The 57,671-nt window shown below is 66.2% G+C and carries 41 protein-coding genes and 2 pseudogenes (1 of these 43 running past the window's edge); 8 read left to right on the top strand and 35 right to left on the bottom strand.

The features are described from left to right. The 13 genes from D5041_RS15035 to D5041_RS15095 form a co-directional block, all read right to left on the bottom strand. Positions 1 to 7,803, bottom strand: a 7,803-nt coding sequence (locus D5041_RS15035) for a SwmB domain-containing protein (RefSeq protein ID WP_265285742.1), incomplete at its 3' end; no start/stop codon positions are given. Continuing rightward, complete coding sequence (locus D5041_RS15040) at positions 7,779 to 10,727, bottom strand: Ig-like domain-containing protein (RefSeq protein ID WP_265285105.1); 2,949 nt, start codon at positions 10,725 to 10,727, stop codon at positions 7,779 to 7,781. The genes D5041_RS15040 and D5041_RS15035, both read right to left, overlap by 25 nt. Positions 10,728 to 10,749: 22 nt before the next feature. Further along, positions 10,750 to 11,682 (bottom strand): choice-of-anchor U domain-containing protein, encoded by a 933-nt coding sequence (locus D5041_RS15045; protein ID WP_265285106.1) that lies wholly within the window; start codon positions 11,680 to 11,682, stop codon positions 10,750 to 10,752. Positions 11,683 to 12,992: 1,310 nt separating this feature from the next. Next, positions 12,993 to 17,750 (bottom strand): beta strand repeat-containing protein, encoded by a 4,758-nt coding sequence (locus D5041_RS15050; RefSeq protein ID WP_265285107.1) that lies wholly within the window; start codon positions 17,748 to 17,750, stop codon positions 12,993 to 12,995. After that, positions 17,747 to 21,817 (bottom strand): SwmB domain-containing protein, encoded by a 4,071-nt coding sequence (locus tag D5041_RS15055; RefSeq protein WP_265285108.1) that lies wholly within the window; start codon positions 21,815 to 21,817, stop codon positions 17,747 to 17,749. The genes D5041_RS15050 and D5041_RS15055 overlap by 4 nt, the downstream gene beginning before the upstream one ends. 698 nt (positions 21,818 to 22,515) lie before the next feature. Further along, complete coding sequence (locus D5041_RS15060; protein ID WP_265285109.1) at positions 22,516 to 23,352, bottom strand: LytR/AlgR family response regulator transcription factor; 837 nt, start codon at positions 23,350 to 23,352, stop codon at positions 22,516 to 22,518. Continuing rightward, positions 23,349 to 24,107, bottom strand: coding sequence for a FadR/GntR family transcriptional regulator (locus D5041_RS15065; RefSeq protein WP_010101236.1), 759 nt, complete (start codon positions 24,105 to 24,107; stop codon positions 23,349 to 23,351). The genes D5041_RS15060 and D5041_RS15065 overlap by 4 nt, the downstream gene beginning before the upstream one ends. A gap of 63 nt (positions 24,108 to 24,170) precedes the next feature. Then, a complete protein-coding gene (gene arfA, locus D5041_RS15070) occupies positions 24,171 to 25,691 on the bottom strand; it encodes an arabinosylfuranosidase ArfA (protein ID WP_010101235.1) in 1,521 nt (506 codons plus the stop codon). 20 nt (positions 25,692 to 25,711) lie between these two features. Further along, entirely contained in the window at positions 25,712 to 27,049 is a 1,338-nt protein-coding gene (locus D5041_RS15075) for an extracellular solute-binding protein (protein ID WP_265285110.1), read from the bottom strand. Between the two features lie 45 nt (positions 27,050 to 27,094). Next, positions 27,095 to 27,931: a carbohydrate ABC transporter permease gene (locus tag D5041_RS15080; RefSeq protein WP_029554104.1), complete on the bottom strand. Its 837-nt coding sequence runs from the start codon at positions 27,929 to 27,931 to the stop codon at positions 27,095 to 27,097. Positions 27,932 to 27,945: 14 nt separating this feature from the next. After that, positions 27,946 to 28,887, bottom strand: coding sequence for a carbohydrate ABC transporter permease (locus tag D5041_RS15085; RefSeq protein WP_265285111.1), 942 nt, complete (start codon positions 28,885 to 28,887; stop codon positions 27,946 to 27,948). Then, positions 28,884 to 30,047, bottom strand: a complete 1,164-nt coding sequence (locus D5041_RS15090; RefSeq protein WP_265285112.1) for an ABC transporter ATP-binding protein — start codon at positions 30,045 to 30,047, stop codon at positions 28,884 to 28,886. Before D5041_RS15090 ends, D5041_RS15085 begins: the two co-directional genes overlap by 4 nt. 179 nt (positions 30,048 to 30,226) lie before the next feature. Continuing rightward, positions 30,227 to 31,282 carry a sensor histidine kinase gene (locus D5041_RS15095; RefSeq protein ID WP_265285743.1) on the bottom strand — a complete coding sequence of 352 codons (1,056 nt, stop codon included), beginning with the start codon at positions 31,280 to 31,282 and terminating at the stop codon, positions 30,227 to 30,229. 326 nt (positions 31,283 to 31,608) lie between these two features. On the opposite strand from D5041_RS15095, the gene D5041_RS22155 reads away from it, so the two are divergent. The 3 genes and pseudogenes from D5041_RS22155 to D5041_RS22165 form a co-directional block, all read left to right on the top strand. Further along, positions 31,609 to 31,944, top strand: a complete 336-nt coding sequence (locus tag D5041_RS22155) for a nuclear transport factor 2 family protein (RefSeq protein WP_407702283.1) — start codon at positions 31,609 to 31,611, stop codon at positions 31,942 to 31,944. Between the two features lie 63 nt (positions 31,945 to 32,007). Further along, complete coding sequence (locus D5041_RS22160) at positions 32,008 to 32,268, top strand: FAD-dependent monooxygenase (protein WP_407702321.1); 261 nt, start codon at positions 32,008 to 32,010, stop codon at positions 32,266 to 32,268. After that, a pseudogene (locus D5041_RS22165) lies at positions 32,243 to 32,590 on the top strand (NAD(P)/FAD-dependent oxidoreductase); the annotation flags it as partial. The gene D5041_RS22160 and the pseudogene D5041_RS22165, both read left to right, overlap by 26 nt. Positions 32,591 to 32,768: 178 nt before the next feature. Here D5041_RS22165 and D5041_RS15105 read toward each other — a convergent pair. The 3 genes from D5041_RS15105 to lexA all read right to left on the bottom strand — a co-directional run bounded on the left by D5041_RS15105 (position 32,769) and on the right by lexA (position 35,126). Continuing rightward, complete coding sequence (locus tag D5041_RS15105) at positions 32,769 to 33,509, bottom strand: hypothetical protein (protein ID WP_265285113.1); 741 nt, start codon at positions 33,507 to 33,509, stop codon at positions 32,769 to 32,771. A gap of 495 nt (positions 33,510 to 34,004) precedes the next feature. Beyond that, complete coding sequence (locus tag D5041_RS15110) at positions 34,005 to 34,196, bottom strand: hypothetical protein (protein ID WP_010110163.1); 192 nt, start codon at positions 34,194 to 34,196, stop codon at positions 34,005 to 34,007. Positions 34,197 to 34,451: 255 nt separating this feature from the next. Further along, positions 34,452 to 35,126, bottom strand: a complete 675-nt coding sequence (lexA, locus tag D5041_RS15115) for a transcriptional repressor LexA (protein ID WP_010110164.1) — start codon at positions 35,124 to 35,126, stop codon at positions 34,452 to 34,454. A gap of 83 nt (positions 35,127 to 35,209) precedes the next feature. On the opposite strand from lexA, the gene D5041_RS15120 reads away from it, so the two are divergent. After that, a complete protein-coding gene (locus D5041_RS15120) occupies positions 35,210 to 36,160 on the top strand; it encodes an asparaginase (protein ID WP_265285114.1) in 951 nt (316 codons plus the stop codon). A gap of 20 nt (positions 36,161 to 36,180) precedes the next feature. On the opposite strand, the gene D5041_RS15125 is transcribed toward D5041_RS15120, so the two are convergent. From D5041_RS15125 to D5041_RS15170, 10 genes and pseudogenes are all read right to left on the bottom strand, one after another. After that, positions 36,181 to 37,890, bottom strand: coding sequence for a hypothetical protein (locus D5041_RS15125; protein ID WP_265285115.1), 1,710 nt, complete (start codon positions 37,888 to 37,890; stop codon positions 36,181 to 36,183). A gap of 113 nt (positions 37,891 to 38,003) precedes the next feature. Further along, on the bottom strand, positions 38,004 to 38,990 hold the full coding sequence (dusA, locus tag D5041_RS15130) for a tRNA dihydrouridine(20/20a) synthase DusA (protein ID WP_265285116.1): 987 nt from the start codon (positions 38,988 to 38,990) through the stop codon (positions 38,004 to 38,006). A 102-nt stretch (positions 38,991 to 39,092) separates the two neighbouring features. Further along, a complete protein-coding gene (locus tag D5041_RS15135) occupies positions 39,093 to 40,352 on the bottom strand; it encodes an MFS transporter (protein ID WP_265285117.1) in 1,260 nt (419 codons plus the stop codon). A gap of 10 nt (positions 40,353 to 40,362) precedes the next feature. Beyond that, positions 40,363 to 41,352 (bottom strand): hypothetical protein, encoded by a 990-nt coding sequence (locus tag D5041_RS15140; RefSeq protein ID WP_010102151.1) that lies wholly within the window; start codon positions 41,350 to 41,352, stop codon positions 40,363 to 40,365. A gap of 14 nt (positions 41,353 to 41,366) precedes the next feature. Then, positions 41,367 to 42,347: a hypothetical protein gene (locus tag D5041_RS15145; RefSeq protein WP_265285118.1), complete on the bottom strand. Its 981-nt coding sequence runs from the start codon at positions 42,345 to 42,347 to the stop codon at positions 41,367 to 41,369. A gap of 27 nt (positions 42,348 to 42,374) precedes the next feature. Beyond that, entirely contained in the window at positions 42,375 to 42,998 is a 624-nt protein-coding gene (gene lpoB, locus D5041_RS15150) for a penicillin-binding protein activator LpoB (protein WP_265285119.1), read from the bottom strand. Between the two features lie 25 nt (positions 42,999 to 43,023). Then, a complete protein-coding gene (locus D5041_RS15155; RefSeq protein WP_265285120.1) occupies positions 43,024 to 43,431 on the bottom strand; it encodes a YcfL family putative periplasmic lipoprotein in 408 nt (135 codons plus the stop codon). A 44-nt stretch (positions 43,432 to 43,475) separates the two neighbouring features. Next, entirely contained in the window at positions 43,476 to 45,032 is a 1,557-nt protein-coding gene (locus tag D5041_RS15160; protein WP_265285121.1) for a COG3014 family protein, read from the bottom strand. A gap of 164 nt (positions 45,033 to 45,196) precedes the next feature. Beyond that, complete coding sequence (locus D5041_RS15165) at positions 45,197 to 45,682, bottom strand: YbhB/YbcL family Raf kinase inhibitor-like protein (RefSeq protein ID WP_265259543.1); 486 nt, start codon at positions 45,680 to 45,682, stop codon at positions 45,197 to 45,199. Positions 45,683 to 45,925: 243 nt separating this feature from the next. Continuing rightward, positions 45,926 to 47,406: pseudogene (locus D5041_RS15170) on the bottom strand (aconitase family protein). A gap of 96 nt (positions 47,407 to 47,502) precedes the next feature. Here D5041_RS15170 and D5041_RS15175 point away from each other — a divergent pair. Further along, on the top strand, positions 47,503 to 48,180 hold the full coding sequence (locus tag D5041_RS15175; RefSeq protein ID WP_265285122.1) for a GntR family transcriptional regulator: 678 nt from the start codon (positions 47,503 to 47,505) through the stop codon (positions 48,178 to 48,180). A gap of 4 nt (positions 48,181 to 48,184) precedes the next feature. Here D5041_RS15175 and D5041_RS15180 read toward each other — a convergent pair whose 3' ends face one another. Genes D5041_RS15180 through leuC (D5041_RS15200) form a run of 4 tightly spaced genes read right to left on the bottom strand, consistent with a single transcriptional unit; the run spans position 48,185 to position 50,853 of the window. Then, complete coding sequence (locus D5041_RS15180) at positions 48,185 to 48,424, bottom strand: 3-isopropylmalate dehydratase small subunit (RefSeq protein ID WP_265285123.1); 240 nt, start codon at positions 48,422 to 48,424, stop codon at positions 48,185 to 48,187. 24 nt (positions 48,425 to 48,448) lie between these two features. Continuing rightward, positions 48,449 to 48,802: a 3-isopropylmalate dehydratase small subunit gene (locus D5041_RS15185; RefSeq protein WP_321162191.1), complete on the bottom strand. Its 354-nt coding sequence runs from the start codon at positions 48,800 to 48,802 to the stop codon at positions 48,449 to 48,451. Between the two features lie 9 nt (positions 48,803 to 48,811). Further along, complete coding sequence (leuD, locus tag D5041_RS15195; protein ID WP_265285125.1) at positions 48,812 to 49,444, bottom strand: 3-isopropylmalate dehydratase small subunit; 633 nt, start codon at positions 49,442 to 49,444, stop codon at positions 48,812 to 48,814. A gap of 5 nt (positions 49,445 to 49,449) precedes the next feature. Beyond that, positions 49,450 to 50,853, bottom strand: a complete 1,404-nt coding sequence (leuC, locus tag D5041_RS15200) for a 3-isopropylmalate dehydratase large subunit (RefSeq protein ID WP_265285126.1) — start codon at positions 50,851 to 50,853, stop codon at positions 49,450 to 49,452. A gap of 192 nt (positions 50,854 to 51,045) precedes the next feature. Between leuC (D5041_RS15200) and D5041_RS15205 the strand changes: the two genes are divergently transcribed. The 3 genes from D5041_RS15205 to D5041_RS15215 are packed head-to-tail and all read left to right on the top strand — an operon-like array spanning position 51,046 to position 52,295. Continuing rightward, the gene (locus D5041_RS15205) at positions 51,046 to 51,276 is read left to right on the top strand and encodes a DUF433 domain-containing protein (RefSeq protein ID WP_265285127.1); all 231 of its coding nucleotides are present in this window, start codon (positions 51,046 to 51,048) and stop codon (positions 51,274 to 51,276) included. After that, complete coding sequence (locus D5041_RS15210) at positions 51,273 to 51,692, top strand: DUF5615 family PIN-like protein (protein WP_265285128.1); 420 nt, start codon at positions 51,273 to 51,275, stop codon at positions 51,690 to 51,692. Before D5041_RS15205 ends, D5041_RS15210 begins: the two co-directional genes overlap by 4 nt. Before the next feature lie 45 nt (positions 51,693 to 51,737). Beyond that, positions 51,738 to 52,295, top strand: coding sequence for a recombinase family protein (locus tag D5041_RS15215; protein WP_265285129.1), 558 nt, complete (start codon positions 51,738 to 51,740; stop codon positions 52,293 to 52,295). A 30-nt stretch (positions 52,296 to 52,325) separates the two neighbouring features. Here the strand turns inward: D5041_RS15215 and leuB are convergent, their stop codons facing one another. The 5 genes from leuB to dnaK all read right to left on the bottom strand — a co-directional run. After that, entirely contained in the window at positions 52,326 to 53,405 is a 1,080-nt protein-coding gene (gene leuB, locus D5041_RS15220) for a 3-isopropylmalate dehydrogenase (RefSeq protein WP_265285130.1), read from the bottom strand. Positions 53,406 to 53,466: 61 nt separating this feature from the next. Then, positions 53,467 to 54,117: a 3-isopropylmalate dehydratase small subunit gene (leuD, locus tag D5041_RS15225; protein ID WP_265285131.1), complete on the bottom strand. Its 651-nt coding sequence runs from the start codon at positions 54,115 to 54,117 to the stop codon at positions 53,467 to 53,469. A gap of 35 nt (positions 54,118 to 54,152) precedes the next feature. Continuing rightward, positions 54,153 to 55,574, bottom strand: a complete 1,422-nt coding sequence (gene leuC / locus D5041_RS15230) for a 3-isopropylmalate dehydratase large subunit (RefSeq protein ID WP_010099908.1) — start codon at positions 55,572 to 55,574, stop codon at positions 54,153 to 54,155. 146 nt (positions 55,575 to 55,720) lie between these two features. Then, positions 55,721 to 56,860: a molecular chaperone DnaJ gene (dnaJ, locus tag D5041_RS15235; RefSeq protein WP_265285132.1), complete on the bottom strand. Its 1,140-nt coding sequence runs from the start codon at positions 56,858 to 56,860 to the stop codon at positions 55,721 to 55,723. Between the two features lie 87 nt (positions 56,861 to 56,947). After that, positions 56,948 to 57,671: the 3' end of a molecular chaperone DnaK gene (dnaK, locus tag D5041_RS15240; protein ID WP_010099912.1), read on the bottom strand. The gene runs 1,220 nt beyond the window's last position; the window shows 724 of its 1,944 coding nt (coding positions 1,221-1,944); its start codon lies beyond the right edge, outside the window; the stop codon is at positions 56,948 to 56,950.

A 57,671-nucleotide genomic window follows, 5' to 3' on the forward strand; every position in this document is an offset into this window, starting at 1 on the left:
CACCAGATCGCGGCCGCTGACCGTGGTGCTGCGGAGCACGGGGGCCGTGGTGTCGGGAGCGGAGTGGTTCGTTACCGCCTGGTTCGTGAGGTTGGCCGCGTCGTTGCCCGCTGCGTCTTGCAGCACGTCGGGGTCAGCCGTGGGCCGGGTGTAGCCCAGGGTTATCGCCTCGGTGCTGTCCACGTCACGGTTCAGGTGCAGCGTGAGGGTCTTGGCCGTGGCATTCACCGTGACGTTCTCGACGGCGATGGCCACGCCGCTGGCGCTGCTGACTGCAAAGGCCGTGGCAGAGGCCGTATGCGTCGCGTCCAGACCCAGGCTGCTCACCTCGGTATAGCTCAGCACCAGCTCGCGCCCGCTGACCGCGGCGCTGTCGAGCACGGGCGCCGTGGTGTCGGCTGCGGAGTTATTCGTTACCGCCTGGCTCGTGAAGCTGTCTGCGTCGTTGCCGGTTGCGTCTTGCAGCACGTTGTTGCCGCTCGCGGGCTTGGTGTAGCCGAGGGTCACCGCTTCGCCGCTGTCCACGGAACGGCTCAGGCGCAGCGTGACGGTCTTGGCCGTGGCATCCACCGTGACGCTTTCGGCGCTTATGGCCACGCCACTGGCGCTGCTCAGCGCAAAGGCTGCGGCCGGGGCCGTATGCGTCGCGTCCAGACCCAGGCTGCTGGCATCGGTGTAAGTCAGTACCAGATCGCGGCCGCTGACCGTTGCCGTGCTGAGCACGGGCGCCGTGGTGTCGGCCGCGGAGTTATTCGTTACCGCCTGATTCGTGAGGTTGGCCGCGTCATTGCCCGCTGCGTCTTGCAGCACGTCGTTGCCGGTTGCGGGCCGGGTGTAGCCGAGGCTTAGCGCTTCGCTGCTGTCCACGGCACGGTTCAGGCGCAGCGTGACGGTCTTGGCCGTGGCATTCACCGTGACGCTATCGACGGTGATGGCCACGCCGCTGGCGCTGTTTACTGCAAAGGCCGTGGCAGGGGCCGTATGCACCGCGTCCAGACCCAGGCTGCTGGTCTCCGTGTAGGTCAGCACCAGATCGTGCCCGCTGACGGTCGCGCTGCTGAGCACCGGGGCCGTGGTGTCGGCTGCGGAGCCGTTGCTCACCGCCTGGTTCGTGAGGTTGGCCGCGGCGTTGCCGGCCGCGTCTTGCAGCACGTTATTGCCGCTCGCGGGCCGGGTGTAGTTCAGGCTCAGCACCTCGGTGCTGTCCACGTCACGGCTCAGGTGCAGGGTCACGGTCTTGGCCGTGGCATGGACCGTGACGTTCTCGACGGTGATGGCCAGGCCGCTGGCGCTGCTGACTGCAAAGGCCGTCGCGGGGACCGTATGGGTGGCGCCCAGGCCCAGGCTGCTCACCTCCGTGTAAGCCAGCACCAGCTCGCGCCCGCTGACCGTGGCGCTGCCGAGCACGGGCGCCGTGGTGTCGGCCGCGGAGTTGTTTTTCACCACCTCGTTCGTGAGGTTGGCCGCGTCGTTGCCGGCTGCGTCTTGGAGCACGTCGGGGCCAGCCGCGGGCCGGGTGTAGCTCACGGTCACCGCCTCGCCGCTGTCCACGTCGCGGCTCAGGCGCAGCGTGACGGTCTTGGCCAAGGCATTCACCGTGACGCTATCGACGGCGATGGCCAGGCCGCTGGCGCTGCTCACCGCAAAGGCCGTGGGGGGGGCAGTATGCGTCTCGTCCAGACCCAGGCTGCTGGCCTCGGTATAGCTCAGCGCCAGAAAGTGCCCGTTGACCGCGGCGGCGCTGAGCACGGGGGCCGTGGTGTCGGCTGCGGAGTTATTCGTCACCGCCCGGTTCGTGAGGTTTTCCACGTCATTGCCTGCTGCGTCTTGCAGCACGTCGGGGCCAGCCGCGGGCCGGGTGTAGCTCAGACTCACCGCCTCGCCGCTGTCCACGGAACGGCTCAGGCGCAGGGTCACGGTCTTGGCCGTGGCATGGACCGTGACGCTATTGACGGCTATGGCGACGCCGCTGGCGCTGCTCACCGCATAGGCCGTTGCGGGGGCCGTATGGGTAGCGTCCAGACCCAGGCTGCTGGCCTCGGTGTAAGTCAACACCAGATCGTGCCCGCTGACCGTTGCCGTGTTGAGCACCGGGGCCGTGGTATCGGCTCCGGAGTTGTTCGTCACCGCCAGGTCCCTGAGGTTGGCCGCGTCATTGCCGGCAGCGTCCTGCAGCACGTTGTCGCCCGCGGGCTTGGTGTAGCCGAGGCTGACGGCCTCGGTGCTGTCCACGTCACGGCTCAGGAGCAGCGTGACGGTCTTGGCCGTGGGATTGACCGTGACGTTCTCGACGGTTATGGCCACACCGCTGGCGCTACTCACCGCAAAGGCCGCGGTGGGGGCAGTATTTGTCGCGTCCAGGCCCAGGCTGCTGGCCTCTGTGTAAGTCAGCACCAGATTGCGCCCGCTGACCGTTGCCGTGCTGAGCACGGGGGCCGTGGTATCGGCTGCGGAGTTATTTGTCACCGCCCGGTTTATGAGGTTTTCCGCGTCATTGCCGGCTGCGTCTTGCAGCACGTCGGGGCCGCTCGCGGGCCGGGTGTAGTTCAGAGTCACGACCTCGCTGCTGTCCACGGAACGGCTCAGGCGCAGCGTGACGGTCTTGGCCGTGGGATTGACCGTGACGCTCTCGACGGCTATGGCCAGGCCGCTGGTGCTGCTGACCGCAAAGGCCGTGGAGGGGGCCGTGTGCGCCGCGTCCAGACCCAGGCTGCTGGCCTCGGTGTAAGTCAATACCAGATCGCGGTCGCTGACCGTGGCGCTGCCGAGCACGGGGGCCGTGGTGTCGGCTCCGGAGTTGTTCGTCACCGCCTGGTCCCTGAGGTTGGCCGCGTCATTGCCGGCAGCGTCTTGCAGCACGTTGTCGCCCGCGGGCTTGGTGTAGCCGAGGCTGACGGCCTCGGTGCTGTCCACGTCACGGCTCAGGAGCAGAGTCACGGTCTTGGCCGTGGGATTGACCGTGACGTTCTCGACGCTGATGACAACGCCGCTGGCGCTGCTCACCGCATAGGCCGTCACAGGGGCCGTATGGGTGGCGTCCAGGCCCAGGCTGCTGGCCTCGGTATAGGTCAGTACCAGCTCGCGCCCGCTGACCGTGGCGCTGCCGAGCACGGGCGCCGTGGTGTCGGCCGCGGAGTTATTCGTTACCACCTCATTCGTGAGGTTGGCTGCGTCGTTGCCCGCGGCGTCTTGCAGCACCTGATTGCCGCTCGCGGGCCGGGTGTAGTTCAGGATCACGGCCTCGCCGCTGTCCACGGCACGGCTCAGGAGCAGCGTGACGGTCTTGGCCGTGGGATCCACCGTGAGGCTATCGACGGTGATGGCCACACCGCTGGCGCTGCTTACTGCAAAGGCCGTGGTGGGGGCAGTATTTGTCGCGTCCAGACCCAGGCTGCTGGCCTCTGTGTAAGTCAGCACCAGATTGCGCCCGCTGACCGTTGCCGTGCTGAGCACGGGGACCGTGGTATCGGCTGCGGAGTTGTTCGTCACCGCCCGGTTTATGAGGTTTTCCGCGTCGTTGCCGGCTGCGTCTTGCAGCACGTCGGGGCCGCTCGCGGGCCGGGTGTAGTTCAGGGTCACGACCTCGCCGCTGTCCACGGAACGGCTCAGGCGCAGCGTGACGGTCTTGGCTGTGGGATTGACCGTGACGCTCTCGACGGCTATGGCCAGGCCGCTGGTGCTGCTTACCGCATAGGCCGTGGAGGGGGCCGTGTGCACCGCGTCCAGACCCAGGCTGCTGGCCTCGGTGTAAGTCAATACCAGATCGCGGTCGCTGACCGTGGCGCTGCTGAGCACGGGAGCCGTGGTATCGGCTCCGGAGTTGTTCGTCACCGCCTGGTCCGTGAGGTTGGCCGCGTCATTGCCGGCCGCGTCCTGCAGCACGTCGTTGTTGGTTGCTGCTCGGGTGTAGCCGAGGCGTACCACCTCGGTGCTGTCCACGTCACGGTTCAGGAGCAGCGTGACGGTCTTGGCCGTGGGATTGACCGTGACGTTCTCGACGCTGATGGCAACGCCGCTGGCGCTGCTCACCGCATAGGCGGTTGCGGGGGCCGTATGCACCGCGTCCAGTCCCAGGCTGCTGGCTTCGGTGTAAGTCAGAACCAGATTGCGCTCGCTGACCGTGGCGCTGCTGAGCACCGGGGCCGTGGTATCGGCTCCGGAGTTGTTCGTCACCGCCTGGTCCGTGAAGTTGGCCGCGTCATTGCCGGCAGCGTCTTGCAGCACGTTGCCGCTTGCGGGCTTGGTGTAGCCGAGGCTCACCACCTCGGTGCTGTCCACGTCACGGCTCAGATGCAGCGTGACGGTCTTGGCCGTGGCATGGATCGCGACGCTCTCGACTGCGATGGCGATGCCACTGGCGCTGCTGACCGCAAAGGCCGTGGAGGGGGGTGTATGGGTGGCGTCCAGACCGAGGCTGCTGACCTCGGTGTAAGCCAACACCAGATCGCGCCCGCTGACCGTGGCCGTGCTGAACACCGGCGCCGTGGTATCGGCTGCGGAGCTGTTCGTTACCGCCTGATTCGTGAGGTTCGCCGCGTCATTGCCCGCTGCATCTTGCAGCACGCCGTTGCCGCCCGCGGGCCGGGTGTAGCTCACGTTCACCACCTCGCCGTGGTCCACGGCACGGCTCAGGTGCAGCGTGACGGTCTTGGCCGTGGCGTCCACCGTGGTGCTGTCCACGGCGATCGCGAGGCCGCTGGTGCTGCTCACCGCAAAGGCCGTGGCGGGGGCCGTATTGATTGCGTCCAGCCCCAGGCTGCTTGCCTCGGTGTAAGTCAGCACCAGAGTGTTTGCGTTGACCGTGGCCGTGCTGAGCACCGGGGCCGTGGTGTCGGCTGCGGATTGGTTCGTGACCGCCTGGTTCGTGAGGTTGTCCGCGTCGTTGCCGGCGGCGTCCTGCAGCACGTTGCCGGTCGTGGGCTTGGTGTAGTTCACGCGCACCACCTCGCCGTTGTCCACGTCACGGCTCAGGTGCAGGGTGATGCTCTTGCCCGTGGCATCCACCGTGACGTTGTCTACGCTGATGGCCACGCCACTGGCGCTGCTGACCGCAAAGGCCGTGGCGAGGGCCGTATGCGCCGCGTCCAGACCCAGGCCGCTCGCTTCGGTGTAGCTGAGCACCAGCTCGCGTCCGCTGACCGTCGCGCCGCTGATCACCGGGGCCGTGGTGTCGGCGGGGGATTGGTTCGTCGTCGCCTGGTGCGTGAGGTTGTCCGCGTCGTTGCCGGCTGCGTCCTGTATGACGTCGGGGCCAGCCGCGGGCCGGGTGTAGTTCACGTCCACCGTCTCGCTGCTGTCCACGGTGCGGCTCAGGCGCAGCGTGACGGTCTTGGCCGTGGCGTCCACCGCGGCGCTCTCGACGCCTATGGCGACGCCGCTGCTGCTGCTCACCGCGAAGGCCGTGATGGGGGCGGTATGCGTCGCGTCCAGACCCAGGCTGCTCGCCTCGGTGTAGCTGAGCACCAGATCGCGCCCGGTGACCGTGATGCTGTGGATCACCGGGGCCGTGGTATCGGCTGCGGAGTTGTTGCTCACCACCTGGTGGATGATGCTGTCCGCGGCGTTGCCGGCGGCGTCCTGCAGGACCTCGTTGCCGCTCGCGGGCCGGGTGTAGCTCAGGTTCACGGTCTCGCCGTGGTCCACGGCACGGCTCAGGCGCAGGGTCACGGTCTTGGCCGTGGCGTCCACCGCGGCGCGCTCGACGCTTATGGCCAGGCCACTGCCGCTGCTGACCGCAAAGGCCGTGGCGGGGGCCGTATGCACCGCGTCCAGACCCAGGCTGCTCGCCTCGGTGTAGGTCAGTACCAGATCGTTCCCGTTGACCGTGGCCGTGTCGAGCACCGGCGCCGTGGTGTCGGCTGCGGTGCTGTTGCTGACCGTCTGGGCGATGAGATTCGCCGCGGCGTTGCCGGCTGCGTCCTGGAGCACGTTGCCGCTCGCGGGCCGGGTGTAGCCCACGCTCACTGCCTCGGTGCTGTCCACGTCACGGCTCAGGTGCAGCGTGACGGTCTTGGCCGTGGCGCTCACCGTGACGTTCTCGACGGCTATGGCCACGCCGCTGGCGCTGCTCACCGCAAAGGCCGTGGCGGGGAGCGTATGCGCCGCGTCCAGGCCCAGGCTGCTGGCCTCGGTGTAGCTCAGCACCAACTCGCGCCCGCTGACCGTGGCCGTGCTGAGCACGGGGGCCGTGGTGTCGGCCGCGGAGTTATTCGTTACCGCCTGGCTCGTGAGATTCGCCGCGTCGTTGCCGGCTGCGTCCTGCAGCACGTTGTTGCCGCTCGCGGGCCGGGTGTAGCCCACGTTCAGCGTCTCGATGCTGTCCACGTCGCGGTTCAGGCGCAGCGTGACGGTCTTGGCCAGGGCATTCACCGTGGCGCTCTCGACGCGGATGGTCAGACCGCTGCTGCTGCTCACCGCAAAGGCCGTTGCGGGGGCCGTATTCGTCTCGTCCAGACCCAGGCTGCTGGCTTCGGTATAGCTGAGCACCAGATCGCGTCCGTTGGCCGTGGCGTGCTCGAACGTCGGAACCGAGGTGTCGACCACGTAGTTTTCCGACTGCCCGGGGGTCCCCTCGCCGGCGTTGCCGGTGACGCTGTGCACGTGGGCAGGGTCCAGCGTGACCTGGTTGGTGCTGGCCTCCACGTTCGCCGTGGGCGTCAGGGTGGCGCTCCAGACCGTGCCGTCTGCGTTGGCACTCCAGTCGGACAGCGCGCCGTTGCTCGCGCTCGCGGCGGCGGAGATGTCCTGCACCGCCGTGTTGAAGTGGAAGCTGACGCTGGCGGTTTTTCCGGAGGCCAAGCTGCGCTCGCTGAGCGTGATGGCGTTACTCGCGCGCAGCGCGGGCCGCACGGTGTCCACGGCGTAGTTTTCGCTCGTGACGTCGCTGCCCGTGGCCGGGTTGCCGGCAGCGTCCGCGGTGCCGCTGAGGGTGTTTACGTGGATGGCGTTGCTCGCCGCCGTGGTGTTCACCGCGGGGGTCAGCGTGCCGGTCCAGACCTTGCCGCCTTCGGAACTGCTCAGATCGGACAGCGTGCCGTGGGGCACGTTCAGGTTCGTCTTGCCAAAGCCGATCACCGCTTCGCTGAAGGTGATGGTGACGCTGGCCGTCGCGCCGGCCTTGAGCGCGCGGTCGTCGATGGCGATGCTGCTGAGCGTGGGCACGGCGGTGTCCACGGCGTAGTTTCCGCTGGCGACGTCGCTGCCCGTGGCCGGGTTACCGGCAGCGTCCGCGACGCCGCTGAGGTTGTTTACGCTGATGGCGTTGCTCGCCGCCGTGGTGTTCTCCGCGGGGGTCAGCGTGCCGGTCCAGACCTTGCCGCCTTCGGACGCGCTCAGATCGGACAGCGTGCCGCTGGGCACGCTCAGGTTCGCCTTGCCAAAGCCGCTCACCGCTTCGCTGAAGCTGATGGTGACGCTGGCCGTCTCGCCGATCTTGAGCGCGCTGTCGGCGATGACGATGCTCAGCAGCCTGGGCGCCGCGGTGTCCACGCTGTAGTTTTCGCTGCTGACGTCGCTGCCCGTGGCCGGGTTGCCGGCAGCGTCCGCGACGCCGCTGAGGTTGTTCACGCTGATGGCGTTGCTCGCCGCCGTGGTGTTGGCCGCCGGGGTCAGCGTGCCGGTCCAGCTCAGGCCGTCGGCGCTGCGCGTGAGCGCGCCGAGCGTGCCATTGGGAGCGGTCAGGTGCGCGGCGGTCAAGCCAGTGACCGCTTCGCTGAAGCTGATGGTGACGGTGGCCGTCTCGCCCGCCTTGAGCGCGCTGTCGTCGAGCGTGATGCTGGTCAGCTGGGGCGCCGTGGTGTCCACGCTGTAGTTGTCGCTGCTTGGCCGCTGCCCGTGGCCGGGTTGCCGGCAGCGTCCGCGACGCCGCTGAGGTTGTTCACGCTGATGGCGTTGCTCGCTGCCGTGGTGTTCGCTGCCGGGGTCAGCGTGCCGGTCCATGTCAGGCCGTCGGTGCTGCGCGTGAGTGCGCTGAGCGTGCCATCGGAGACGGTCAGGTGCGCGGCGCCAAAGCCATCGACCGCCTTGCTGAAGGTGACGGTGACGTGGGCCGTCTCGCCGATTTTCAGCGCGCTGTCGTCGAGCACGATGCTCAGCAACTGCGGCGCCACGGTGTCCACGCTGTAGTTGCTGCTGCTGACGTCGCTGCCCGTGGCCGGGTTGCCGGCAGCGTCCGCGACGCCGCTGAGGTTGTTCACGCTGACGACGTTGTTTGCCACCGTGGTGTCTGCCGCCGGGGTCAGCGTGCCGGTCCAGCTCAGGCCGTCGGCGCTGCGCGTGAGCGCGCCGAGCGTGCCACTGGAGACGCTCAGGTGGTCCTTGTTGAAGCCGGTGACCGCTTCGCCGAAGGTGATGGTGACGGTGGCCGTATCGCTCGCCTTGAGCGCGTTGTCGTCGAGCGTGATCTGGGTCAGCTGGGGCGCCGTGGTGTCCACGCTGTAGTTGTCGCTGCTCACGTCGCTGCCCGTGGCGGCGTTGTCGGCCGTGCTTTTTACGCCGCCAAGGGTGTTCACGTGGATGGCGTTGGTCGCCGCCGTGGTGTTCGCCGCGGGGGTCAGGGTGCCGGTCCAGACCTTGCCGCCTTCGGCGGCCGCCAGCTCGGACAGCGTGCCGCTGGACACGCTCAGGTTCGCCTTGCCAAAGCCGCTCACCGCTTCGCTGAAAGTGACGGTGACGCGGGCCGTCTCGCCGATTTTCAGCGCGCTGTCGCCCAGCACGATGCTCAGCAACTGCGGCGCCACGGTGTTCACTTGGTAGTTTTCGCTGCTGACGCTGCTCCCCGTGGCGGTGTTGTGCGCGGCGTCCTCGACACCGGCAAGGCTGCTCACGCTGATCGCGTTGCTCGCCGCCGCGGTGTTCTCCGCGGGGGTCAGGGTGCCGGTCCAGAGCACGCCGCCTTCGGACGCGGTCAGATCGGACAGCGTGCCGCTGGGCACGCTCAGATTCGCCTTGCCAAAGCCGGTCACCGCCTCGCTGAAGCGGATGCTGACCTGGGCCGTGTCGCCGATCTTGAGCTGGCGGTCGGCGATGGCGATGCTCAGCAGCACGGGCGGCGTGGTGTCCGGGGTGTTGTTCTGTATCTGCCGCTGCGCGAAGCTCGCGGCGTCGTTGCCGGCTGCGTCCTGTATGGCGTTGGCGTCGTTGCCGCTCGTGGGGTCGGTGTAGGAGACGCTGACCGTATCGCCGGGGCCTACGGCGCTGGCCAGCGTCAGCGTCACGGTCTTGGCCGTGGCATTCACGCTCACTGCGGTGACGGCGTTGGCCACGGCGGCGCCATTGACGCGCAGCGCAAAGGCCCCGGTGGCCGGGACATGCGCCGCATCCAGGCCGATCGCTTCGATGTAGCTGAGCACCAACTGGTTGCCATTCACCGTGTTGGCCATGGCGTCGTCGCTGATCTGCGGGGGGCGTGCGTCCACCGTGTAGTCGCTGCTGGAATCGATCTGGCCCAGCCCGGCGTTGCCCGAAGGGGTGAGCACGCGGGTCATGTCCACCGTGACGCGGTTGCCCGCGGCCTCCGCGTTCGCCGCGGGCGCCAGGGTGGCGCTCCAGACCTTGCCGCCTGTGTTGGGATTCCAGTTGGACAGCGTGCCGTTGGCCGCGCTCACGGCAGCGGAGATGTTTTGTACCGGGATGTCGAAAGTGACGGTGACGGTGGCGGTTTCTCCGGTCTTCAGCATGTTGCTGCTGATCGTGATGCCGTTGGTGGTGAGCCGGGGCCGCACGGTGTCCACGGTGAAGTTTTCACCGCGCGGAACGGTGCCCGTGATCGAGTTGCCCGCAGGGTCCTTTATGTGGATGAAACGCGTTATCTCGACGATGTTTACTGGCGAGATGGTGTTCTCCGGCGGAGTCAGGGTAGCGGTCCAGACCGTGCCGTCTTCGGAGGAGCTCAGCTCGGACAGCGTGCCGATTGACGCTGCCAGGCGCGGCTCGGCTCTGAGGTTGATGTTGAGCACCTTTTCGCTGAAGGTCAGGGTGACGGTGGCCGTCTCGCCGGCCCGCAGGTCGTGATCGCTTATGGTGAAGCTGATCAGCGTGGGCGGTGTCAGATCGATGAAGTAGGCGTTGCTTTTAACGATTCTGCTCAGGGGTTTGTTGCCAGCCAGGTCCGTCACGCCGGCGTTTTCGGTATCCAGGGAGATGGTGAGGTTGGCCCCCTCGGCGCCTGCGTTCGGGGTCAGCGTGGCGACCCAGCTCGTGCCGTCGGTGTGTAGCTTGAAGTCGCTCAGCGTAGCGTTTTGCGCGATGAGGCTGCGCATGTCCTCCAGGTCGAAACCGACGACCGGTTCGTTGAAGCTGAGCTTGACGAGGCTGGTTTCTGTCGCTGTCAGGCCGCTGCCGTCCACCTCGATGGTGATGACGGGCTTTACGGCGTCGATGTTGTAGAGGACACCCGGGACGTTCATCGTTCCCGTTCCCGCTTCGCCCGCGGTATTCCTCACGCCGGCAAGGTTCACCGCGACGGAGTTTTGGGACGTTGAGGGATTGTTCCACGTGAGCCCCGATGTGATGGTGACCTGCCAGGTGTCGCTGCTGCCGTCGGCGCCGGGACTGACGGCGCTCACGCTGCTCACGCTGCCAGCGTTCGGGCGCAGACTCACGTCCGTTGTGCCGAATTCCTTCACCGCTTCGCTGAATTTGACGGTGACGACAGTCGTTCTCCGGTTGAATCCGATGGCGGTTTCGCTGATCGAGTGGCCGGATGCGGCGAGTGTGGGTGCGGTCATGGTGTTTTTCCTTTCCGGTCCATCAGAACCAGATCCCGTGCGCTTGCGCATCGGACGTCTGCCCGACGATGGGCAGCAGCATGTGCGCCGCCGTGCCGGGGGCGGTAATGATTCCGTCGGTCTCGCCGTCGGCGTCAAAAGCGCCGCCGTCCTTGATTCGGAAGTCGAGCCGCAGGCTTTGCCCGTTCCGAGCCATCTTGCCGCTGGCCTCGGTGTAAGTCAGCAGCAGATTGCGGCCGCTGACCGTGGTGCTGCCAAGCACCGGGGCCGTGGTGTCGGTGATGAGGTTGCTCACGTTCTGGTGCGTGAACCCGCTGAGGTTGTTGACGACGGCATTCACGCTGTTGATGCGCACCGTACAGGCAGCGGAATGGGCTGCGTCCAGGTTGCTCGCATCGTCGTAGACGGGCGTCACGGTGTTGCCGTCGATCTTCGGGGCGTTGGCGCCCTCCAACTGGCACCCATCGCTCAATGCGACGCTGCGTGCCGTGAAGTTGGTAGTTCTTTCGGAAAACGTGAAGGTGACGGTGGTTGTTTCTCCGGCGGACAGGCTGGATTTCGCCAAACTGATTCCGGTGAGGATGGGCCTGGTGTAGTCGGTGCGGTAGAAGAGAAAGGGGGTCACTATGTCCGTGTCGGGCCCCGGGTTACCCAAATGATCGGTGATGCTTCCGGCTCTCACGCCGATGGTGTCGTTAGCCGTCGAGGCGGCGTTGCCACCCGCGATCGTTTGCAATGTGACCCGCCAGACATCGGAAGATCCGTCGGCGTTGCGGTTTTCCGGGACGGAGGCCGCTCCGATCACCTTCGAGCCAGACTTGGTCAAGAGCACGTCGGCCGCATCGAAATTCATTATCCCTTGGTTGAATCGGATGGTGAAGATTACGGTGTCGTATCCCGTGTCGATTCCGATGGCAGGACTGGTGGTTCCGCCGCCGGTGAGGATGATGGGCATGGTGATTCTCGTTTTTCTGAATGGACTGCGTGGGGGTTTCCGGATTCAGCTTTGGCCTCGCCTGTGGTCCATGGACGCAGGCGCCAGTGCCTGCCTCATGTATTCATGCCGGCGACGACGGCCCGGTATTTGCCGGTCGGGCGATTTCCGGTTGCCCGCGATCTGCCGCAGCGAATGCCACGTGCGGATTCATTCGGGGGGATTTGTCGTGGACAAGGAAATTCCCTTGACTGCATCAACAAGTTGTTTTTCATCATACGTTTTGGTACTGCATCGCTCCGACAATGGTTTAGGAAACTGCCACCCATTTCATGGAGAATGGATGGCCTGTTCCTGGCCCATGCAGGTCGACGAAACCGGGTAGCGCTGATCCTCACATTGCTGTCGTTCTGAATGGCTTGAATGATGATTTTCCTGATTGTTCTGCGATGCAAAATGTAAAGTCAACGCATCTGAGCACGTGTTTTGCAGTGCAAAATAATGGCGTCGTGGTGAATATGTTTTGCAGTGCAAAACAAGAGAGGGTTTTGACCGTGGAAATTTCTGGCGCACGATGCGCTTGAATCCCGTGCGGTTCCTCTGGTATCGGAATGCTTGTCGTCCAAGAAACCGGGGTGGCGCAATGGGGGATGGAAATGGCTTGGTCCGATCACTTCGACGGACAAGCATTCAAGAACGAAGCGGTGGCAAGATTGCTGCTGCCGCACAGTGCAGCAGGGGCATGCGCGGGCAGTCGGTATTGCAGCGGGGGCACCGGATTATTGGCACGGGGATGCGCAATCCCGGCTCACCCGGGGCCTGGACGGCGGCCCATCCGCTTGGAGGCCGCAATTACCACGGTGGCGATCAACGGGGTGAGAGAGCGCCGCTGCGGGCACGGTGTGTTCCCGGCGAACGGGACCTGGGATGCCCGTGCTCAGCGATCCACGCTCCGCGGATGTGCCGCCAGCGGGCAGCGTCCCATGCGCTTCAACGAAGGCGTCTGCTGTTTGGGTAGTGTCGCGCGGGCACTGCGTGCCCAGCTTCGGGCCGCCCGGCATGCGCTGTGCACGGGCGCCCGTGTGTTCGAGTCGGCACGCGGGTCAGGAGGCGCCACACTCACCCATCGTCCGCCCCGAACGCGAATCGGTCATCGAAACACATTCCGGCGCGGGCGCTCGCCCGCTGCCCGCGCAGGCAACGTTGCCCAGGTGCAACGCAGCACCGGGGCGGGAGCCGGAATCCCGGGTGATTCCGGCGCGCGCCAAGGGCTTGCCCCGGGTCAGCGGCCGGCGTGAACCCGCTTTGCCGGGCTGCGCCCCGGGACCCCGTCAGAGCCAGAAATCATTCAACCCCGGATCGGACATCTGCCCGACGATGGACAGCGGCATGTGCGCTGCCGCGCCGGAGCCGGTGATGTTTCCGTTGGCCTGGCCGTCGGTGTCGTAGGTGCCGCCGTCCTCCAGCCGGAAGTCGAGCCGCAGGCGCCCACCCTCGAGCACCATCTTGCCGCCGTAGGGCTCGCTCGCCAGGTTCACCCAGGTGCCGGCCGCGCCCTTCATCCAGTAGCCGTTGATTCCCTGCGCCGCGTCCACGTAGAGGCTGAAATCCTCGGTGTGCGTATTCGCTGCCAGTTTGGCCTGGAAGTTGGTCAGCCCAATGGGCGCCTCCAGCGCTCGGGGCATATCGGCGGGGGCGGCTTTCTCCTCCAGCTTGGTGATGTGGGTGTCGTGGTCCGCGCCGGGCTTGCCGTTCTGACCGCCTGCCGTCAGGGTGGCGTAGGTTTTCGCTGACGTGCCCGCGGTTGTGACGCTGATCGAACTGACCGAGGTTTGCGCGCTGTCCTTGATCCCGTCTCCGTTGCCGTCACCGGCCACGGAGGGAGATCCATCGGGGCGGGCAAGACCGGGGACGCGGTCTTCGACATCGTTGGAAACGCCGTCCGCGTCCCCATCCGGCGCCCGGTCCGTGCTGCCGCCGCCGCTACCGCCCCCGCCGCCGCTGCCGGAGGAGGCCGCGGTGTCGTTTGTCACCTTCTGTTCGGTGAAGGTTGCGGCGTCGTTGCCTGCGTTGTCCTGTATGGCGTTGGCGTTGTCGGAGGGCGTGGGGTCGGTGTAGGAGACGCTCACCGACTGGCCGTAGGCCACAGCGGTGCTCAGCGTCAGCGTCACGGTTTTCGCCGTGGCATCGACGGCGACTGCGGTGACGGTGTTGAGCACCCCGCTCACGAGCACCGCGAAGGCTCCGGGGGCCGGTATGTGGCGAGCGTCCAGGGCGTTCGCTTCGGTGAAGGTGAGCACCAACTGGTTGCCGTTGACCCTGGGCGCGCTGGTGCCCGTGCGGACGAGCGCGGGGGGCGTCGTGTCCCGTGCGTTGGCCACCTCCATGGCCGGGAAACTGGCGGCAGCGTTGCCGGCCACATCCCGTATGACGGCCTTGCCGGTCGTGGGCTTGGTGTAGGCAACGGTCACGCTCTCACCGCCGGTCACGGCGTCGGTCAAGGTCAGGGTCACGGTCTTGGCCGTGGCATCCACGCTGACTGCGGTGACGGTGTTGCGGACCCCGTTGACGAGCACCGTAAAGGCTGCGGCACTCGCCGTATTGGCTGCGTCCAGACCCAGGCTGCTCGCCTCGGTGTAGCTGAGCACCAGGCTGTGCCCATGGACTGCTGCGCTGTTTATGACCGGGGCCGTGTCGTCGGCTGCGGTGTTGTTCACCGCCGCCTGGTTCGTGAGGTTGTCCGCGTCGTTGCCGGCCGCGTCCTGCAGCACGTCATTGCCGGTCGTGGGCCGGGTGTAGCTGACGGTCAGCGTCTCGATACTGTCCACGGCACGGCTGAGCGTCAGCGTGACGGTCCTGGCCAAGGAATCCACCACGACGTTGTTCACGGTGATGGCCACGTCCCTGTTGCTGCTCACCGCATAGGCCGCAGCGCTCGCCGTATGGGCCGCGTCCAGACCCAGGACACTCGCGTCGGTGTAGCTGAGCACCAGAGTCTGCCCGTTGACCGTGGCGCTGCTGAGCACCGGGGCCGTGGTGTCGGCTGTGGTGTTGTTCGTCACCGTCTGGTTCGTGAGGTTGACCGCGTCGTTGCCGGCTGCGTCCTGTATGACGGCGTTGCCGGTCGCGGGCTTGGTGTAGCTGACGCTCAGCGTCTCGATCCTGTCCACGGCACGGCCAAGCGCCAACGTGACGGTCTTGTCCGCGGCATTTACCGTGACGCTGTTCACGGTGATGGCCAGGCGACTGTTGCTGCTCACCGCAAAGGCCGTGGTGGGTGCCGTATTGGTTGCGTCCAGGCCCAGGCTGCTGGCCTCGGTGTAGGTGAGCGTGAGGGAGTTGCCGTTGACGGTGGCGGTGCTGAGCACCGGGATCGTGGTGTCGGCTGTGGTGTTGTTCGTCACCGTCTGGCTTGTGAGGTTGTCCGCGTCGTTGCCGGCTGCGTCCTGTATGACGGCGTTGCCGGTCGCGGGCTTGGTGTAGCTGACGCTCAGCGTCTCGATCTTGTCCACGGCACGGTTGAGCGCCAGGGTGACGGTCTTGGCCGTGGCATTCACCGTGACGGTGTTGACGGTGATGGCCACGCCCCTGTTGCTGCTCACCGCAAAGGCCGTGGTGGGCGCCGTATTGGTTGCATCCAGGCCCAGGCTGCTGGCCTCGGTGTAGGTGAGCGTGAGGGAGCTGCCGTTGACGGTGGCGGTGCTGAACGCCGGAGCCGTGGTGTCGGCTGTGGTGTTGTTCGTCACCGCCTGGCTCGTGAGGTTGTCCGCGTCGTTGCCGGCTGCGTCCTGCAGCACGTCATTGCCGGTCGCGGGCTTGGTGTAGCTGACGCTCAGCGTCTCGATCCTGTCCACGGCACGGCTAAGCGTCAGCGTGACGGTCTTGTCCGCGGCGTTCACCGTGACGGTGTTGACGGTGATGGCCACGCCCCTGTTGCTGCTCACCGCAAAGGCCGCAGCGGGCGCGGTATTGGTCGCGTCCAGGCCCAGGACACTCGCGTCGTCGTAGCTGAGCACAAGATTCTGCCCATTCACCGTGGCGGTGCTGAACGCCGGAGCCGTGGTGTCGGCTGCGGTGTTGTTCGTCACCGCCTGGCTCGTGAGGTTGTCCGCGTCGTTGCCGGCTGCGTCCTGGAGCACGTCATTGCCGGTCGTGGGCTTGGTGTAGCTGACGCTCAGCGTCTCGATCCTGTCCACGGCACGGCTAAGCGCCAGGGTGACGGTCTTGGCCGCGGCATTCACCGTGATCCTGTCGACGGTGATGGCTACGCCACTGGTGCTGCTCACCGTATAGGCCGCGGCGGGTGCCGTATGGGTTGCATCCAGGCCCAGGACACTTGCGTCGTCGTAGCTGAGCACCAGAGTCTGTCCATTCACCGCGGCGCTGCCCAGCACCGGGGCCGTGGTGTCGGCTGTAGTGTTGTTCGTCACTGCCTGGCTCGTGAGGTTGGCTGCGTCGTTGCCGGCTGCGTCCTGTATGACGGCGTTGCCGGTTGTGGGTTTGGTGTAGCTGACGCTCAGCGTCTCGATCCTGTCCACGGCACGGCTAAGCGTCAGCGTGACGGTCTTGTCCGTGGCATTCACCGCGGCGTTGTTCACGGTGATGGCCAGGCCACTGCTGCTGCTCACCGCAAAGGCCGCAGCGCCGGCCGTATTGGTTGCGTCCAGGCCCAGGCTGCTGGCCTCGGTGTAGGTGAGCGTGAGGGAGCGGCCGTTGACCGTGGCGGTGCTGAGCACGGGGGCCGTGGTGTCGGCTGAGGATTCGTTGGTCACCGCTTGGTCTGTGAGGTTGGCTGCGTCGTTGCCGGCTGCGTCCTGGAGCACGTTGTTGTCGTCGGCTGCGGGGCGGGTGTAGTTGACGCTCACCACCTCGTTCCTGTCCACGGCGCGGCTAAGTGTCAGGGTGACGGTCTTGGACGTTGCGTTCACCGTGACGTTGTTCACGATGATGGCTACGCCATTGGCGCTGTTGACCGTAAAGGCCGTGGCGGGTGCCGTATGGGTTGCATCCAGGCCCAGGCTGCTGGCCTCGGTGTAGGTGAGCGTGAGGGAGCGGCCGCTGACGGTGGCGGTGCTGAGCACCGGGGCCGTGGTGTCGGCTGCGGTGTTGTTCGCCACCGCCTGGCTCGTGAGGTTGGCCGCGTCGTTGCCGGCTGCGTCCTGTATGACGGCGTTGCCGGTCGCGGGCTTGGTGTAGCTGACGCTCAGCGTCTCGATCTTGTCCACGGCACGGCTGAGCGCCAACGTGACGGTCTTGTCCGTGGCATTCACCGCGGCGTTGTTCACGGTGATGGCCAGGCCACTGCTGCTGCTCACCGCAAAGGCCGCAGCGCTGGCCGTATTGGTTGCGTCCAGGCCCAGGCTGCTGGCCTCGGTGTAGGTGAGCGTGAGGGAGCGGCCGCTGACGGTGGCGGTGCTGAGCACGGGGGCCGTGGTGTCGGCTGCGGTGTTGTTCGCCACCGCCTGGCTCGTGAGGTTGTCCGCGTCGTTGCCGGCTGCGTCCTGTATGACGGCGTTGCCGGTCGCGGGCTTGGTGTAGCTGACGCTCAGCGTCTCGATCCTGTCCACGGTACGACTAAGCGTCAACGTGACGGTCTTGTCCGTGGCATTCACCGCGGCGTTGTTCACGGTGATGGCCAGGCCACTGCTGCTGCTCACCGCAAAGGCCGCAGCGCTGGCCGTATTGGTTGCGTCCAGGCCCAGGCTGCTGGCCTCGGTGTAGGTGAGCGTGAGGGAGCGGCCGCTGACGGTGGCGGTGCTGAGCACCGGGGCCGTGGTGTCGGCTGCGGTGTTGTTCGCCACCGCCTGGCTCGTGAGGTTGTCCGCGTCGTTGCCGGCTGCGTCCTGTATGACGGCGTTGCCGGTCGCGGGCTTGGTGTAGCTGACGCTCAGCGTCTCGATCCTGTCCACGGTACGACTAAGCGTCAACGTGACGGTCTTGTCCGTGGCATTCACCGCGGCGTTGTTCACGGTGATGGCCAGGCCACTGCTGCTGCTCACCGCAAAGGCCGCAGCACCCGCCGTGTGGGTCGCGTCCAGGCCCAGGACACTCGCGTCGTCGTAGCTGAGCACCAGAGTCTGTCCATTCACCGTGGCGCTGTGAGTCTGCGCGTGTTGCCGGCTGCGTCCACCGCACGTGGCGCTGCAGCGTGTCGGCTCACCGTGTGTTGTGATGGCCGGCGACTGTTGCGCTCGGGGCGGTTCGTGAGTTGCGTCCAGTCGTTAGGCCAGGATGCTGGCCTCGGTGTCACCAGGTGACGGCGCGGCTGCCAGGGTGACGGTCTTGTTGGCGCTGACGTTCTGGCGATGTGAGGACTGGCGCTGCTCACGGCAGCGGCCGTCTCGTCGGTGTGGTGTTGCCGTTCGTCACCGCGCTGGTCTCGTGAGCTGTGGTGGCTGCGTCGTTGCCGCGCGTTGCCGGCTGCGTCTTGCAGCACGTTGTCGCCGGTCGCGGGTTTGGTGTAGTTGACGCTCACCACCTCGGTCCTGTCCACGGCGCGGCTGAGCGCCAGGGTGACGGTCTTGTCCGCGGCGTTCACCGTGACGCCGTTCACGCTGATGGCCACGCCACTGGCGCTGCTCACCGTATAGGCCGTGGCGGGCGCGGTATTGGTTGCGTCCAGGCCCAGGATGCTGGCCTCGGTGTAGGTGAGGGTGAGGGAGTTGCCGCTGACGCTGGCGCTGAGGAACACGGGGGCCGTCTCGTCGGCTGTGGTGTTGTTCGTCACCGCCTGGCTCGTGAGGTTGGCTGCGTCGTTGCCGGCAGCGTCCTGGAGCACGTTGTTGCCGGTCGCGGGTTTGGTGTAGTTGACGCTCACCACCTCGTTCCTGTCCACGGCGCGGCTAAGCGCCAGGGTGACGGTCTTGTCCGCGGCGTTCACCGTGACGCCGTTCACGCTGATGGCCACGCCACTGGCGCTGCTCACCGTATAGGCCGTGGCGGGGGCGGTATTGGTTGCGTCCAGGCCCAGGATGCTGGCCTCGGTGTAGGTGAGGGTGAGGGAGTTGCCGCTGACGCTGGCGCTGAGGAACACGGGGGCCGTCTCGTCGGCTGTGGTGTTGTTCGTCACCGCCTGGTTCGTGAGGTTCACCGCGTCGTTGCCGGCTGCGTCTTGCAGCACGTTGTTGCCGGTCGCGGGTTTGGTGTAGTTGACGCTCACCACCTCGGTCCTGTCCACGGCGCGGCTGAGCGCCAGGGTGACGGTCTTGGCCGTGGCATTCACCGTGACGCCGTTCACGCTGATGGCCGGGCCACTGGCGCTGCTCACCGTATAGGCCGTGGCGGGGGCGGTATTGGTTGCGTCCAGGCCCAGGATGCTGGCCTCGGTGTAGGTGAGGGTGAGGGAGTTGCCGCTGACGCTGGCGCTGAGGAACACGGGGGCCGTCTCGTCGGCTGTGGTGTTGTTCGTCACCGCCTGGTTCGTGAGGTTCACCGCGTCGTTGCCGGCTGCGTCTTGCAGCACGTTGTTGCCGGTCGCGGGTTTGGTGTAGTTGACGCTCACCACCTCGGTCCTGTCCACGGCGCGGCTGAGCGCCAGGGTGACGGTCTTGTCCGCGGCGTTCACCGTGACGCCGTTCACGCTGATGGCCACGCCACTGGCGCTGCTCACCGTATAGGCTGCAGCGGGGGCGGTATTGGTTGCGTCCAGGCCCAGGATGCTGGCCTCGGTGTAGGTGAGCGTGAGGGAGTTGCCGCTGACGCTGGCGCTGAGGAACACGGGGGCCGTCTCGTCGGCTGTGGTGTTGTTCGTCACCGCCTGGCTCGTGAGGTTGGCTGCGTCGTTGCCGGCAGCGTCCTGGAGCACGTTGTTGCCGGTCGCGGGTTTGGTGTAGTTGACGCTCACCACCTCGTTCCTGTCCACGGCGCGGCTAAGCGCCAGGGTGACGGTCTTGTCCGCGGCGTTCACCGTGACGCCGTTCACGCTGATGGCCACGCCACTGGCGCTGCTCACCGTATAGGCCGTGGCGGGGGCGGTATTGGTTGCGTCCAGGCCCAGGATGCTGGCCTCGGTGTAGGTGAGCGTGAGGGAGTTGCCGCTGACGCTGGCGCTGAGGAACACGGGGGCCGTCTCGTCGGCTGTGGTGTTGTTCGTCACCGCCTGGTTCGTGAGGTTCACCGCGTCGTTGCCGGCTGCGTCTTGCAGCACGTTGTCGCCGGTCGCGGGTTTGGTGTAGTTGACGCTCACCACCTCGTTCCTGTCCACGGCGCGGCTAAGCGCCAGGGTGACGGTCTTGTCCGCGGCGTTCACCGTGACGCCGTTCACGCTGATGGCCACGCCGCTGGCGCTGCTCACCGTATAGGCTGCAGCGGGCGCGGTATTGGTTGCGTCCAGGCCCAGGATGCTGGCCTCGGTGTAGGTGAGGGTGAGGGAGTTGCCGCTGACGCTGGCGCTGAGGAACACGGGGGCCGTCTCGTCGGCTGTGGTGTTGTTCGTCACCGCCTGGCTCGTGAGGTTGGCTGCGTCGTTGCCGGCAGCGTCCTGGAGCACGTTGTTGCCGGTCGCGGGTTTGGTGTAGTTGACGCTCACCACCTCGTTCCTGTCCACGGCGCGGCTAAGCGCCAGGGTGACGGTCTTGGCCGTGGCATTCACCACGGCGTCGGTGACGGTGATGGCCACGCCGCTGGCGCTGCGCACGGCATAGGCCGCGGCGGGGGCGGTATGGGCCGCGTCCAGGCCCAGGCTGCTGGCCTCGGTGTACGTGAGCACCAGCTGATCACCGTTGACCACGGCGGTGTTGATCACCGGGGCCGTGGTGTCGGCTGCCGCTGGCGTGTTGTTCGTCACGGCCTGGTTGCGGAAGTCATCTGCGCCGTTGTTGGCAGTGTCCTGTACCGTATGGCCGGCCGCAGGTCTGGTGTAGCTGACGCTCACCGTCTCCTCGTGGGTTACGGCGCGGCTCAGCGTGAGCGTGACGGTCTTGGCGGTGGAGTTCACCACGGCGCCGGTGACGGTAATGGTGGTGCCAGCGGTGGTGCTGACCGTAAAGCCTGCGTTGTCCGCGAACGTGCGCCCTTGCAGGTTGCTTGAATCCTCGTAGCTAAGCACCAGCTGGTCGCCAGTGACCTTGGGGCGCCGCGTGTCGCCGGTGGTGATCAGTTCCGGGGCACGCCTGTCCTCCAGTTTATTCACCACCTCCGTGGTCAGGATGCTGTTCAGGCTATTGCCCGCTGTGTCCCGTATGCCGTTGCCGTCATCGGGCGTGTTGTCCCGGTAGGAGACGGTCACTTTCTGACCATGTTGCACGGGGGTGGTCAGAATCAGTGTGAGGAGCGTGGCAGCGGACGTGTCGCCCATGACGATGTCAGTGACGACGTTGGGTACGCCATCCACGAGTACCGTGAAGTCCGTTTTGGCTGGTCCGTGGCTCGTGTCAAAGGGGTTCTCTTGGTGGCTGAATTGGAGCAGCACGTTCTCCTGCTCGCGGACCTGGGGGCGATCGTCGACGGTGGTGATCAGCTGCGGGGCGGCGGGATTCGGCGTGTTGTTCGTCACGGCCTGGCTGCTGAGGTCCGCCGCGTCGTTGCCCGCTGCGTCCTGCACCACGGCGCCGGATGTGGGTTTGGTGTAGCTGACGTTCACCACCTCACTGCTGGTCACGGCGCGGCTCAGCGTGAGCGTGACGGTCTTGGCCGTCGCATTCACCACGGCGCTGCTCACGGTAATGGCCGTGCCCGTGCTGCTGACCGTAAAGCCTGCGCTGCCCGAGAGCGCGGCCGGGTCCAGGGTGTTGGCTTCGGTGTACGTGAGCACCAGTTGGTCGGCGTTGACCGTGGCGCTGAGGAACAGCGGGGCCACGGTATCTCGGGTGTCCACGGAGTAGTTGGCGCTGGTGACTTCACCCGCGCCGGCGTTGCCAGCGTTGTCGGTTACCCCGGCGAGGTCTACGTTGATGACATTCGTCGGGGCGTTGGTGTTGACCGTGGGCGTGAAGGTGGCCGTCCAGACCGTGCGGTTGGCGTTGGGCGTGAGCGCGCTCAGCGTGCCGTTGGTGCACGTGATGTCTCTGGTGTCAAAGCCGTTGACGGACTTGCTGAAGGTGAAGGTGACGGTGGTGGTCTCGTCCGCGGTGAGCGCGCGGTCGGCGATCGCGATGGTGACGTTGAGCTCACTGTTGGTACCGGGCGTTGTGGTGGTGGCGGCTGGGGAGGTGGCCATGGTGATTTTCCTTTTCCTGATGGGATGTGCGTGGTTTCTGGATTCGGCTTTGGCGCAGCGTCCCCCATGGACGCAGGCGTGCTTGCTTCGTGTGCCATGCCGTCGGTGACGGCTTGGTTACGGACTCGCCGGGGGGCGATTTCCGGTTGTGTGGGATCTGCCGGAGCGGATGCAGCGTGTTGACTTGAGTCAGGGGATTCGCTGGGAATTAATGAAATTTCCTTGCTTGTATCAGCAAATAGTTTCTTTTTCGTACGTGTGGGTACTGCATTGCCCTGGGTAGTGATCTAAGTAATTTCCACAAATTTCATGAAAAAACTGGCGAATTGTCTTGATTGTTGGCGGGCCGATGTGGATCTGGGCTGTAATGATGCGTACGGTAACTTTTAGTCCTGTGAGTGGCAGCAGTTCGGCCGATTGTATGGTGCCAAGAAGTAAAGTCAACGAAACAGCACTGATTTTTCATTTTGAAAAGTAACGGCTTGCGGTTGACGGCGAAAGGGTCCAGCGTTGCTGCAATTTCCAAGCGGGAGTGCCTGTTTGCTGTCCGGGCAAACGGGCGTTTCCTGGCTCAGCGGACGGCGCGTAGCCGGCCTTGCCGGGGGCGTTTCTGGCGCCTCTTTGGCGTCCAGACGCGCAGCGGCGGGGAGCCCTGTTCGCAAGAACGAAGGCGTCCGACGCAGCGATTCTCAAAAGGCCTACATCGCCCTGAAGCGGTGCGCGTGGAGGCGGCTCACGGGCAGTTTCTCGGGGCGTCCGGCCAGTTCCAGGTGCAGCTTGCCCGCCGCGTCGCGCGCCACGGCCGTGATGGCGCTGGCACGGACCAGGGTGCCGCGGTGGATCTGCCAGAACACCTGGGGGTCGAGTTGGGGGATCAGTTCCTTGAGCGGGGTGCGGATCAGGTATTCGCGCGCTGCGGTGAGCACGCGCAGGTATTTGTCCGCAGCCTCGAAGTACAGCACGTCGGCCACGGGCACCATATGGATCCGGCTGCCGCTGCTCGCCTGGATGAACGCGAGCGGCGCTGCTGCTGCCGCCACCGGCGCGGCGCCGGCCAGGCCCGGCGTTGCCAGCAGATGGCGCAGTTGCGCCATGGTTGCTTCCAAATCAATGGCGTTGGACGCTCGGGGCATGCGGTTCACCAGTGCGTGCCGGAGTCTTTGCACGGTTCCTTGCAGCCGCGCCGGTTGCACGGGCTTGAGCAGGTAGTCCATGGCCTGCGCTTCAAATGCCTGCACGGCGTACTGCTCGTACGCGCTCACGAACACCAGCGCCGGAAATGGGCGTGCGGCGGGGTCGGGCCAGGCGTCGGCCAGTTGCACGGCGGCGTCGAGCCCGCTTTGGCCGGGCATGCGGATGTCGAGGAATAGCACGTCGGGGCGCAGCGCGAGCGCCTGGCGTACGGCCGACAGCCCGTCGCTCACGCTGGCGACGATTTGCAGGTCGGGCCAGGCGCGGGCCAGTTCCTGTTGCAGTGCGGCGGCAAGCAGGGGCTCGTCTTCGGCAATCAGTGCGCGGGCTGTGGGCGGGGTCATGGGGTCCGATTCGTATTCGAGAACCCGAAATCAATGAGATGCGCAATGTCTTCCCGGGTTTCGTCGAGCTGTACGAACGTTGCCTGGCGCGCAGCCAGGGAATCACGGTTGAGCAACGCGGTCAGTATGGCCTTGTGTCTGGGCAAGGAAAGCGCGTGGGCGTCGGGATGTTGGTTGCTGAGCTTGATGGACTCTCTGAGTGCCAATGAAAGCATGTTTCCGATGTAGGCCAGCAGGTCATTGCCGGTGGCCTCGGCGATGCGGCGGTGAAACGCCAGATCCGGCTCCAGCAGTTCCTCGGGTGTGCGCGCCGACTCCATGTCCGCATACGCTTGCGCGATGCCGTGCAGCGCCTCGGGGGTCGCCACCTTGGCTGCCAACGCGGCAACTGCGGGCTCGAAGACGTGCCGGACCGTGAGCAAGGTTTCAACGAACTCGGGCTGGGGCTTGGTCTGGATCAACCAGTACAGCACGTCGGGGTCCAGGAGATGCCAGTCACTTCGCGCGCACACGATGGCTCCGGCCTTCTGTTTCGGGACCACCAGACCCTTGGCAACCAGAACCCGGGTGGCTTCGCGCAGTACGGGGCGGCTCACGTCGTATGCCGTGCACAGGGAGGCCTCGGCGGGAAGCCTCGTGCCTGGCTTGTACTCACCGGAGACGATGCGCATGCCCAGATCCCGGACGATCCGGGCGTGCATGCTTTTGCGCTCCGGGGGCCGGCGGTAGCCGAGGTTGCTGTTTGGCGTATTCATGGGGAGGGGCAATCGGATGGAATCCGCCGGAGCATACCCACCCGGTGCTGCGCTTGCCGTGGCTCACGCCGGCTTGGTATTGCGGGTGACGATCACGTTCCAGGATCCGGGCCGAAGGCGTGCGGTGACGCGGTGGCCGTCGATCTGTACGTTGGCATTCGGTTGGGGCGCTACGTTGTCTGGTGCCGCCTTGGTGTTGCTTGCCTTCATGTCCGCGTGGTGGAGTTCCGACGCATCGACCAGCCGCTGCTGATCGCCCAGTCCGCGCAGTTCGATGGAGATTTCCTGCGTGTCGCTCAGGTGCCGATTGAGCGCGAAGATGGCGGTCTGACCGGTTTCATCGTCGTGCACCACGCTGGCGCACAGATAGGCAATCTCCGGGAAGGTCTTGGCCTGGTACGCGGGGGAATGGATGACCGGTCGCAGAACACGCCCGCGCGCGTAGCGGGAGGCCTGCGCGAACGGGTGGAAGATGGTCTGGCGCCATGCCGCGCCGCCTGGCTCGGTCATGATGGGGCCGATCACGTTCGCCAACTGGGCCAGGCAGGCGGTTTTGACACGGTCTGCGTTGTTCATCATCACGATCAAGGCGCCCCCCACGGCGAGCGCGTCCTCCTGGTTGTAGACCTCCTCGACGAGGCGGGGGGCCTCGGGCCAGCCGGGCTTGCGCCGATGGTCGATGCTGCGCGCCTTGTACCAGACGTTCCACTCGTCCACCGACAGCATGATTCGCTTCGTCGAGTGCTTGCGTGCGGCGACGCTGTCGGCCACTGCGGCGACCTCCCGGATGAAGAGCTCGGTCTGCTCGATGTTGCCCAGGAATTCGGCGGTCGAGTCGTGCGGATTTTCGAAGTAGGTATGCAGGGAGATGAAATCGACTTCGTCGAAGCAGTGCCCGAGCACCGTGTCTTCCCAACTCCCGAAGGTGGGCATGTCGTGCGTGGAGGAGCCGCAGGCCGCCAGTTGCACGCGGGGGTCCACCATGCGCATGAGCTTGGCGGTTTCCTTTGCGATTCTTCCGTACTCGTCTGCCGTTTTCTGGCCAATCTGCCAAGGGCCGTCCATCTCGTTGCCCAGGCACCAGAATTTGATGTCGTGTGGCTTCTCGTAGCCGTGCTCGCGGCGCAGGTCGGACAGCCGGGTTCCCGTCGGGTGGTTGCAGTATTCGAGAAAGTGGCGTGCCTCGTCGGGGCCACGGGTGCCCAGATTCACGGAGATCATGGGCTCGGTCCCCACTGCACGGCACCAGTCCAGAAATTCGTTCGTGCCGAACTGGTTGGTCTCCGTGCTGAACCAGGCCAGGTCGAGCCGCCTGGGGCGCTGGTCCTTGGGGCCTACGCCATCCTCCCAGTTGTAGCCGGACAGGAAATTGCCGCCAGGGTAGCGCACGATGCTCACGCCAAGCTCGCGGCTCAGCGCCATGACGTCGCGCCGAAATCCTTGCCCATCCGCAGTGGGGTGGCCGGGCTCATAGATGCCGGTGTACACGCACCGGCCCATGTGTTCGACGAAGCTGCCGAAAATCCGGCGGTCCAAGTTGGATACGGTGAAGTCGCGGTCGACGATCAGTCGGGTGGAGATCATGGTGGGGGTCTTTCCATCTTTCAGCGAACGCTGTCGAGCAGTTTGTTGACACGGGTTTCAGCGGCTTCCTGCACCTGCGCCACCGGCTTCTTGCTGAGCAGCATGTTGCCGATCTCCTGACCCAGGATGGTCTCGATGGCGCGCTGACGGGGGATGCTGCCGGGCATGCCGCGGCCGGTCGTGGCGATCTCGGTGATATTGCTTCGCATGGGCAGACTCTTGAACGCGGCACCTTCGATGACGGTGCGATTCGCCGGCAGGTGACCCGTGCGCGCCCATTCGCCGTTGTTCTCCCACAGGAACTTCATGAAGTGCAGCGCTGCCTTGCGCTGGGCCTCGTCCTTGGCGCCGCCCCGGAGCATGACCCAGGTGTGGCCTCCGGCAAACACGGCCTTCTTCGCGTAGAGCTGTGCGAACGGAACCACCGTGTAGCCCTTGTAGAGCGGAGACTCGACCTTCTCCGACTGGACGATGAAGTCGTCGATCTTCCAGGTGCCAACCACCACGACGCCGGCCTGCCCGTTGACGAAAGTCTGGTTTGCAGCGCCGTAGTCCAGGTTGGGTGCCACCAGGCCTTCGCTGTAGAGCTTGCGCATCAACTCGAGCACTTGTGTGGCTTCCTTGCTCTTCACGTTCAGGCGCGGCTTGCTGCCGGCGCTGAAGAGATCGGCATCCTGCTGGTAGAGCAGGGAGAGGAAACTGCGCACGTTGGCCGCGTCCGAGTTCGTTGCAGCCCATGCGAAGTAGGGCTTTCCGGTCGCTTGCCTGAACTGGCGCGCCTGCGCCAGGAGTTCTTCAGGCGAGGTCGGCAGCACGGGCGAGCCGTTGGTCCTGGTCAGGTCCGCCTTGTGCATCAGGTTCAGGTTGATGTGCCAGAGCCAGGACCATGTGTCGAAGGGCAGCGCATAGGTCTTGCCGCCGATCACCGTTCCCTTCTTCGCATGCTCGGTGAAGTCGCTCGTATGGATGCCGACCGATTGGAAGCCGTCGTCCAGGGGATCGACCAGCTTTCGTCCAACGTAATCGCCGAGCGACGAATCATGCATCACGGCCACGGTCGGCACGTCCCGCGCCACGATGCGGGCCGTGAGCTGGTCGTAGTAGGGGCCCCACTCGACGATCTGTGGCTTGACGACGATGTTCTCCTTGTTGGTCGCGTTGAAGTTGTTCACCAGCGTGGTGATGATTCCGCACTCGCCGCGGGCCGCCTTGAAGTCGGTCGATTTTCCGTAATCGGCCTCGCAAGAGCCAAAGAAGCGCGCCAAGGTGATCTCGACTTTTTGCTGCGCAAGGGTTGGCGCGGACAGGCCCGCGGCGAGCGCGATCCCGGCGGCTGTTTTTCTGAGGATGGAATGCATGGGCGGGTCTCCTGGTTGGAATGGTGGATTGCACTGGATGCGCCGTCATCGCATGGGCCTTCCAGCCACCGCAGCGACGATGTACTTCTGGAAAAACAGGTAGAGCACGAAGACGGGCAGACCTGCGAAGACGGCCTGCGACATCAGGTAGCCGATGCCCTCGGACTGGGCGAAGTTGGTCTGCGTGGACGCGAGACCGAGCGTGAGCGTGTACATCTGCGGCCGGGACGCCGAGATCAGCGGCCACAGATAGTCATTCCACGCGTGCAGGAACGTGAAGATGCCCAGCGTGGCCTGCGCCGGCAACGACAGCGGAAGGATCACGCGCAGGAAGATCTTCAGGCGCGAGGCGTTGTCCAGCATCGCTGCCTCCTCGATGTCGCGCGCAATGGCCTGGAAGTACTGCGTCATCAGGTACACGCCGAACGGCGTTGCCAGACGGGGCAGTACCAGCGCGGAGTACGTGTTGTGCAGGCCCAGGTCAGCGAAGATCGTGTGCAGCGGCACGATGATGGCCTGCTCGGGAACAGCCAGACCCGCCAGCACGACAAGGAACACGGCGTTCTTGCCAGGGAACTCGGTGCGCGCGAACCCGTAGCCAGCCAGCGAGGCGAGAACCAGCATGGCGAATGTCTGCACCCCGGCCACGATCATGCTGTTCAGCGTCCAGCGGAACACGGACGAGGTGCCGATGATGTCCGCGTAGTTCCTGAGCGTGAACGGGGGCGAAAACATCACGTCCGTGTGCACGGTCAGGAACTCGTTCGGCTTGAACGAGAGCGCGAATACCCAGATGAGTGGAGTGATCCAGAGAATCGCCAAAACGATGACCGCGCCAAGGATCATCCTGTTTCCCCACTGGGGACCCGCCGTGTTTTGCATGGATGCTCTCCGATTCACTGCGCTTCCTTGCGACGGGCCCAGACCTGCGCGGCCATGGCGATCAGCATGATCGCGAACAGCACCTGGGAGGCGGCAGCAGCGTAGCCGAGGGTCCAGTGCTGGAAGCCGGCCTCGTAGATGAACTGCACGATGGGTCGCGAACTGTCGTTGGGCCCGCCTTGCGTCATGAGGTGGGCTTGGCCGAACATCTGGAACTGCAGGATCACTTCGACGATGGCGACCAAGGCCACCGTGCGCCGGATCGCAGGCAGTGTGACGTGTCTGAGCGTGCGCCAGCGGCTGGCGCTGTCGAGGGCCGCGGCCTCGTAGACCTCGTGCGGGATCTGTTGCAGCGCGGCCAGGAACAGCATCATCGGCAAGCCAATGATCCACCACACGGTGACGACCACGATCATGGGCAGCGCCCACGTTTCGGACGTGAGCAGGGAAACGGAGGGCAGACCGAGCGCATGCGTCATGTTCGCCAGGAGCCCCTGATGCGGCATGAGCACGAGCTTCCAGACCAGCGTCACGATGGTCACGGACAGGACGGACGAACCGAAGAAGATGGCCCGCAGGGTTGCGGCAACCCGCCCGGGGCGGTTGAGCGCCAGAGCCAGCGCCAGGCCCAGGGCGACGAAAACGGGTGTGGACATGAGCACGAAGGCGAACGTGTTTCGCACAGCAGTACGAAATATGGCGTCGGCCCATAGTTCATGGTAGTTGCGCAAGCCAACGAACTCTGCGCTGTGCGACAGCATGTCGACTTCCTGCAGGCTGATCCAGAGCCCCTTGGCGAGTGGTACCACGAGAAGCAGTCCGTACACGACCAGAAAGGGAGCGATGAACAGTGCGTTGCTCCAGTGCGCGCCAGCGCGTGCGCCCGGGGAGCGGTGTCGCGTGGACGCAGCGGCCGCAGTGGCCGCAGTGGCCGCCGAGAGGGCTGTGGCGCTCATGCAGTGGGCTCCGGAAATCCCTCTCTGCCCTTATCCCCGTGGGGAGGGAAGGGATGCATCCATGGTGTCTTGGCGGCGTGGTGGGCCTTTCCGCTGTGGTCAAAGAGATGCGCCGCCGAAGCGTCCAGCCGCAACCCCACCACGTCACCTGCGGCGATATCGCTGTCGCGCGGTGCATGGGCGACGACCGTATCCCCCGACCTGAGCGCAATATGCGCGTGCGTCTGGTCGCCCAGTCGTTCGATCACCTCTGCTGTGCCGACGAGCGCGCCCGCGCTCTGCGGGTCGGCCAGCGAGAGGAACTCGGGGCGAACGCCCAGTTCCAGTTGGGCACTGTCTGGCAGGCCCGCTTCGGGGACCGTGGTCTGAACCAGCGTGCCGTCGGGCAAGCGCACTGCCGCGCGGCCTGCGGCACCTTGCCCGCGCGTGACCTCCAGGAAATTCATCGCGGGTGAGCCAATGAACGAGGCGACGAAGCGGGATGCCGGCTTGCGGTAGATCTCCATCGGCCTGCCGATCTGCTCGATGCTCCCCTGCTTCATCACGACGATGCGGGTGGCCAGAGTCATCGCCTCGACCTGATCGTGCGTGACGAACACCATGGTCGACTTCAGGCGCCGGTGCAGCCTGGCGATTTCCACGCGGGTGCGCGCGCGCAGCGCCGCGTCGAGGTTGGACAAGGGCTCATCAAACAGGAACGCTGCGGGTTCCTTCACCACCGCACGGCCGATGGCCACGCGTTGCCGCTGTCCGCCGGACATCTGCGCCGACTTGCGCTTGAGCAGTGGCTCGAGTTCCAGCATGCGCGCAGCCTCTTGCACGCGCCTGTGGATTTCGTTCGCGGGCATGCCCACGTTGCGGAGCCCGAACGCCATGTTGTCGTAGGCAGTCATGTGGGGGTAGAGGGCGTAGTGCTGGAACACCATGGCAACTTGGCGTTCGCCCGGAGGCAAGTCGGTCACTGTCCGCCCGCCGATGCGAATTTCACCGCCGGACACGGGCTCCAAGCCGGCGATCATCCGCAGGAGCGTGGACTTCCCGCAGCCCGATGGACCCAGAAATACAAGGAACTCCCCGGGATCGACCGTCAACGTGAGATCTTTGATGACATCGACGCCGCCGTAGCGCTTGTCGATTCCGGTGAGTTGGATGCCTGTCATATCGTTCTCCAGCCGTCGCTTGGCATGCGTTGGCTGGAGAAAATATAGTCATACTTAACCATGGAAACATCCGGATAAACCCCGCTGTACATGGTTTCTTGGACCGAATGTAGTATGACTACATGCCCGAGCGCCGTGTGGTCGTGTGTGGTCGTCTGTGCGCGCTTTCCCCCCGTGACTCAGCGCGGACGTGTCGAGGGGGCAGGGGCCGGATGCAATGGAAAACGGACGCTGGCGCAGGTTCCTCCGGCACGCGAGGCCAGCAAATCGAGAGTGCCTGCGGTGCCGTGCAGGGTGCTTAGCCGCTCGCGCACCTGCGCCAGGCCAAAGCCTTGGGTCGGGATCGGGGTGGGCAGGCCCGCGCCGCTGTCGTGGACCTCGATCAGCAGCCGCGGGCCGGGGCAGGTGCTGGCGCGCACGCTGACGTGGCCGCCCTCCACCCGGGGTTCGATGCCGTGGCGGATGGCGTTTTCCACCAGCGGTTGCAGCAGCAGGGGCGGCACGGGCGTGTCGCGCAGGGCCTCGGGCAGGTCCAGCGTGTAGCTCAGGCGCGACCCCATGCGCACGGCCATCAGTTCCAGATAGTCGTGCAGGCGCCCGAATTCGTTGGCCAGCGGATGCTCCGTACCGCGCGACGCGCCGAGCGTGGCGTGCAGGTAGGCGATCATGCGGTCGAGCATCTCCTGCGCGCGTGCCGGGTCGGTGTCGATGAGCACGCGCAGGTTGGCCAGCGTGTTGAACAGCATGTGCGGCTCCAACTGCGTCTCCAGCAGCCTGAGCCGCGCCTCGGTGGCCTGGGCGTGCGTCTCGGCCATCCTGGCCTGCATCCATGCGTTGCGGCCATTGTTGTAGAAGTAATAGATACCGGTGATGCTGGCCAGCAGCGAAATGCCGATGGAGATGCGCAACTGCGCGCGCGCCGCCACGTTCCACGTGGACCAGCCGCACCACCAGTCGGCCAACTGGACGCCGCCCAGATAGCCCAGGATGGTGCCCGCCACCGGCAGCAGGATGCCCGCAATGCCCGTGGGCCAACCCCGGCCTGCGCTCGACGGGAAGAGGTGGTGTCCGAAATAGATGAGCGCCCAGGTCAGCATGCCGATGGCCAGCGAGTAGCGCAAGGGGATGCCGTAGCCCATCTCGGGGCGGAACGCGTATTGGATGGCCGCGATGATCAGGCAGAAGGCGATGGTTTGCAGGAAGCGGCGCAGTGCGTTGAGCCAGTCGATGCCCATGGCGCTGCCGCGCGGGCCGCCGGCCTTGCGCAGCAGTCGGTCGATGGCGTCAGGTGTCATGGTGCCGAGTTTTCGGGAGGCTGGGAAGGGAGACGAACGGTGGCTCTTTCGCGGTTGCAGCCCGTCAACCAAGGCAGGGTTCGGGCGGCTTGGGCGCGTGCATCCATTCTCCCCCGCGTGTGCGCAATATGCGCGCGACGATGCACGAAATAAAACACGGGATGGGACACGCCGCAGCGCGGGAATCGGGTCGCAGTAGCATTGCTGGCGCTGTGCTCCGGGAGCCATCCGGATGGGGGCCAGCGCCAAACCAAAGGAGAAAAATAATGAATGATCGGTCACCGACGCAGCAGGCCACGCATTGGCTCACGGGTCTTGAGCGTGCCCTGGCGCAGGGCGATGTTGCGGCAGCCGTCGCGTTGTTTGATACCGACAGCTACTGGCGCGACCTGCTTGCGTTCACCTGGAACATCAAAACCTGCGAAGGCCCGGCCGCGATCGCCGACATGCTGGCTGCCGTACTCGATGGGCTGAAGCCATCGAATTGGCGCATCGAGGGCGAGGCCAGCCAGGACAATGGCATGACCGAGGCCTGGTTCACTTTCGAGACGGCGCTTGCCCGGGGGCGGGGCCTGCTGCGCCTGCGGGGCGATAAATGCTGAACCCTGCTCACGACGATGACTGAACTCAAGGGCCTGGAGGAGCGCAAGGGCCCGACGCGGTCGATGGGCACCACGCATGGCGTCGTCCCCGGGCGCAAGAACTGGATCGAGCGCAGGACCGAGGAAGAGGCCGCGCTGGGTGACAGCAAGCAGCCCTATTGCCTGATCATCGGTGGCGGTCAGTGCGGCATTGCGCTGGCTGCCCGGTTGCGGCGCCTGGACGTTCCGACCATCGTCGTCGAGAAGCACGCCCGCGCCGGCGATAAGCGGCGTCACCGTGGCGCAGATCAGGGAGCACTCCGTGCGCCTGAGCGATGGCGATGAGTTGCCGGCGGACCTCATCGTCTATGCCACCGGTTACGGATCAATGAATGAGTGGGCTGCCCAATTGATCTCCAGGGAAGTCGCCGACAGGGTCGGCAAATGCTGGGGCCTTGGCTCCGGCACCACCAAGGACCCCGGCCCCTGGGAGGGGGAACTGCGCAATATGTGGAAACCGACCCGGCAACCGGGTCTGTGGTTCCATGGCGGCAACCTGCATATGTCGCGCCATTGTTCGCAGTTCCTGGCGCTGCAATTGCAGGCCCGCATGCACGGTATCCCGACGCCGGTCTACGGCATGGGCGAGGTGCACCACCTCAGTTAGTGTCCTGCCCTGCGAATAGCGGCACATGAAACTGCGCCTTTCGCGCCATGGCGGCGTTGCAAATCCTCGCGATACCTCCGGGTATCGCTGCGGTTTGCGCCTTGCCATGACGCGAAATGCATCCGTTTCATTTTGTGCCGCTATTCGCAGGGCAGAACACTAGCCTGCATGGTCGAGGTTATTTCCGCGCAAAGAAAACCGCGACGCCCCGGGTTTCGTCGGCGTTCGTCGCGGTAATGGTCAGGCGGTTCTTTTCCGGATTCACCGTGGCGATTCCGCTGAACGCGGTGTTCACGGTGGCCGCACCCTCCGGGCAGCTTTCGCTGAACTGTGCCTTGTAGGCGTCGGTGTCGGCCATGGCGGCCAGGCTGCCCGTGTACTGGCAGCCGGTGGTCGAGTTGCCCGTCACCTCGCCCGCGGCGGCCACCGTCCATTGGGTCGTCTGGCTGTTGCTGCCCAGGGTCGTGCTCCAGTTGCCCGCCACGTCCGCCTGCACGGCGGGGTTGGCCACGGTTTCGCTTTGGTCGAGCACCAGGGGGGTGGGGTTCACGCCCGTGAAGGACAGGCGCTTGGGAGTGGCCGTCAGATCCGGCGTGGCCGTGGCCATCGTCGGCTGGCCCACGGCGTTGTCCGGGCTCAGCGCGTAGGATTTTCCGTTTGCCTGGCGGTCGTTGCGCACCAGCAGTTTCACGAGCCGGCTGCCGTCCTTGGCGAGGATCCAGGCGTCGGCACTGCCCGTGGCGTCGGGCATGATGACCGCCGTCATGGCCACAGTCGCGCCATCGGGCGTGACCCAGCGCCCTTTGAGTTGGGCCGGGTCGATGGCGTTGACGGGGTCGATCGCGTCCTCGTTCTCGTCCTCATCCCAGTCGCCGCCGCCGCAGGCGGTCAGCAGGGCCGAGATTACCAAGACGGCCAAGGCTGCGAAAAAGAGGGGACGGATTCGGGAGTGAACCAGGAGATCTGCCGGGGGTTGCGTCCTGGTTCGGGTTTGCATGGGTGGTTGCATCATTGTTGTTTCTTGTTTCTATCGGGTCTTGGAGGGGGCAGGGGGTTTCTCGTGCGCTGTGGCTGCGCGGCTGGTCGGAAGCAGATTGCGTGCTGCCCCGTGCATTGGCACGGCGGACTGCGGCATGTGCACTGCAGTTGCGGAGGGCGGCTGCCGTACTTCGGGAATGTTGCCCGGTCTGCCTCTCATCCCCTATTGAGGCGGTTCAGGTCTTCCAGCCGATTGCTGCCAGCTTGTGGCGGATTGGGTTCCTAACAGATAAGAGATTGCTTGTCACTAGAACTTATCAGGCTAGGAATTCTACCGGAATGGGAATAGGGGTTGGACAAACGGATGGACAAACGGGCAGACGCCCTGCTGGTTGCGCCGGGGACTCGACGATCCGGTGGTCCCCGCGCCCCAAGATTACGGGACGGCGCGCAGTGCCTCGGACGCGGCCATGCGCTCGAGTTGCGCGCACACGTCGGCCATTCGGCCCGCAATGAGGAAGCGGCCCGTACCAGAGTCGGAAACATGTTGCAGCACCCTGGCCGGACGGGGGGCGGTTTTGTCCGCCGTCAACGGCGCAGGAAAGGCGGCGTTGCGGCTGTCGCCCATGCTGCCGGGTGCGGGGGAGCGGTGGTTTCCATGTGGTTGCGCGGATTCTGCCGCTCGGGCCATGGCCGCAGCACCGTTCCGGGTGCTCGTCGGCCTTTCGGGATGCGTGGGATGCGTGGGGCACACGAACTGGCGCCTCGAGCGGGAAAAAAGATTTTGCAGAACGGAAAGGGGGAATAGGGCAATTTCCATGGGAAAACTCCAAGGGCCGGGGAAGAAGGAAGGAAGGGCGCTTGCGCGTTGGCAGCATCGGGTTCACATCAGCATGGTGTTGCGGATGAGCCCGACGGCAAGGCCCTCGATTTCAAAAGGCTCGCCGGGCTGGACCACGATGACCGGGTAATCGGGGTTTTCGGGCAGCAACTCGATGGCGGTGGCGGTGCGGCGCAGGCGCTTGACGGTGACGTCGTCCCCCAGGCGGGCCACGACGATTTGGCCGTTGCGCGCCTCGCGCGTGGCTTGTACGGCGAGCAGGTCGCCGTCCATGATTCCGGCGTCACGCATGGACATTCCGCGCACTTTCAGCAGGTAGTCCGGTTTGCGCTGGAAGAGGCCGTTTTCCACGCTGTAGGTCTGTTCGACGTGCTCCTGCGCGAGAATCGGCGAGCCTGCTGCGACGCGCCCGATCAGGGGCAGGCTGAGTTGCGCCAAACCGGGAATGGGCAGTTTGAATGGGCTGCCACGCGCTGCGTTGATGGCGTTCAGCGCGTCGCTGTGCAGGCGGATACCGCGCGACGTGCCACTGCGCAGTTCGATCACGCCTTTGCGGGCCAGGGCCTGCAGGTGCTCTTCTGCGGCGTTGGCCGATTTGAACCCCAATGCGGTGGCAATTTCTGCGCGGGTGGGTGGGGCACCGGTGTGCGCAATGGCGGTCTGGATGAGTTCCAGAATCTGTTGCTGGCGGGCGGTGAGTTTCGGGTGCTCGTGCATGCTGCTCTCCAATGGGGTGGTTGCAGGAGTGAAAAAACTGGAATTTCATCCAGTTACTGTATTTTTCATCAGTTTTTCGGGGTATGCAAGTGGGCGCGCAAAAAATTGTGGTTTTGGGCACCGGGGGAACGATTGCGGGGACTTCGGCGCGGCTCGGGGACAACCTGGACTACATCGCAGCCCAGTGCGGGGTGGAGCAGCTGCTTGCGGCGGTTCCCGCTTTGCAAACGTTCGCCGCGGGCACGCTGGTGGCAGAGCAGGTGGCCCAGATCGACAGCAAGGACATGGACTGCGACGTGTGGTGTGCGCTCGCCCTGCGCTGCGCGCAGCATTTGCAGGACCCCGCAGTGCGGGGCCTGGTCATTACCCATGGCACCGATACGCTGGAAGAGACCGCGTGGTTTCTGCACGCCGTGCTCGATGCACGCAAGCCGGTGGTGCTGACCTGCGCCATGCGCCCGGCAAACGCGCTCACGCCCGATGGCCCCCAGAACCTGCTCGACGCCGTTGCCGTGGTGCAGGCCCCCGGTGCAAGCGGGGTGCTGGCCGTTGCCGCGGGCCAGTTGCATGGCGCGCAGCAGGTGCAAAAAGTGCATCCGTACCGGGCCCATGCATTCAGTTCGGGGGACGCAGGCCCCCTGGGCTGGATTGAGGAGGGTCGGGTGCGCCTGGCGCAGGCCTGGCCGCCGGCGCCAGAAAACAAATCCCGCGAGGTGCTTGAAAAATTGGCCCATGCCACGCGCTGGCCCTGGGTCGAAGTGGTCCTCAGCCATGCGGGGGCCTGCGGCATGGTGGTGGATGCGCTGGTGCGCGAGGGGGTGCAGGGCCTGGTGGTCGCGGGGACCGGCAATGGGTCCGTGCACCATGCCCTGGAGGCGGCCCTGCTGCGTGCGCAGAGCGCGGGGGTCCGGGTGCTGCGCGCCACGCGCTGTCCCGAAGGGCAGGTGCTTGCCCGACCCGGCGATTTGCTGCCCGCGTCCCGCGGCCTGTCCCCGGTGAAGGCGCGTGTTGCCCTGATGCTCGATCTGCTGTGAGCGCCGGCGGTCCCGGTAGATCAGCGCTCCGGGTTGGTTCGGCGAAACAGCAGGAGATAGTCGTTTTTGTCGGTGGGGCGGGAGATGCTGGCCTGGAACTCCCACTGCGCGGCGTCGGGCATGTACGCGGAGAGCGGCCACGCCGTGCCGTCCGTGAGCAGCCACTGGCACGCGCCCTGCGGGTCCGTGCGCTGCAGCGACAGCCGGCCGTGGTATTGCAGCGCCGCGACCTGCGCCCGGTTCAGGCGCAGCGTCTGGATGCATCCCGGCGCCGGACCCAGCGCCGCGACGACGCTGCGCACCTGCGGGCCATAGCTGCGCGCATAGTTCAGCAGGGGCAGCCACAGGGTCATGAGCAGCAGCCAGCCCAGCGTGGCGCCGCTCGCGGGCAGCACCAGGCTTTTCCAGATGGGGACCCGGTCGCGCGCCGCGCGCCACCAGACCAGGCCGCACCAACCCAGGCTCGCGGCCAGGGCCACGAGCAGAGCCAGTGCCGAGAACTGCGGCACGAAGCCGGGCGCCAGCTTGGCCACGTTGGCCGCGGGTTTGGCGGGAAATCCGGTCTGCAGGGCAATCCAGATGACCCAGATTGCCAGCGCCGAGGTGCTGAAGAACAGCAGGGTGAACCAGTCGATCAGCGCCGCCACGCTGCGGCGCAGCGTCGGCAGTGCAAAGGCGGCCAGCGCGGCCATGGCCGGCAGGCCCGGCAGCAGGGCCCGGTCCGCGGGTCGGGTGCCGAGGGTGGCGGCGATGGACAGGCCCAGGAAGCACAGCGGCAGCAGCAGATGCCGGTGGCCCTGGCGGCTGAAGATCTGCTTGCGCCAGCGCCACATGGTCCACAGCGCCAGCGGCCATGCGGGCCAGCCGAACCACAGCAGCAAGCGCGCAAGGCTCTGCCAGTCCCTGAGCACGGAATCCAGGCCCACGATCCGCCAGCGCCACAGGTCCAGGCTCCAGGCCATCAGCGCCGCGGCCAGCGTGCTGGCCGCCAGCGCTGCGCCCCACCAGGACCGGCGGCGGTCCGTTGCGCTGCAGGATCCGGATGCATGGAACAGCAGCACCAGGCTCCCCGTACCCAGCAGCACCGCGAGCGCGGGCGCTCCGGCCAGTGTCAGCCCGGCCATGCCCAGGACCAGGGCCACGGTGCACGCCACGGGACGGTACGGCATGGCGGCCACGGCAAAGAAGAGCAGCGCCGTGCAACTGAGCTGGACCAAGTGGCCCGTGACTTCGTGCGACAGCTGCGCCAGGCCCAGGCAGGCGATCAACGCGAGCAGCGCGCCATCCGCGATGGCGCGGGCATAGTCGGTCGGACTCGCTTCCCCCCCGAACGCAAAGGCCACGGGCTGAGCCCCCGGGCTGCGTGCAAGGTAATGCACACCGTACCAAGTGGCCGCCAGCGTCATGAGCAGCAAGGCGGCAAACGGGACGCGCACGGCGAATTCGGCGGACATCCACGGCGGCGCAATGCGGATCGCCCACGCGCCCAGCCAGTAGGCAAGCAGCCCCTCGGTTTCGGGGGGCATGCCGCCCAGCAGGGGGCTGAGCCATGGGGTGTGCCCCCGGGCCAGTTCCAGCATGTAGCCGAAGGCCGTGATGTCGGCGCTCTTCCACGGATCGCGTCCCACGGAGCCCGGCACCACGTAGGCGATGCACAACAGCGTCAGCGCCCAGCGCGGCAGGGGGCTGACCGCATTCTGGGTCACGATGGCGGGGGTCGGTGGATGCACGCGCCAAGAATAAGGGATAAGGGCCGCCTGGAAACGGCGCCCGATCCGTGCAGAACCGGCCTTGCCGGGCCGCTATTGCTGCGTTCTCCCTGGGGGGAAGGCGCGAAGCAGGCTCAAAGGGAGGGCATTTTGGACTGGAGCGCCCGCGCATGGACCGCCTGCGCCGGGAGTTCCCGGAGCAGGTGGTCGCTCCAGACTTGGCGCCAGAGGCGCGCGCCCGGCAGGCCGTGGCGCAGGCCCAGCATGTGGCGCGCGATGTGCGGCCAGGGCGTGCCGTGCCGGGCCGCTTCGCGCTCCATGTACTGCAACATTGCAAGCTCCACCTCGTCGCGGGTCAGCGGGCAGGGTTCGCCCCCGTGGTACAGCGCGTCCCAGCGGGCCAGCCACCAGGGGTTGTGGTAGGCCGCGCGGCCGACCATCACGCCGTCGAGCGCGCGCAGCTGCTCTTGCACCAGCGCATCGCTGTCCATGCCGCCGTTGATGGCCAGGGTGATGCCGGGGAAGTCGGCCCTGAGCCGGTGCACCACCGCGTAGCGCAGGGGCGGGACGTCGCGGTTCTCCTTCGGACTCAGGCCCTGCAGCCAGGCATTGCGCGCGTGCACGATGAACACGTTGCAGCCCGCGTCGGCGAGCGTGCCCACGAAGTCGCGCACAAAGCCGTAGTCCTCCTGCCGGTCCACGCCGATGCGGTGCTTCACCGTCACCGGCACGTCAACCTGGTCCTGCATGGCCCTTATGCAGTCCGCGACCCGCTGCGGGGCCTTCATCAGGCTGGCGCCGAACGCACCGCGCTGCACGCGCTCGCTGGGGCAGCCGCAGTTGAGGTTGATTTCGTCGTAGCCCCATTGGGCGCCGAGACGCGCAGCCCGGGCCAGGTCGGCGGGGTCGCTGCCGCCCAGTTGCAGGGCCACGGGGTGTTCTTCGGCATGAAAGCGCAGATGCCGTTCGGTGCCCCCATGGATGACGGCGCCCGCGTGCAGCATTTCGGTGTACAGCCGGGTCCGGCGGGTCAGCAGCCGGTGAAAGTAGCGGCAGTGGCGGTCGGTCCAGTCCATCATGGGGGCGACGGACATGCGCCAGGGATTCGGGGTGGATGGCACGGGGAGAAAACCAAAAGCAGGGGAGGGCGCCCCTGTCAGCAGGGCTGCGGCGGGGCCATTGTCCCACCGCCGGAGTCCCACCAGTCCCGGCCCCGGCGCCCGTCACGCGGGCCGGGCGCTGGAGCGCGCCGCCACCCGCGCGCCGACCAGCGCAGCCGATGCCACGCCCAGCGCCAGCGCGCCGGCCGCGCCATGGAAGATGCCCGCGGCCAGGCCCCGATCGAGCAGGGCGCCAAAGGTCGGAGCGGCCAGGCAAAAGCCCAGGTCGAGCCCCGAATACACGGTGCCGTACACGCGGCCCGTGGCGCCCGCGGGGGCTGCGCGCTTGATCAGCATGTCCCGCGAGGGGCCTGCCAGCCCCGTTCCCAGCCCCGCCACCGAGGCCAGCAGCAGCGCCGCCAGGCCCGGAAAAAAGCCCATTCCCACGAGCATCAGCCCCGCTGCCGAGCCCAGCAGGCTGAGCGCGATGGTCTTCTCCAGCCGCTGCACGCGACCCACGAGAAAGCCCCCCGCGAGCATCCCCGCAGCGCCGCACAGCATGTAGCCCGTCACCACCATGGCTGCCACGCCGGGCTGCAACCCATACAGGGACTGCAACGCGGGGCCGGAGAAACTCTGGATCGCGCCCAGGGAGCAGGTGCTCCAGAAAAAGAACGAGAAGCACAGCCACACCGAAGGCAGCCGGAGAAACGCCAGCGGATGCTCCGGCGCCGCCGCGCTGCTGCCGGCCCCGGCCAGCTGCGACCCGGCGCCCCGGCGGTCGTCGAGCGCCCCGCGGTTGTACAGCACGGTGGCCAGCACGGCCAGGGCCAGCAGGGCGGCGCACAGGCAGGCGCTGCGCCACGATCCCGTGGCCGTGGCGATTCCGGCCATGAACACGGGCGCCAGCGCCCAGCCCAGGTTGCCGCTGATGCCGTGCACCGAAAAGCCGTGCCCCAGGCGCAGCGGTGATACGCGCTTGTTCAGGATGGTGAAGTCCACCGGATGGAACGGGGCGTTTCCCAGACCGGCCAGCGCGGCTGCGAGCAGCAGGCCCGCGTAGCCGGGCGCCGCAGCCGCCGCCAGGGCCGCGGCCGCAAAGACCGACAGCGCGCAGTACAGCACGGGCGTTGCGCCCACGCGGTCGACCACAAAGCCCGAAAGGGCCTGACCGACCCCCGAGACGATGAAGAACACCGAAACCAGCAGGCCCAGTTCGGAGTAGCTCAGGCCGAAGTCCCGGATCAGCCACGGGAACAGCGGGGGCAGCAGCATATGAAAGAAGTGCGAGCAGCCGTGGGCCAGACCGACGAGGCCGATGGTGCGGGCGTCCTGGCGCAGGGGAGTCGGCTGGACGCTGTCGGTGGACGGGGGGTGGGTCATGGCGGTGATCTCAGAACGTGTCCAGGGTCTCTTGGGAAGCCTGCCGGCGCTGCAGTGGACTGCACAGTCCGGCCCGCGGTGCGCGCGCCCATTGCTCGGTCCAGGCCCATAGCTGCTGCACGCCGTCGGTGCTCGCAGCAGGTTGTTGGAGGCCGTGGTCCGCGCCGTCCAGCCGGTGCGCGCACAGAGCCGCCGGGCGCCGCGCGGCACGCTGTGCGAAGCGCTCGTAGGCAGCGGCGGGCACCCGGGAATCGTCTGCGCCCCAGACTTGCAGCACGGGCCAGGGGCCGTCGGTCAAAGGCTGCGCCACCGGCCAATGCCACAGGTCGCGCCAGTAGCCCAGGCTGCGCCCCTGGATCAGCGCGTCGTCCGGCAGCGCAGTGGCCCGCGCCCTGCCCAGGGCCTGCCACTCGGCCTCCCGCCCCAGGCGGCGGGCCTGCAGCGCCCCACTCTCCTGCGGGTCCAGCCCGCTGGAGGACAGCAGGATCAGCCCCGCCAGATGCGGCACCTCGGGCGCCAGCGCGGGCAGCAACTCGGCGCCCTCGGAAATGCCGACGAGCAGTTGCGGCAGGGCGGGCTGCCCCTGGCGTTGCCGGGCGTCGGCACGCAGGGCTGCGCGGGCATGCGCCAGCCAGGCGGACAGGCGGTCCTGGCGCAGGAAATCGTGCGGGCAGTCGGCAGGCGCCGTGCGCGCCTCGGGCGCGACCCCGGGTTTGTGCAGCAGCAGCACCTGCGCGTGCAGCAGCCCGGCAAAGTAGCGCTCGGCAAAGGCCCCCATGCCCGCGCAACCCGACCCCGGCAGCACGATGACGCGGTAGCGCAGGGGCGCGACCCGTTCCTTGCGCTGGAGTGCGGGCAGGAGGGCCGCGCCGTCACCGGGCAGCGGGTGCGCAAGAAAGGCGTTGGGGGATGCTGCGGCGGGCGCCGGCGCCGGCGAGGCCGCGCAGCCCCCCAGCAAAGCGGTCGGCAGCAGCACCAGCCAGAACCAGCAGGACCGCATGCAACACGGCTTGGCTATTTGAGGATCAGGACCTGCTCGGGCGCTTGGGGTGGCGGGGCCGATTCGACCGGTTGGGGCATGGGCTGGCCGGCCTGCGGGGGCACTGCGGGCGGCGGGCGCAGGCCGCGTGCCAGGTGGGCGTCGGTGTAGCCGAGTTGCGTGGCCAGCTGCTGGTAGACGCTCTGCGCCAGCGAGAGCGAGGTTTCACGCATCACCTTGGCCCGGTTGGGCGGAGCAATATCGCCGCGGATCGACAGGATCTTGGTGTCGTTGCCCTCCCCCTGCGCCGAGAACGCGGCCTTGATCTCGTAGGTCTTGGTGTCGATCAGCGAGAAGTCGGCGAGCAATTGCAGGCCGTACTGGCGCGTGGCGCTGGAGCTGCCCTGCAGGGGCGAGAGCGCGTCGGTGAACTCGACGCTCGAGACCACGCCGAACAGCACATGGTCGGCGCCGTTGAATTCGCCCTTTTTGATGCGCGCGATCACGTCCGCGACCTGCGGCTGCGCCTGGGGTTGCGCCATCTTGCCGCCCTGCACTTGATTGAGTACCTGCTCGGCCTTGCTCGGCTGGGGCCGTCCGGCGTCAAAGCCCTTGCCCTGCACGAGGCGGAAATAGCTGCCCTGCAGGAGCGCGCCCTTGATGTCGTTGGTGTAGCCGCCGAGCTCGCGCTGCTCGATGTAGCTGTAGCGGCCGGCCACATAGGTGCCGCTGGCCTGCTCGGAGGCCTGCATGGAGTGGCTGCCGGTATGCGCGCCCGAGCCGCCCTGGGGGCCGTGGCTGTAGCTGCCGCTGTGGCTGCCACCCGCGCTCATCTGGCTGCTGTGCTGGTAGGTGCCGGCCACGAAGTATTCGGACACGCGCTGCGCGTAGGCCAGGTCGGTCACGGCGATCCGGGGCGCCGCGCCTGGCCGCGCCGGGGCGGCAACGCCCCAGGCCGGGGCGGTGAGGGTGAGCACGGCCAGGGCCGTGTGCAAAATGGTTCTGCGCTGCTGCATGGTGGTGGTTCCTGGGTAGCGCGCCGTTCAGCGCTTGCTGGTCTTGCGGATTTCTTTCTCGTCCTGCCATTCGACCGTGCCTTCCTGCACGTCGAACAGCTTGAGCGTGAACTTGTAGTACACGTCCTTGGTATTGCTGCTTTGCTTGACGATGCTGGAGAGCTCCCCCTCCATGCTGTACTTGGCCGCCGTCATCTGGCCTATCTTGGCGGTGCTACCCTGCTTGTACAGGCCGCTCTGGTTCTGGCGCTGCAACTCGTCGACTCCGGCCTGCATTTCGCTGATGGAGCGCACGAAGCGCACCTTGCCCGACTTGACCAGCGCCGTCTGGATCGAATTCATCACGTTGGTGGTGTCGATGTACTCGCTGGTCTTGTTTTTCACGGTGGAGATGGTCACCGTGGGGCGGCCCTGGAAGATGCCGGTTTCGAGCAGCCCGCCGGTCATCTTCTCGGCGATCAGTTGCAGGTCGGTGGAGCCGAATTCGTTGGTCACCAGCTCTACCGCCTTGGCGTCGCCGTAGTCCACCTGGCGGTCGAAGCGCACGGTCGGCGAGGACAGGTCCGTACTCTGGCAGGCCGCCAGGGCCAGGGTGATCGCCGCAAGGGCCAGGATGCGCGCGCTGCGCGCGGGGAGGGTTTTTTCTTGCATGGGTTTCGTCCTTCGTGCGCCGGTTTCAGCGCAACTCCACATTCATTTCAAGGCGCAGGTCGATTGCAGCGCTGGTGGGCGCCACGCTTTTGACGGTCTGCTGGCCCAGGCCGAGCACGCGCATCTGCTTCCATGCCTCGCCGTCGCCCACCGGGCCACCCAGGTTGTCCAGCCACTTGAAGCGGTAGAACACCGTGCGGTCGGTGCGGCCCACGTTGGACAGGTCGGCCTGCACCGTCAGGATGTCGTTCTTGCGCACGATGCGCATCTCGCGCACGGCAATGCCGTGGGCTTCGCCACGCAGATTGATCTTGGAGGCCACGGCCAGCGGCGTGGCCGGGTCGTGCTGCTGCGCGTGGGCGGCGCTGACCGGGGTCAGCAGGGCCGCGCATACCACGGCGGGTACGGCGGCGAGGGCAAGGCGGGGTCTCATGCAAAAGGCTCCTTGGGGATGGGAAACGATCGGAATGCTCCGATTCACGGGAGTTGGCGCGGCGCGGTGGCCGCGGGATTGGCCGCCGTGCGCGGGGGGCGCTTGCTGGCGCTGCGCGCAGGGGCGGCGGCAGCGGCAGGCGGCGGCGCAGTGGGCACTGCTGCAACGGGCGCCGGGGGCGGCGTTGCGGCAAGCGCGGCGGTGGGTAGTTGGCCGAGCGTGGCGACGTCGCCGATGAGCACGCTGTTTTCATACATGCGCAGCGGCACCAGCGCGTACTGGCCGTCGATCTTGATCGGCGTGGGCAGTTCGCGGCCATCGATGGAGACGCGGTGCTCGCCCGGCGGCAGGTAGCCGCGGGCCACGTACACGCGGCCGGGCAGCATGCGCCACATGCGGTCGTCGGCCTGCTCGGTGAGCGTGGATGCGGCGATGCCAAGCAGCCCCCCGATCAGGCCGCCTTGTTTCTGCAACTCGTTCTGCACCACGCCCTTGGCTATGGCACGGGTGACGTTACGCAGCACCATGCCGGGCATTTCGTCCTTGAGCACGCGGCGCGCCATCACGTTCAGGTCAACCACTTTTTCGAGTTTCAAATCGCTGCCGGCGGCCGACAAACGGGTCAGCAGCGGGTCGTGCGACGGCTCGATCACCGGGTAGGAAATGCTCGCCGTGATCATTCCGCTCCCGGTGGGAACGGGCAGCGTAAAGGCCCTGGACTTGCGCGCCGGAGCGTCGCCGGCCTCGATCACGAAGAGCACGTCGGTCATGCGCTGGCGGCGCTTCCAGGTGAAGCCCGTGCGCTCGTCGAGGCCGCGCAGACCCTCTTCGAGCACCCCGGTTTCGGGCTTGAGTTCGATGGCCTTGCGGTAGCCGGGGGCAGCCAGACCGGGCTCGTTGAGCACCTCGTACAGGAAGCCGGCCAGGTAGTGGCTGAGCGCGTTCTGGTAGCCGTTCCTGAGCGCCAGCACCTCCGGATCGTTGAGCGTTTGCACGGGGTAGCCGTTGATTTCCTTGCCGCCGGCTGTGGCGCCCTTGGACTTGGCCTCCTCTTCCGCAGCCAGGGTTTCCTTGGCGCGGAATTCGGCAATCACGGCCTCGCGCTCGTGTGTGCGCTTGACGTCCACGCGGGCGTTCTCAAAGTCGCCCACCGCGACGCGGTTGAGCGCCAGGCGCGTGGTCAGCCAGACCTTTTCGTAGTCCTGGCCCTCGTAGACCTTCAGGCGCTCGCTGATCAGCGTGGCGCCCACCATGCCCAGGAGCTTGCCGGGGTTGGTCTTGGCGGTGTCTTCCCATTCCTTGACCTTGTTGTCGGCAAGCAGGAAGGCCTGCGTGCTCTCGGGGTAGCGGCGGTCCATGCGCAGCAGTTCACCGCGCTCCATGTTGAACAGCAGCGCGGTCCTCTCCTCTTCGGTCTTGGCCGTGCTTTCGAGATGCGTCAGTGCCGCGGCAATACCGCCCGCGCGCCCGGCGCTTTGCACCTCGCTGGCCAGTTTGTCGTGGCTCTGCATGTTGGCGCAACCGGAGAGGATGGCGCTCAGCGCCAGCCCCCACAAAAGGCGCGCAGGGCGTGGACGAAAACGGGACTGGCTGTTGCTCATGAAGAAGGTTCCTTCCTGTCGGATTCTGCAAGCGATGCTGTTGGAAAGCTGTTACCGAGATTGGCTTTTTGTTTAGTTGACTGACCGAATGTTAATCATTTTAGCCATAGTCCGGCCCCATTTGTTCAGCTGCCCGGACCGTTACAGCAAGGCGTACCTCCGCCTCAGCGCTTATAGAGGCCGGTCAGGGTGGCCGTGGCGAGTGTGTTCTGGTAGATCATGAAGCGCAGCACCGCGTTGGGCGTGCTGCCCGGCAGCCCCAGCTTGGGTACGCTCAGCGCGTGCACGGTGAAGATGTAGCGGTGTGCCGGCGAGCCCTTGGGGGGGCAGGGGCCGCCGTAGCCCGTGGTGCCGTAGTCGTTGCTGGCCTGGGCGCCGATTGCTTCCAGATCGCCGGGGCCTGCGCCGGCGGCGATTCGGGTGACGGACGGATCGACGTCGAACAGGATCCAGTGCCAGAAGCCGCTGCCGGTGGGCGCGTCCGGATCGTAGAGCGTCAACGCAAAGCTCTTGCTGCCTTCTGGCGCGCCCTGCCATTGCAGCGCGGGCGAACGGTTCTGGCCGCTGCCGTCGAAGCCGTCGTACTCGTGCACCCGTTGCAGCGGATCCTGATCCTTGAATTCAGGCGATGTCAGTGTGAAGTGGCTCATGCAATCAATCGGGCTGCACATTCCATTCGCAAGATCCCTCTGCGGTGGGGTGACGAACAGGGATGACCGTGGTCGGACCCGTTTGCCATCGCACTCGATGGAATCTTCGCAAGCCTGGGTTGGTGAACCCATCCTTTCCATACATTGGTTGATCTGTCTGTCGTGCAACCTGCCCTGCACGGGCTGGCGCACGGCCCTTCTTGGTACGCGCTGTCATGGTAGCGCCCATGGCGCCGGGGGTGATCATATTGTGTGCAAGGAGGTCGTGCCGGCGCTGCCTGCGGCGCGCTTCTTCAGTTCACCGAAAGTGATCAACTCGCCAGCCAAAGCGCTGGCGGCCACGCTGGAGGGGCTGGCCAGCCAGACCTTCCCGGGGCCGGAGCGGCCCGGGAAGTTGCGGTTGATGGCGCTGACCGTCACCTGCCCGGTCGCGGTGGAGGCGCCCGGTCCGCAGTTGGCGCAGGCGCCACAGCCTGGCATGAGCATCTCCGCGCCCACGGCCTGGAACACCGGCAGCATGTTCTTTTCCGTGCAATAGCGCCGGACGTCCTGCGTGCCGAACTGCAGGAACAGCGACACCCTGTCCGGCACCCTCAGGCCGTGCGCCAGGCCCCAGGCGAATACTTCCAGGTACGTGTCGAAATCCGCGCGCTTGCCGGCGGTGCAGGAGCCCGCGTAGGCAATGTCCACCGGGACTCTGCGGCCGATCCGGCTGTACGGCACGCCATTGCCCGGGTCGCCCGGGGCGGCAAACAGGGGTTCGATGCGCGTGCAGTCAATGGAGATGCTGCGCTCGTACACCACGCCCTGGTCGCTGCGCATCCAGGGCTCGATGGTGACATCGACGCCGCGGCGCTCCCGGAGGAAGGCCACAGTGCGCGCGTCGGGCGCCACGATGCCGGTAAAGCCCCCCAACTCGGCGACCATATTCGTCAGGGTGGCACGCTCGTCCACCGACATGCGCTCGGTCACCGGGCCGGTGTACTCGAACACCATGCCGATGCCGCCGCCCTCGGCGATGCAGGGCGCGCGCAGCAGTTCCAGCACCACGTCCTTGGCGTGCACGCCGGGCTGCAATTCACCGTGCAGTTCCACCCGGAACACGCCCGGATAGTTGCAGCGCACCAGGCCCGTGACCCAGGCATTCGCCATGTCGGTGGCGCCCACGCCGAAGCACAGCGCGCCCAGCGCGCCGGAGTGCGGCCCGCACGGATGATGCGCTGGCTGAGATCGTCGTGGCCGTCGGTGAACTCGTGCAACGCGATGGCCTCGCCGGCCTGGATGCGCTCGATGAGGCCGGTGTCGGTGGAGGTCAGCAGGCCCACGTTGTGCGCGTTCTGGCGGTAGATGCGCTCGAAGCTCTCGGCGATCACCAGTCGGACGCCGGCGGCCAACTCGGCCATGGGGCTGTTCTCGCGCGAGGAGCCCTTGCCGTAGCGCTTGCCGCCGACCACCACGGCAAAGCCGGCGCGGCGGATCGCGCCCTTGCCGATCGGTGTCTCGTCGCGAATGCGCAGGCCCACGTAGGGATAGTCACCGAGCCGCTCGTCGCACACGGTCATCACGGTGGTGGGCGTGATCTCGTCGGTGGAGACGTTGTCGCGCAGTGTTCCCGCTTGGGCCGGCGTGAAGTCCACACCGGTGAGCTGCAATGCAATACGCTGCGGATCGTCGCAGAGGAAGAGGATCCTGCCGTTGAAAGGGATGCTGGAAGGGGTTGCCATGGGAGTGAGAATTCTTTACAGAATCATTGTGCGTATACATAACAGCACGCGACAATATGCTGGCACTCCAGCCATGTCAACGAATAAATCTTTCAGATGAGCAACACCCCGGACGCCAAGCCAACTTCCAGTGACTCGGTCTACCTGAGCTTGCGGCACAAGATCATGAACAACCAGATTCCGGGCGGCAGCCACCTGTTGGAGGATGTGGTTGCGCAGGAACTGGGGGTCAGTCGCACGCCGGTGCACGCGGCCCTTGCGCGCCTGGAGTCCGAGGGCCTGGTCCAGGCGGTGCGCCGACACGGTTATCGCATCACCCCCATCACGCTGGCCGACATCCACGAGATCTACCAGGTGCTGTCGCCGCTGGAAACGGTGGCGGCCGAGTTGTTGGCGCAGAAGAACCCCAACGACCAGGAGGTGCAGGCATTGCAGGAATGCGTGGATGGCATGGCCACTGCCCTCGAGCACGACGACCTGAACGCCTGGGCCGCAGCCGACGAACGCTTTCACGCCCGGCTGGTGGATCTGTGCGGCAACCAGCGCCTGGCGCGCATGGCCAAGCTGATGTTCGCCCAGTCGCACCGGGTGCGGCTGTTCACCCTGAGGCTACGCGACAAGCCGGTCGGTTCGGTGCAGCACCACGGCGACCTGGTGGACGCCATCCGGCAGAAGCGACCGCAGATCGCGCGCAAGATCCACGGCGCGCACCGCCAGGATTGGTCCAGAACCCTGGAGCAGCTTCTCAGCTCGCTGAATATCCACCAGATCTGATGCATCAGCTGATGCGCGCGCGCTCGTACAGCCAGGGCTGGCGAGCCCGCTGATCCTGCTCGAACTGGTCGATCCTGGCGGCCTGCTGCAAAGTCAGGCCAATGTCGTCCAGGCCATGGAGCAGGCAGTGCTTGCGCAACCCGGTCACCTCGAAGCGGAACTGGCGACCGTCCTCCAGCGTCACGGTCTGCTCGGGCAGGTCCACGCTGATCTGGCGGCCGGCGGTGGCCTCTTGCTGATCCAAGATTGGTCCAGGACATCTGATGCATCAGCTGATGCGCGCGCGCTCGTACAGCCAGGGCTGGCGAGCCCGCTGATCCTGCTCGAACTGGTCGATCCTGGCGGCCTGCTGCAAAGTCAGGCCAATGTCGTCCAGGCCATGGAGCAGGCAGTGCTTGCGCAACCCGGTCACCTCGAAGCGGAACTGGCGACCATCCTCCAGCGTCACGGTCTGCTCGGGCAGGTCCACGCTGATCTGGCGGCCGGCTGTTGCCTCTTGCATTGCGGCGGCCACTTCCTCGGGGCTGAGGATGACCGGCAGCAGGCTGTTCTTGAAGCAATTGTTGTAGAAGATGTCGGCGAACGAGGGCGCGATGATGCTGCGGATGCCGAAGTCGTACAGTGCCCACTATCAGATCTGATGCATCAGCTGATGCGCGCGCTCGTATAGCCAGGGCTGGCGAGCCCGCTGATCCTGCTCGAACTGGTCGATCCTGGCGGCCTGCTGCAAAGTCAGGCCAATGTCGTCCAGGCCATGGAGCAGGCAGTGCTTGCGCAACCCGGTCACCTCGAAGCGGAACTGGCGACCGTCCTCCAGCGTCACGGTCTGCTCGGGCAGGTCCACGCTGATCTGGCGGCCGGCGATGGCCTCTTGCATTGCGGCGGCCACCTCCTCGGGGCTGAGGATGACCGGCAGCAGGCTGTTCTTGAAGCAATTGTTGTAGAAGATGTCGGCGAACGAGGGCGCGATGATGCTGCGGATGCCGAAGTCGTACAGTGCCCACGGCGCGTGTTCGCGCGAGGAGCCGCAGCCGAAATTCTCCAGCGCCACGATGAGCCTGGACTTGCGCCACGGCTCCTGGTTGAGGACGAAGTCCGGGTTTTCCGACCCGTCGTTGCGCATGCGGTATTCGCGGAACAGGCCCCAGCCCAGTCCGGTCTTGGTCACCCACTTGAGCATGTACTTCGGGGTGATCATGTCCGTGTTGATGTTCGCGATCGGCATGGGCGCCGCGTAGCCTTGGACGCGGGTGAATTTTTCCATGGGCTTCACTTCCAGTCGCGGACGTCGACGAAATGGCCGGCGATGGCCGCAGCGCCCGCCATGGCAGGGCTCACCAGGTGGGTGCGGCCGCGCGGGCCCTGGCGGCCGACGAAGTTGCGGTTCGAGGTCGATGCGCAACGCTCCTGCGGTTGCAGCCGATCCGGGTTCATTGCGATGCACATCGAGCAACCCGGCTCGCGCCATTCGAAGCCGGCGTCGATCAGGGTCTGGGCGATGCCCTCCCGCTCAGCCTGGCGCTTGACCCACCCGGAGCCCGGAACCACCAGCGCCTGCACATGGCGGGCGACCTTGCGGCCGGCCACCACTTGGCTCACTGCACGCAGGTCTTCAATGCGGCTGTTGGTGCACGAGCCAATGAACACCTTGTCCAGCGCAATGTCCGAGATCTTCTGGCCCGCGCGCAGGCCCATGTATTCCAGCGCAGCGGCGGCGGCTTCGCGCGCGGCCTCGTCCTTGGCGGTCGCCGGGTCGGGCACCACGGCGGTCACGGGAACCACGTCCTGCGGGCTGGTGCCCCAGGTCACCATCGGCGCCACTTGGGATGCATCGATCCCGACCTCGGCGTCGTAGTGTGCGCCCGGATCGGACGGCAGCGATTTCCAGTAGGCCAGCGCTTGCTGCCAGTGCCCGGCCTGGGGCGCGCCCGGGCGGCCCTGGAGGTAGCGGAATGTGGTCTCGTCCGGCGCGATCAGGCCCGCGCGCGCACCGGCCTCGATGGCCATGTTGGACAGGGTCATGCGGCCTTCCATGGACAGCGCCTGAACCGCAGGGCCGGCAAACTCGATCACGCAGCCGGTGGCGCCGGCGGTACCGATCTGGCGAATGAGGGCGAGCACCAGGTCCTTGGCCGCCACACCCGGGCGCAGCGCACCCGTGCAGGTGATGCGCATGTTCCGGGAGCGCTTCTGGATCAGCGTCTGCGTGGCCAGCACGTGCTCCACCTCGGAGGTGCCGATGCCCACCGCGTAGGCACCGAAGGCGCCGTGGGTGGAGGTGTGGCTGTCGCCGCAGACGACGGTCATTCCCGGCTGGGTCAGCCCCTGCTCGGGGCCCACCACGTGCACGATGCCCTGGCGCGGGTCCTCGTAGCCGAAGTAGGTAATTCCGAACTCCCGGGTGTTCTGGCGCATCAGCGCAAGCTGCACCCTGGCTTCGGGGTCCTCGCAGTCGTCGGAGCGGCCAGGCGTGGTGGGAATGTCGTGGTCGGCAACGCCCAAGGTCGCGTCCGGTCGGCGCACGCGCCGGCCAGCGAGGCGCAACCCGTCGAATGGCTGCGGCGTCGTCACTTCATGGACGAGGTGCTGGTCGATGTACAGCAGCGTGCTGCCGTCGGAGAATGCGTGCACGCGGTGCGCATTCCAAATCTTGTCGTAGAGGGTCAGGGGCATGCTGAAGTGCGCGGTGGCTTGTATTCGTATATCTTAACGTATACGTAAACCGTGACGCAAGGCTGCGTAGCAGCGCTCCCTGGCTAAGATGCCTTGGCGCGGTACCGACATGCCCGCATTCTCACAAATAGTTCTTGAAATACCATTCTCGAACCACTACCATCACAGCGAGTTTCGACAAGGAGCAGCAATATGGGTCCACTCAACCGCATCACGCAACAGCCGGAAGTCATGGGGGGCAAGGCGTGCATTCGCGGAATGCGCGTCACGGTCGGCATGGTGGTCGGCCAAATCGGCGCAGGCCACAGCGTCGATGAAATCCTGACCGACTTTCCTTACCTGGAGCGCGACGACGTCATGCAGGCGCTTCGCTACGCTGCATGGCGTGCGGATGAACGCGAGGTCACGCTGGCCATTGCATGAAGCTGCTGGTCGATATGAACCTGTCGCCGCGCTGGGTCGATGTGTTGACCGATGCAGGGATCGAGGCGGCGCATTGGTCAACGCTCGGGGCCTACGACGCACCGGACTCGGAGATCATGGCCTATGCCAGCGCGACCCACTGCGTGGTGCTGACACACGATCTGGACTTTGGTGCGATCCTCGCTACCACCCATGGCGAGAAGCCCAGCGTGGTGCAGATTCGCGCCGAGGATGTCAGCCCGGATGTGATTCGCAAACAGGTCGTCATGGCATTGCGGCAAATGGCCTCCGAACTGGAAGATGGCGCGCTCCTGACGGTCGATCCGAAGCGCACGCGCTTGCGCTTGTTGCCGCTGCAACCGAGGGGGCAGAAGGGTGAAGCTGGGCCGCAAAAGCATGGAATCAAGGCGCGCTGAAGTGGCTGCGCGCGTTTGCGGCTGCGCGCTGCGTGCGATTCGATCATGCTGATCGGGTATGCGCGTGTTTCGACGCAGGATCAGAATCTTGATCTGCAAATCGAGGCTCTGAAGAAGGCCGGCTGCAAGAAGGTTTTCGACGACAAGATCAGTGATAGCCGGGCAGAGCAGCCTGGTCTGGCCAAGGCGCTGGAGATGCTGCGCAAGGGCGATACCCTCGTCGTGTGGAAGCTGGATCGTCTCGGCCGGAGCGTCAAAAATCTGCTGGATTTCGTCACCGGCTTGAGCATGCAGAAGGTCCAGTTCAAAAGCCTCAGCGACGCCATCGATACCGGCACGCCGTCCGGCCGGTTTTTCTTTCACGTCATGGCCAGTCTGGCCGAGATGGAGCGTGCGCTGACGGTCGAGCGAACGCGCGCCGGGCTGGAGGTCGCCCGCCGGCTCGGACGCACGGGCGGGCGCAAGCGACAGATGACCGACAGCAAGATCGAGTCAGCCAAGAAGCTGCTGGCCAACGGTGTGCCGCCTCGGGACGTGGCCAAGAATCTTGGCGTGTCCGTTCCTACGCTCTACCGCTGGATTCCGGCTTCCGCAGCGGCTTAGCTTGCTATCCGCGCCCGCGGGCGGCGTGCATCAACCCTGGGCGGCGAGTGCCTTGACCACGGCGTCGCCCATCTGCGCCGTGCCGACCCGGGTCGTGCCCTCGCTGTGGATATCGGGCGTGCGCAGGCCCTGGGTCAGCACCTGTTGCACGGCGGCTTCGATGCGCTGTGCAGCGGCTTCCTGGTTCAGGCTGAAGCGCAGCATCAGCGCGGTGCAGAGGATGGTTGCCAGCGGGTTGGCCAGGCCCTGGCCGGCGATGTCGGGGGCGCTGCCGTGGCTCGGTTCGTACAGACCCTGCTGGCTGCTGTTGAGCGAGGCCGAAGGCAGCATGCCGATGGAGCCGGTGAGCGTGGCGGCTTCGTCCGAGAGGATGTCGCCGAACATATTCCCCGTGACCAGCACGTCGAAGGACTTGGGCGCCTTGACGAGCTGCATCGCGGCGTTGTCCACGTACATGTGCTGCAACTCGACGTCGGGATATTCCCGGTGCACCCCGATGAGCGTGTCCCTCCAGAACTGGGAGGTTTCCAGCACGTTCGCCTTGTCCACGCTGGTGAGCTTTTTGCTGCGCTTGCGCGCGGCCTGGAAGGCCACGTGGGCGATGCGCTCGATTTCGGGCCGGGAGTAGCGCATGGTGTCAAACGCTTCCTCGGCGCCGGGGAACTGCCCGTCGATTGCGGTTCGGCGGCCGCGCGGCTGGCCAAAGTAGATGTCGCCGGTGAGTTCGCGGACGATGAGGATGTCCAGGCCCGCGACGAGTTCGGGCCGGAGGCTGGACGCGCCCACCAACTGCGCGTGGCAGACGGCGGGGCGCAGGTTGGCGAACAGGCCCAGGTTCTTGCGCAGCCCCAGGATCGCCTGCTCGGGACGCAGCGACCGCTCGAGCTGGTCGTACTTCCAGTCGCCCACGGCGCCAAACAGGATGGCGTCGGACTGCCTGGCGAGTGCGAGCGTGGGCTCGGGCAGGGGGTGGGCATGCGCATCGTAGGCGGCGCCGCCCACCAGGGCCGATTCCAGTTCGAACTTCAGTTCCAGCACTTCCAGAACCTTGACGGCCTCGGCGACGATCTCGGGACCGATTCCGTCGCCCGGCAGGACTGCGATTTTCATGGCTTGTTCCGTTCTCGATGGCTATGCATGCATATGGGGGCAGGGGGCAGCAGGAGGAGGATCAGGGCGGCATGCTGCGTGCGAGCCAGGGCATGGTGGCCAGGCGCTGGTCCTCAAAGGCCTTGATCTTCCCGGATTGGCGCAGGGTCAGGCCGATGTCGTCCAGGCCGTTGAGCAGGCAGTACCTGCGGAAGGCCTGTACTTCGAACGGGATCTCGGCGCCCTGCGCGGTCACGATGCATTCGCGCTCGAGGTCGATCACGAGTTGGTAGCCGGGGAAGGCCAGCACGTCGTCGAACATCCGGGCCACGGTGTGGTCGGGCAGGGCGATGGGCAGCAGGCCGTTCTTGAAGCAGTTGTTGAAGAAGATGTCGGCAAAGCTGGGCGCGATGAGCGCGCGAAAGCCGAACTGCGCGAGCGCCCAGGGCGCGTGCTCGCGGCTGGACCCGCAGCCGAAGTTCTTGCGCGCCAGCAGGATCGATGCGCCCTGGTAGCGTGGCTGGTTCAGCACGAAGTCCGGGTTCGGCCTGCGGCGCGCCGGGTCCTGCCCGGGCTCGCCCGGGTCCAGGTAGCGCCACGCGTCGAACAGGTTCACGCCGAAGCCGGTCTTCTTGATCGACTTGAGGAACTGCTTGGGGATGATGGCGTCGGTATCGACGTTCTCGCGGTCCATGGGGGCCACGAGGCCCTTGTGCAAGGTGAATTTCTGCATGGCGTTGTCCTGGTTTGGCGACTGGCCTGGCGGGCTCAGGCAAATGGGCGGATGTCCACGAAATGGCCGTGCACCGCAGCCGCGGCGGCCATCGCGGGGCTCACGAGATGGGTGCGGCCGCCGGCGCCCTGGCGGCCTTCAAAATTGCGGTTGCTCGTGGACGCGCAGCGCTCGCCGGGCTCCAGGCGGTCGGCGTTCATGGCCAGGCACATGGAGCAGCCGGGTTCGCGCCATTCAAAGCCCGCGGCCTGGAAGATGGTGTGCAGGCCCTCGCGTTCGGCCTGTTCCTTGACCAGACCCGAGCCGGGGACCACCATGGCCAGCTTCACGTTGCCGGCCACCTTGCGGCCGAGCTTCCTGAGCACGGCCGCGGCCTCGCGCATGTCTTCGATGCGGCTGTTGGTGCACGAGCCGATGAACACCTTGTCGAGGGTGATGTCGTGGATCGCCTTTCCGGGTTGCAGCCCCATGTAGCTCAGCGCGCGTTCGATGGCGCCGCGCTTGTTCACGTCCTTCTCCTTGTCCGGATCGGGGATGCGGGCGTCGATTCCGAGCACCATCTCGGGCGAGGTGCCCCAGGTCACCTGCGGCGCGATCCGGGCCGCGTCGATCCGGACGGTGGCGTCGAACCGGGCGCCGGCATCCGAGTGCAATGTGTTCCAGTACGCCACGGCCTGCTCCCATTCCAGGCCCGTTGGCGCAAGCGGGCGGCCCCGGACGTAGTCAATGGTCCTCGCGTCCACCGCCACCAGCCCGGCGCGCGCACCGGCCTCGATGGCCATGTTGCAGACGGTCATGCGGCCCTCCATGCTCAGCGCGCGGATCGCCGCGCCCGCGAACTCGATGGTGTAGCCCGTGCCGCCCGCGGTGCCTATCTGGCCGATGATGGCCAGCACCAGGTCCTTGGCCGTGATGCCCTTGGCCAACTGGCCATCGAGCAGCAGCAGCATGTTTTTCGCCTTGCGGGCGAGCAGCGTTTGCGTGGCCAGCACGTGCTCGACCTCGGAGGTGCCGATGCCGTGCGCCAACGCGCCAAACGCGCCGTGGGTGGAGGTGTGGCTGTCGCCGCAGACGACGGTCATTCCGGGCAGGGTGGCGCCGTTTTCCGGGCCGATCACATGCACGATTCCCTGGCGCTGGTGCATGAACGGAAAGAACGCGGCGGGCGCGATCTGCGCCATGTTGTCGTTCAGCGTGGTGATCTGCTCGCGGCTGATCGGGTCGGTGATTCCGTCGTAGCCGCGCTCCCAGCCCGTGGTGGGCGTGTTGTGGTCGGCCGTGGCGACGATGGAACTCGTGCGCCAGACCCTGCGGCCCGCCGCGCGCAGGCCCTCGAACGCCTGGGGGCTCGTGACCTCGTGCACCAGATGGCGGTCGATGTAGAGGATGGAGGTGCCGTCCTCTTCGGTATGGACGACATGCTCGTCCCAGATTTTGTCGTACAGCGTGCGGTCCATGGCGGGGGCTTTCTGCTCTCCAAGCGGGGGATTGGATTCTAGTGGTGCGTCAAGCCGCAAGCAGCCGGGGGAGGGCAGGGCGCCCCGGACGGCGCACAACCGCCCGGGCCGTGGCCGCAGGCGGTCGGGCAGAGGGAGCGCGGCTGTCAGCTGAAGAAGTTCTTGAGCCGGTCGGTCCAGCTCTCGCCGCTGGGCGAATGGCGCGCGCCGCCCTTCTTCAGCGAATCCTCGAGTTCGTGCAGCAGCTTGCGCTGGTGCTCGGTGAGCTTGACCGGCGTCTCCACGGCGATATGGCAGTACAGGTCGCCGGGGTAGCTGGCGCGCACCCCCTTGATTCCCTTGCCGCGCAGGCGGAACTGCTTGCCCGCCTGGGTGCCTTCGGGAATGTCGATGGCCGCCTTGCCCGCGAGCGTGGGGACCTCGATCTCGCCACCGAGTGCGGCCGTGATGAAGCTCACGGGCACCTGGCAATGCAGGTCGTCGCCGTTGCGCTCGAAGATGTCGTGCTTCTTCAGGCGGATTTCGATGTACAGGTCGCCCGGGGGGCCGCCATTCGTTCCGGGCTCGCCGTTGCCGGTGCTGCGGATGCGCATGCCGCTGTCGATGCCGGGGGGAATCCGCACTTCCAGCGTCTTTTGCTTCTTGATCCTGCCCTGGCCATGGCATGCCGGGCAGGGTTCGGGAATGATCTTGCCCGTGCCCCGGCAGTGCGGGCAGGTCTGCTGCACGCTGAAGACACCCTGGCGCATCTGCACCGTGCCGCTGCCCCGGCAGGTCGCGCAGACCTTGGGGCTGGTTCCGGGCTTGGCACCGCTGCCGTGGCAGGTGTCGCAGCCTTCCCAGGAAGGGATGCGGATCTGCGCATCCTTGCCGCGCGCGGCGTCTTCGAGGCTGATTTCCATCGCGTAGCTCAGGTCGCTGCCCCGGTACACCTGGCGCCCGCCGGCTCCGCGCCCGCGCTGCTGGCCGAACATCTCGCCAAAAATATCGCCGAACGCCTCGGCAAAACCGCCAAACCCCTCGGCGCCCGCGGTGCCGGGGCCACGCATGTTCGGATCGACCCCGGCGTGGCCGTACTGGTCGTAGGCAGCGCGCTTTTGCGGGTCGGAGAGCATCTCGTAGGCCTCCTTGGCCTCCTTGAATTTCTCCTCCGCGGGCCTGGCCGTATCCCCCTGGTTGCGGTCGGGGTGGTACTTCATCGCCAGCTTGCGATAGGCCTTTTTGATTTCTTCGTCCGAGGCGTTCTTGGGTACACCGAGGATTTCGTAAAAGTCTCTTTTGGACATGGTCATTCTGAGCCCGATTGGAACAGGAACGCCGCGCAAGCCCCGTCAAAGGGGCCCGCGCGGCGGTTGGAGCAATGGGGCCTGTTTTCAGCCCTTCTTGACTTCCTTGATTTCGGCGTCGACGACGTTGTCGTCGTCCGCCGACTTGCCGGACGCTGCGGCCCCTGCTGCGGCCGCAGCACCGGTGGCCGCAGCGGCCTGGTCCGCCTGCGATTGGGCGTACATCTTCTCGCCCAGCTTCTGGCTCGCGGCCATCAGCGCCATGGTCTTGTCGTCGATCGCGGCCTTGTCCTCGCCCTTGAGGGCTTCTTCCAGGGCCTTGAGCGCGGCGCTGATCGCGTCCTTTTCGCCCGCCTCGAGCTTGTCGCCATGCTCGGCCAGGCTCTTGCCCACGCTGTGCGCCGTGGTCTCGCCCTGGTTGCGCGCCTGCACCAGTTCCAGCTTCTTCTTGTCGTCGGCGGCGTTGAGCTCGGCGTCCTTGACCATCTGCTGGATTTCTTCCTCCGACAGGCCCGAGTTGGCCTTGATGGTGATCTTGTTCTCCTTGCCCGTCCCCTTGTCCTTGGCGCCCACGTGCAGGATGCCGTTGGCGTCGATGTCGAACGAGACCTCGATCTGCGGCGTGCCGCGCACCGCCGGCGGGATTCCCTCAAGGTTGAACTCGCCCAAGAGCTTGTTGCCCGAGGCCAGTTCGCGCTCGCCCTGGAAGACCTTGATGGTCACCGCGGGCTGGTTGTCCTCGGCGGTCGAGAAGGTCTGCGCGAACTTCGTCGGGATGGTCGTGTTCTTGGTGATCATCTTCGTCATCACG

The sequence above is a fragment of the Verminephrobacter aporrectodeae subsp. tuberculatae genome (genome assembly GCF_026127385.1).
GTDB lineage: Bacteria > Pseudomonadota > Gammaproteobacteria > Burkholderiales > Burkholderiaceae_C > Acidovorax > Acidovorax aporrectodeae.

Coding starts and splice junctions, on each gene's coding strand:
- D5041_RS15040 (WP_265285105.1), bottom strand. CDS start 10,727: ATGACCGCACCCACACTCGCCGCATCCGGCCACTCGATCAGCGAAACC.
- D5041_RS15045 (WP_265285106.1), bottom strand. CDS start 11,682: ATGCCCATCATCCTCACCGGCGGCGGAACCACCAGTCCTGCCATCGGA.
- D5041_RS15055 (WP_265285108.1), bottom strand. CDS start 21,817: ATGGCCACCTCCCCAGCCGCCACCACCACAACGCCCGGTACCAACAGT.
- D5041_RS15060 (WP_265285109.1), bottom strand. CDS start 23,352: ATGACCCCGCCCACAGCCCGCGCACTGATTGCCGAAGACGAGCCCCTG.
- D5041_RS15065 (WP_010101236.1), bottom strand. CDS start 24,107: ATGAATACGCCAAACAGCAACCTCGGCTACCGCCGGCCCCCGGAGCGC.
- arfA (WP_010101235.1), bottom strand. CDS start 25,691: ATGATCTCCACCCGACTGATCGTCGACCGCGACTTCACCGTATCCAAC.
- D5041_RS15075 (WP_265285110.1), bottom strand. CDS start 27,049: ATGCATTCCATCCTCAGAAAAACAGCCGCCGGGATCGCGCTCGCCGCG.
- D5041_RS15080 (WP_029554104.1), bottom strand. CDS start 27,931: ATGCAAAACACGGCGGGTCCCCAGTGGGGAAACAGGATGATCCTTGGC.
- D5041_RS15085 (WP_265285111.1), bottom strand. CDS start 28,887: ATGAGCGCCACAGCCCTCTCGGCGGCCACTGCGGCCACTGCGGCCGCT.
- D5041_RS15090 (WP_265285112.1), bottom strand. CDS start 30,047: ATGACAGGCATCCAACTCACCGGAATCGACAAGCGCTACGGCGGCGTC.
- D5041_RS15095 (WP_265285743.1), bottom strand. CDS start 31,282: ATGGGCATCGACTGGCTCAACGCACTGCGCCGCTTCCTGCAAACCATC.
- D5041_RS22155 (WP_407702283.1), top strand. CDS start 31,609: ATGAATGATCGGTCACCGACGCAGCAGGCCACGCATTGGCTCACGGGT.
- D5041_RS22160 (WP_407702321.1), top strand. CDS start 32,008: ATGGGCACCACGCATGGCGTCGTCCCCGGGCGCAAGAACTGGATCGAG.
- D5041_RS15110 (WP_010110163.1), bottom strand. CDS start 34,196: ATGGGCGACAGCCGCAACGCCGCCTTTCCTGCGCCGTTGACGGCGGAC.
- lexA (WP_010110164.1), bottom strand. CDS start 35,126: ATGCACGAGCACCCGAAACTCACCGCCCGCCAGCAACAGATTCTGGAA.
- D5041_RS15120 (WP_265285114.1), top strand. CDS start 35,210: ATGCAAGTGGGCGCGCAAAAAATTGTGGTTTTGGGCACCGGGGGAACG.
- D5041_RS15135 (WP_265285117.1), bottom strand. CDS start 40,352: ATGACCCACCCCCCGTCCACCGACAGCGTCCAGCCGACTCCCCTGCGC.
- D5041_RS15140 (WP_010102151.1), bottom strand. CDS start 41,352: ATGCGGTCCTGCTGGTTCTGGCTGGTGCTGCTGCCGACCGCTTTGCTG.
- D5041_RS15145 (WP_265285118.1), bottom strand. CDS start 42,347: ATGCAGCAGCGCAGAACCATTTTGCACACGGCCCTGGCCGTGCTCACC.
- lpoB (WP_265285119.1), bottom strand. CDS start 42,998: ATGCAAGAAAAAACCCTCCCCGCGCGCAGCGCGCGCATCCTGGCCCTT.
- D5041_RS15155 (WP_265285120.1), bottom strand. CDS start 43,431: ATGAGACCCCGCCTTGCCCTCGCCGCCGTACCCGCCGTGGTATGCGCG.
- D5041_RS15160 (WP_265285121.1), bottom strand. CDS start 45,032: ATGAGCAACAGCCAGTCCCGTTTTCGTCCACGCCCTGCGCGCCTTTTG.
- D5041_RS15165 (WP_265259543.1), bottom strand. CDS start 45,682: ATGAGCCACTTCACACTGACATCGCCTGAATTCAAGGATCAGGATCCG.
- D5041_RS15175 (WP_265285122.1), top strand. CDS start 47,503: ATGAGCAACACCCCGGACGCCAAGCCAACTTCCAGTGACTCGGTCTAC.
- leuD (WP_265285125.1), bottom strand. CDS start 49,444: ATGGAAAAATTCACCCGCGTCCAAGGCTACGCGGCGCCCATGCCGATC.
- leuC (WP_265285126.1), bottom strand. CDS start 50,853: ATGCCCCTGACCCTCTACGACAAGATTTGGAATGCGCACCGCGTGCAC.
- D5041_RS15205 (WP_265285127.1), top strand. CDS start 51,046: ATGGGTCCACTCAACCGCATCACGCAACAGCCGGAAGTCATGGGGGGC.
- D5041_RS15210 (WP_265285128.1), top strand. CDS start 51,273: ATGAAGCTGCTGGTCGATATGAACCTGTCGCCGCGCTGGGTCGATGTG.
- D5041_RS15215 (WP_265285129.1), top strand. CDS start 51,738: ATGCTGATCGGGTATGCGCGTGTTTCGACGCAGGATCAGAATCTTGAT.
- leuB (WP_265285130.1), bottom strand. CDS start 53,405: ATGAAAATCGCAGTCCTGCCGGGCGACGGAATCGGTCCCGAGATCGTC.
- leuD (WP_265285131.1), bottom strand. CDS start 54,117: ATGCAGAAATTCACCTTGCACAAGGGCCTCGTGGCCCCCATGGACCGC.
- leuC (WP_010099908.1), bottom strand. CDS start 55,574: ATGGACCGCACGCTGTACGACAAAATCTGGGACGAGCATGTCGTCCAT.
- dnaJ (WP_265285132.1), bottom strand. CDS start 56,860: ATGTCCAAAAGAGACTTTTACGAAATCCTCGGTGTACCCAAGAACGCC.